This window comes from Romboutsia sp. (genome assembly GCF_056995035.1).
The window spans coordinates 1-57,671 of the sequence record NZ_JBXKIW010000019.1; the positions used below are offsets into that span (position 1 = coordinate 1).

At 28.6% G+C, this 57,671-nt stretch carries 52 protein-coding genes (1 of these 52 running past the window's edge); 51 read left to right on the plus strand and 1 reads right to left on the minus strand.

The genetic code is table 11. The features are described 5' to 3' along the window. The 13 genes from nifJ to AC11VW_RS02395 form a co-directional block, all read left to right on the plus strand. Positions 1–2,372 (plus strand): pyruvate:ferredoxin (flavodoxin) oxidoreductase (nifJ, locus tag AC11VW_RS02335; protein WP_484299780.1); only part of this gene is annotated, 2,372 nt, incomplete at its 5' end. A 102-nt stretch (positions 2,373–2,474) separates the two neighbouring features. Further along, complete coding sequence (locus tag AC11VW_RS02340) at positions 2,475–4,436, plus strand: fructose-1,6-bisphosphatase (RefSeq protein ID WP_484299781.1); 1,962 nt, start codon at positions 2,475–2,477, stop codon at positions 4,434–4,436. A 426-nt stretch (positions 4,437–4,862) separates the two neighbouring features. After that, a complete protein-coding gene (gene licT / locus AC11VW_RS02345) occupies positions 4,863–5,708 on the plus strand; it encodes a BglG family transcription antiterminator LicT (RefSeq protein WP_484299782.1) in 846 nt (281 codons plus the stop codon). Between the two features lie 216 nt (positions 5,709–5,924). Continuing rightward, positions 5,925–6,410, plus strand: coding sequence for a PTS sugar transporter subunit IIA (locus AC11VW_RS02350; RefSeq protein WP_484299783.1), 486 nt, complete (start codon positions 5,925–5,927; stop codon positions 6,408–6,410). Positions 6,411–6,656: 246 nt separating this feature from the next. Beyond that, positions 6,657–8,318 (plus strand): PTS transporter subunit EIIC, encoded by a 1,662-nt coding sequence (locus AC11VW_RS02355; protein ID WP_484299784.1) that lies wholly within the window; start codon positions 6,657–6,659, stop codon positions 8,316–8,318. A gap of 388 nt (positions 8,319–8,706) precedes the next feature. Continuing rightward, positions 8,707–9,546, plus strand: coding sequence for a diaminopimelate epimerase (gene dapF / locus AC11VW_RS02360; protein WP_484299785.1), 840 nt, complete (start codon positions 8,707–8,709; stop codon positions 9,544–9,546). A 437-nt stretch (positions 9,547–9,983) separates the two neighbouring features. Further along, a complete protein-coding gene (locus tag AC11VW_RS02365; protein ID WP_484299786.1) occupies positions 9,984–11,450 on the plus strand; it encodes a UDP-N-acetylmuramoyl-L-alanyl-D-glutamate--2,6-diaminopimelate ligase in 1,467 nt (488 codons plus the stop codon). 103 nt (positions 11,451–11,553) lie between these two features. Continuing rightward, positions 11,554–12,768: a carboxylate--amine ligase gene (locus AC11VW_RS02370; protein WP_484299787.1), complete on the plus strand. Its 1,215-nt coding sequence runs from the start codon at positions 11,554–11,556 to the stop codon at positions 12,766–12,768. A gap of 15 nt (positions 12,769–12,783) precedes the next feature. Then, the gene (gene cuyB, locus AC11VW_RS02375; protein WP_484299788.1) at positions 12,784–13,488 is read left to right on the plus strand and encodes a cysteate racemase; all 705 of its coding nucleotides are present in this window, start codon (positions 12,784–12,786) and stop codon (positions 13,486–13,488) included. Positions 13,489–13,676: 188 nt separating this feature from the next. Then, positions 13,677–15,176: a UDP-N-acetylmuramoyl-L-alanyl-D-glutamate--2,6-diaminopimelate ligase gene (locus AC11VW_RS02380; RefSeq protein WP_484299789.1), complete on the plus strand. Its 1,500-nt coding sequence runs from the start codon at positions 13,677–13,679 to the stop codon at positions 15,174–15,176. A 113-nt stretch (positions 15,177–15,289) separates the two neighbouring features. Further along, entirely contained in the window at positions 15,290–16,948 is a 1,659-nt protein-coding gene (locus tag AC11VW_RS02385; RefSeq protein WP_484299790.1) for a LytS/YhcK type 5TM receptor domain-containing protein, read from the plus strand. Positions 16,949–16,961: 13 nt separating this feature from the next. Further along, positions 16,962–17,702 (plus strand): LytR/AlgR family response regulator transcription factor, encoded by a 741-nt coding sequence (locus AC11VW_RS02390; RefSeq protein WP_484299791.1) that lies wholly within the window; start codon positions 16,962–16,964, stop codon positions 17,700–17,702. A gap of 124 nt (positions 17,703–17,826) precedes the next feature. Further along, positions 17,827–19,263 (plus strand): carbon starvation CstA family protein, encoded by a 1,437-nt coding sequence (locus AC11VW_RS02395; protein WP_484299792.1) that lies wholly within the window; start codon positions 17,827–17,829, stop codon positions 19,261–19,263. Between the two features lie 106 nt (positions 19,264–19,369). On the opposite strand, the gene ychF is transcribed toward AC11VW_RS02395, so the two are convergent. After that, positions 19,370–20,467 (minus strand): redox-regulated ATPase YchF, encoded by a 1,098-nt coding sequence (gene ychF, locus AC11VW_RS02400; protein WP_484299793.1) that lies wholly within the window; start codon positions 20,465–20,467, stop codon positions 19,370–19,372. 192 nt (positions 20,468–20,659) lie between these two features. On the opposite strand from ychF, the gene AC11VW_RS02405 reads away from it, so the two are divergent. The 38 genes from AC11VW_RS02405 to spoIVA form a co-directional block, all read left to right on the plus strand. Beyond that, positions 20,660–21,778 carry a ferrochelatase gene (locus AC11VW_RS02405; protein WP_484299794.1) on the plus strand — a complete coding sequence of 373 codons (1,119 nt, stop codon included), beginning with the start codon at positions 20,660–20,662 and terminating at the stop codon, positions 21,776–21,778. A 1-nt stretch (position 21,779) separates the two neighbouring features. Then, on the plus strand, positions 21,780–23,045 hold the full coding sequence (gene yfmF, locus AC11VW_RS02410) for an EF-P 5-aminopentanol modification-associated protein YfmF (RefSeq protein WP_484299795.1): 1,266 nt from the start codon (positions 21,780–21,782) through the stop codon (positions 23,043–23,045). Positions 23,046–23,059: 14 nt separating this feature from the next. Then, the gene (gene yfmH, locus AC11VW_RS02415) at positions 23,060–24,349 is read left to right on the plus strand and encodes an EF-P 5-aminopentanol modification-associated protein YfmH (protein ID WP_484299796.1); all 1,290 of its coding nucleotides are present in this window, start codon (positions 23,060–23,062) and stop codon (positions 24,347–24,349) included. A 166-nt stretch (positions 24,350–24,515) separates the two neighbouring features. Next, positions 24,516–25,262, plus strand: coding sequence for a prolipoprotein diacylglyceryl transferase (gene lgt / locus AC11VW_RS02420; RefSeq protein ID WP_484299797.1), 747 nt, complete (start codon positions 24,516–24,518; stop codon positions 25,260–25,262). A gap of 47 nt (positions 25,263–25,309) precedes the next feature. After that, a complete protein-coding gene (rsmH, locus tag AC11VW_RS02425; protein WP_484299798.1) occupies positions 25,310–26,245 on the plus strand; it encodes a 16S rRNA (cytosine(1402)-N(4))-methyltransferase RsmH in 936 nt (311 codons plus the stop codon). 339 nt (positions 26,246–26,584) lie between these two features. Then, entirely contained in the window at positions 26,585–26,941 is a 357-nt protein-coding gene (locus AC11VW_RS02430; RefSeq protein ID WP_484299799.1) for a hypothetical protein, read from the plus strand. Between the two features lie 12 nt (positions 26,942–26,953). Further along, complete coding sequence (locus tag AC11VW_RS02435) at positions 26,954–28,933, plus strand: stage V sporulation protein D (RefSeq protein ID WP_484299800.1); 1,980 nt, start codon at positions 26,954–26,956, stop codon at positions 28,931–28,933. A gap of 174 nt (positions 28,934–29,107) precedes the next feature. Beyond that, positions 29,108–30,484 (plus strand): UDP-N-acetylmuramoyl-tripeptide--D-alanyl-D-alanine ligase, encoded by a 1,377-nt coding sequence (locus tag AC11VW_RS02440; RefSeq protein ID WP_484299801.1) that lies wholly within the window; start codon positions 29,108–29,110, stop codon positions 30,482–30,484. Positions 30,485–30,517: 33 nt separating this feature from the next. Then, the gene (gene mraY / locus AC11VW_RS02445; protein ID WP_484299831.1) at positions 30,518–31,486 is read left to right on the plus strand and encodes a phospho-N-acetylmuramoyl-pentapeptide-transferase; all 969 of its coding nucleotides are present in this window, start codon (positions 30,518–30,520) and stop codon (positions 31,484–31,486) included. A 15-nt stretch (positions 31,487–31,501) separates the two neighbouring features. After that, the gene (gene murD / locus AC11VW_RS02450; protein ID WP_484299802.1) at positions 31,502–32,860 is read left to right on the plus strand and encodes a UDP-N-acetylmuramoyl-L-alanine--D-glutamate ligase; all 1,359 of its coding nucleotides are present in this window, start codon (positions 31,502–31,504) and stop codon (positions 32,858–32,860) included. Positions 32,861–32,894: 34 nt separating this feature from the next. Then, a complete protein-coding gene (spoVE, locus tag AC11VW_RS02455) occupies positions 32,895–34,025 on the plus strand; it encodes a stage V sporulation protein E (protein WP_484299803.1) in 1,131 nt (376 codons plus the stop codon). 14 nt (positions 34,026–34,039) lie between these two features. After that, on the plus strand, positions 34,040–35,278 hold the full coding sequence (murG, locus tag AC11VW_RS02460; protein ID WP_484299804.1) for an undecaprenyldiphospho-muramoylpentapeptide beta-N-acetylglucosaminyltransferase: 1,239 nt from the start codon (positions 34,040–34,042) through the stop codon (positions 35,276–35,278). Positions 35,279–35,353: 75 nt separating this feature from the next. Continuing rightward, positions 35,354–36,634 (plus strand): UDP-N-acetylglucosamine 1-carboxyvinyltransferase, encoded by a 1,281-nt coding sequence (murA, locus tag AC11VW_RS02465; protein ID WP_484299805.1) that lies wholly within the window; start codon positions 35,354–35,356, stop codon positions 36,632–36,634. 79 nt (positions 36,635–36,713) lie between these two features. Continuing rightward, entirely contained in the window at positions 36,714–37,472 is a 759-nt protein-coding gene (locus AC11VW_RS02470; RefSeq protein ID WP_484299806.1) for a cell division protein FtsQ/DivIB, read from the plus strand. 5 nt (positions 37,473–37,477) lie between these two features. After that, positions 37,478–38,170 (plus strand): DUF881 domain-containing protein, encoded by a 693-nt coding sequence (locus AC11VW_RS02475; RefSeq protein WP_484299807.1) that lies wholly within the window; start codon positions 37,478–37,480, stop codon positions 38,168–38,170. A 10-nt stretch (positions 38,171–38,180) separates the two neighbouring features. Continuing rightward, a complete protein-coding gene (locus AC11VW_RS02480) occupies positions 38,181–38,873 on the plus strand; it encodes a DUF881 domain-containing protein (RefSeq protein ID WP_484299808.1) in 693 nt (230 codons plus the stop codon). Positions 38,874–38,935: 62 nt separating this feature from the next. Next, positions 38,936–39,289, plus strand: coding sequence for a small basic family protein (locus AC11VW_RS02485; protein ID WP_484299809.1), 354 nt, complete (start codon positions 38,936–38,938; stop codon positions 39,287–39,289). A 106-nt stretch (positions 39,290–39,395) separates the two neighbouring features. Then, positions 39,396–40,544 (plus strand): cell division protein FtsZ, encoded by a 1,149-nt coding sequence (gene ftsZ / locus AC11VW_RS02490; protein WP_484299810.1) that lies wholly within the window; start codon positions 39,396–39,398, stop codon positions 40,542–40,544. A gap of 339 nt (positions 40,545–40,883) precedes the next feature. Then, entirely contained in the window at positions 40,884–41,720 is an 837-nt protein-coding gene (locus AC11VW_RS02495; RefSeq protein ID WP_484299811.1) for a sigma-E processing peptidase SpoIIGA, read from the plus strand. Between the two features lie 28 nt (positions 41,721–41,748). Next, a complete protein-coding gene (sigE, locus tag AC11VW_RS02500) occupies positions 41,749–42,471 on the plus strand; it encodes an RNA polymerase sporulation sigma factor SigE (RefSeq protein ID WP_484299812.1) in 723 nt (240 codons plus the stop codon). An 87-nt stretch (positions 42,472–42,558) separates the two neighbouring features. Next, positions 42,559–43,332 carry an RNA polymerase sporulation sigma factor SigG gene (gene sigG, locus AC11VW_RS02505; RefSeq protein ID WP_484299813.1) on the plus strand — a complete coding sequence of 258 codons (774 nt, stop codon included), beginning with the start codon at positions 42,559–42,561 and terminating at the stop codon, positions 43,330–43,332. 122 nt (positions 43,333–43,454) lie between these two features. Beyond that, positions 43,455–43,922 carry a hypothetical protein gene (locus AC11VW_RS02510; RefSeq protein ID WP_484299814.1) on the plus strand — a complete coding sequence of 156 codons (468 nt, stop codon included), beginning with the start codon at positions 43,455–43,457 and terminating at the stop codon, positions 43,920–43,922. Between the two features lie 41 nt (positions 43,923–43,963). Further along, positions 43,964–44,614 (plus strand): accessory gene regulator ArgB-like protein, encoded by a 651-nt coding sequence (locus AC11VW_RS02515; RefSeq protein ID WP_484299815.1) that lies wholly within the window; start codon positions 43,964–43,966, stop codon positions 44,612–44,614. Positions 44,615–44,691: 77 nt separating this feature from the next. Next, entirely contained in the window at positions 44,692–44,811 is a 120-nt protein-coding gene (locus AC11VW_RS02520) for a cyclic lactone autoinducer peptide (protein WP_484299816.1), read from the plus strand. A gap of 74 nt (positions 44,812–44,885) precedes the next feature. Next, a complete protein-coding gene (locus tag AC11VW_RS02525) occupies positions 44,886–46,565 on the plus strand; it encodes a bifunctional diguanylate cyclase/phosphohydrolase (RefSeq protein WP_484299817.1) in 1,680 nt (559 codons plus the stop codon). A gap of 75 nt (positions 46,566–46,640) precedes the next feature. Then, on the plus strand, positions 46,641–46,904 hold the full coding sequence (locus AC11VW_RS02530; RefSeq protein ID WP_484299818.1) for a YlmC/YmxH family sporulation protein: 264 nt from the start codon (positions 46,641–46,643) through the stop codon (positions 46,902–46,904). Between the two features lie 21 nt (positions 46,905–46,925). Continuing rightward, entirely contained in the window at positions 46,926–47,384 is a 459-nt protein-coding gene (gene nrdR / locus AC11VW_RS02535; protein WP_484299819.1) for a transcriptional regulator NrdR, read from the plus strand. Position 47,385: 1 nt separating this feature from the next. Next, complete coding sequence (gene pgeF / locus AC11VW_RS02540) at positions 47,386–48,096, plus strand: peptidoglycan editing factor PgeF (protein ID WP_484299820.1); 711 nt, start codon at positions 47,386–47,388, stop codon at positions 48,094–48,096. An 18-nt stretch (positions 48,097–48,114) separates the two neighbouring features. Then, a complete protein-coding gene (locus AC11VW_RS02545) occupies positions 48,115–48,804 on the plus strand; it encodes a winged helix-turn-helix domain-containing protein (protein ID WP_484299821.1) in 690 nt (229 codons plus the stop codon). Positions 48,805–48,830: 26 nt separating this feature from the next. Beyond that, on the plus strand, positions 48,831–50,120 hold the full coding sequence (locus AC11VW_RS02550) for an ATP-binding protein (RefSeq protein WP_484299822.1): 1,290 nt from the start codon (positions 48,831–48,833) through the stop codon (positions 50,118–50,120). Positions 50,121–50,212: 92 nt separating this feature from the next. Next, a complete protein-coding gene (locus AC11VW_RS02555) occupies positions 50,213–51,142 on the plus strand; it encodes a YIEGIA domain-containing protein (RefSeq protein WP_484299823.1) in 930 nt (309 codons plus the stop codon). 20 nt (positions 51,143–51,162) lie between these two features. Continuing rightward, positions 51,163–52,092, plus strand: a complete 930-nt coding sequence (locus tag AC11VW_RS02560) for a YIEGIA domain-containing protein (RefSeq protein WP_484299824.1) — start codon at positions 51,163–51,165, stop codon at positions 52,090–52,092. A 1-nt stretch (position 52,093) separates the two neighbouring features. Then, positions 52,094–52,294: a capping complex subunit for YIEGIA gene (locus tag AC11VW_RS02565; protein ID WP_484299825.1), complete on the plus strand. Its 201-nt coding sequence runs from the start codon at positions 52,094–52,096 to the stop codon at positions 52,292–52,294. 105 nt (positions 52,295–52,399) lie between these two features. Beyond that, on the plus strand, positions 52,400–53,728 hold the full coding sequence (locus tag AC11VW_RS02570; RefSeq protein WP_484299826.1) for a DUF512 domain-containing protein: 1,329 nt from the start codon (positions 52,400–52,402) through the stop codon (positions 53,726–53,728). A gap of 14 nt (positions 53,729–53,742) precedes the next feature. Beyond that, positions 53,743–55,068: a ribosome biogenesis GTPase Der gene (gene der, locus AC11VW_RS02575; protein ID WP_484299827.1), complete on the plus strand. Its 1,326-nt coding sequence runs from the start codon at positions 53,743–53,745 to the stop codon at positions 55,066–55,068. Positions 55,069–55,092: 24 nt separating this feature from the next. Beyond that, positions 55,093–55,701 (plus strand): glycerol-3-phosphate 1-O-acyltransferase PlsY, encoded by a 609-nt coding sequence (gene plsY, locus AC11VW_RS02580; RefSeq protein ID WP_484299828.1) that lies wholly within the window; start codon positions 55,093–55,095, stop codon positions 55,699–55,701. A gap of 27 nt (positions 55,702–55,728) precedes the next feature. Continuing rightward, on the plus strand, positions 55,729–56,751 hold the full coding sequence (locus tag AC11VW_RS02585; RefSeq protein ID WP_484299829.1) for an NAD(P)H-dependent glycerol-3-phosphate dehydrogenase: 1,023 nt from the start codon (positions 55,729–55,731) through the stop codon (positions 56,749–56,751). 103 nt (positions 56,752–56,854) lie between these two features. Beyond that, positions 56,855–57,671: the 5' portion of a stage IV sporulation protein A gene (gene spoIVA / locus AC11VW_RS02590; protein WP_484299830.1), read on the plus strand. The gene runs 656 nt beyond the window's last position; 817 of the gene's 1,473 nt are visible here — the first part of the coding sequence; it begins with the start codon at positions 56,855–56,857; its stop codon lies off the right edge, out of view.

Here is a 57,671-nt window from a genome sequence, read left to right on the forward strand (position 1 = left end):
CATTAGGTATAGTAGATGATGTAACTAATACATCATTAACTCCATCAGAGCCAATCAAAATAGCACCTCAAGGTACTATAAGATGTAAGTTCTGGGGATTAGGATCTGACGGTACAGTTGGAGCTAACAAGCAAGCTATAAAAATAATAGGAGATCATACAGATAAATATGCTCAAGCTTACTTTGCATATGATTCTAAAAAATCTGGTGGTATAACTATGTCTCACTTAAGATTTGGGGATGCTCCAATAAGAGCTACTTACTTAATAGATGAGGCTGATTATATAGCATGTCACAATCAATCATATGTTAACCAATATGATTTATTAAAAGGACTTAAGAAGGGTGGTACATTCGTACTTAACACTATCTGGAATGCAGAAGAATTAGAAGCTAACTTACCAGCTAAAATGAAGCAATTCATAGCTAACAATGAGATAAACTTCTACACTGTAAATGCTACTAAGATGGCTGCTGAATTAGGTCTTGGAACAAGAATAAACATGATAATGCAATCTGCATTCTTCAAATTAGCAGAGATAATACCTACTGAGCAAGCTGTAGAATACTTAAAAGATTCTATAAACAAAGCTTACGGTAAAAAAGGTGAAAAGATAGTTAAGATGAACTATGAAGCTGTTGAAGCAGGTCTGAATGCAGTAGTTAAAATAGATGCACCAACTATGTGGGAGTCTGCTCAGGCTTTAGAAATGGCAGCAGATTCAGATGAACCAGATTTCATCAAAAATATCTTAAGACCAATGAACGCACAAGAAGGTGATAGCTTACCAGTAAGTGCATTTAATGGATTAGAAGATGGTACTTTCCCTTGTGGAACAGCTGCATACGAAAAACGTGGTATAGCTGTAAATGTTCCTGAGTGGAAGATTGAAAATTGTATCCAATGTAACCAATGTGCTTATGTATGTCCTCATGCATGTATAAGACCAGTATTAGTAAATGAAGAAGAAGCTCAAAATGCTCCTGAAAGCTTCAATACTAAAAAAGCATTAGGTAAAGGATTAGAAGGATTACAATATAGAATGCAATTAAGTCCAATGGACTGTACAGGATGTGGAAACTGTGCTGACATATGTCCAGCTAAGCAAAAAGCTTTAGTTATGGAACCTCTTGAAACTCAAGAAGTAGAAATAGAAAACTGGGCATTTGCAGTTGACACTGATAAAGTATCTCCAAAAGGAGATTTAATGGGTACAAACACTGTTAAGGGAAGTCAATTTAGACAACCACTTATAGAGTTCTCAGGTGCTTGTGCAGGATGTGGAGAAACTCCATACATTAAGTTAGTTACTCAATTATTTGGAGATAGAATGATGATAGCAAATGCTACAGGATGTTCTTCTATATGGGGAGGATCAGCTCCTTCGACTCCATACACAACTAACCATGAAGGTAAAGGTCCATCTTGGGCAAACTCATTATTTGAGGATAATGCTGAATATGGATACGGAATGATGCTAGCTGTTAAGCAAATGAGAAACAAGTTATCTGATACTATGGAAACTTTATTAACTATGGATATATGTGATACTGCTAAAGCAGCATTCACTAACTGGTTAGAAACTAAAGAAGATGGAGAAGCTTCTAAAGTTGCTAGTCAAAAAGTATTAGAAGTAATAGGAAATCCATGTGATTGTGCAAATGAAGAAGTAAGAGCATTACTTTCTGAAATAGAATCAAGAAAAGATTACTTAGCTATGAGATCTCAATGGATACTTGGAGGAGATGGATGGGCTTATGACATCGGATACGGTGGACTTGACCATGTATTAGCTTCAGGTGAAAATGTAAACGTACTTGTATTTGATACAGAAATCTATTCAAATACAGGAGGTCAAGCTTCTAAATCAACTCCAATTGCTGCAATGGCTAAGTTCGCTGCTGCTGGTAAGAGATCTAAGAAGAAAGACTTAGGTATGATGGCTATGAGTTACGGAAACGTATATGTAGCACAAGTTGGTATGGGTGCAGATAAGAACCAATTAATGAAGGCTGTAATAGAAGCTGAAAAGCATGATGGACCATCATTAATAATAGCTTACTCTCCATGTATATCTCATGGATTAAAAGAAGGAATGGGAAGAGCTCAAGCAAATATTGAGCAAGCTGTTAAAGCTGGATACTGGCATTTATACAGATACAACCCGACTTTAAAAGCTGAAGGGAAAAATCCATTCTCATTAGATTCTAAAGAACCAACAGAAAGCTTTAAAGAGTTCTTAATGCAACAAGTAAGATACTCTGCAATAGCTAAGCAATTCCCAGATATAGCTGATGAATTATTTACTATGGCTGAAGAAAATGCTAACGAAAGATATAACAACTATAAAAGATTAGCAGAACAATGCTAATATAAGCATAGTTTATAATTAGGGATGGACTTTTAAAAAGTCCATCCCTTTTAAAATATGCTACAATAAAAGAAGAAGTAGGATAAGTTTGGAGGGATAAAAATGAAGACTGTAGAAAGTGAGATAAAATATTTAAAATTATTATCAAAACAGTACCCAAGTATATCAAAAGCAAGTACTGAAATAATAAATTTAGAAGCAATATTAAATCTACCAAAAGGAACAGAGCATTTTATAACAGATATACATGGAGAATATGAACCGTTTGTACATGTATTAAAAAATGGATCAGGTGTTATAAAAAGAAAAATAGAAGAATTATTTTCAAGTACAATGAGAGACTGTGAAAAAAAAGCTCTAGCAACTCTTGTATATTATCCAGAACAAAAATTAGAATTAATAATTAAAGAAGAAGAAAATGTAGGTGATTTTTATAGAATAAATATATATAGACTTATAGAATTATGTAAGTATGCATCTAGTAAATATACTAGGTCTAAGGTAAGGAAGTTATTACCAAAAGATTTCAGATATATAATAGAAGAACTTTTACATGAAAATATAGATGGTCAACATAAGCAGAGATATTATAAAAGTATAGTAGAAACTATAATAGAAATAGACAGAGCGAAAGAATTTATAATAGCAATATCAAAAGTTATACAAAAACTAGTAGTAGATAAATTACATATATTGGGAGACATATATGATAGAGGACCAAGACCCGATATAGTAATGGATACTTTAATGGATTATCACTGTGTAGATATACAATGGGGTAATCATGATATACTATGGATGGGAGCAGCAGCAGGAGAAAAAGCATGTATAGCAAATGCTCTTAGGATATCTGCTAGATATGCAAATCTAGACATTATTGAAGAAATCTATGGAATAAACTTACTACCATTAGCTACCTTTGCGATAGATGCTTACAAAGATGATCCATGTAGTTGTTTTAGGTCAAAGGTAAGTGACCCAGATGTATCAAGTACAGAGCAATCACTAATAGCAAAAATGCATAAAGCAATAAGTATAATTCAATTTAAACTTGAGGGACAAATAATAAATAGAAGACAAGAGTTTGATATGAAACATAGGTTGTTACTTAATAATATAAACTATGAAGAAGGAATCATAACTTTAAAAGGAAAAAAATACAAACTAAAAGATTCTTATTTACCAACTATAGATAAAAATGATCCATATAAATTTACACAAGAAGAAGAAATGGTAATAGATAAATTAGTATCTTCTTTCAAAAATAGTGAAAAGCTTCAAAAGCATGTTTCATTTTTATTTTCAAAAGGGAGTATTTATTTAACATCAAATTCAAATTTATTAATTCATGGATGTATACCTTTAAATGAAGATTCTAGTTTTATGGAAATGAAGTTACAAGGAAAAGTATATGAAGGAAAAGCATTAATGGATAAGATGGAGTCTTTATGTAGAGAGGGCTATTTCTTTAAAGATAATACAAATCAAAAACAATATGGAATGGATATGATGTGGTATCTTTGGAATGGAAAATGTTCATCACTATTTGGAAAAGATGATATGACAACCTTTGAAAGATACTTTATAGAAGAAAAAGAAACTCATAAAGAAAATAAAAATCCATACTTTAAGTTAAGAGAAAATGAAGATATGTGTGAAAAAATATTTAAGGAATTTAATTTAGATAGTAAAGATGCACATATAATAAATGGGCATGTACCTGTAGAAAGTAAAAATGGAGAAAGTCCTATAAAAGCAAATGGTAAAATATTAGTCATAGATGGAGGTTTTTCAAGAGCTTATCAAAATAAAACTGGTATAGCTGGATACACTTTAATATCTAATTCATACAGTTTGCAATTAGTATCTCATAATCCATTTACATCAGCTGAAGAAGCAATCATAAATGAAAGTGATATACTATCAACAACCGAAGTAGTAGAACGTAAAGCAAAAAGAAAAACAGTAAGAGATACAGATGCAGGTATTAAATTAGAAGAAGAAGTAGAAGATTTAAAATTACTGCTAATGGCATACAAAAAGGGCCTAATAAAAGAAACTTAAAAGAGAAGTAGAAATACTTCTTTTTTATATGAAATTATAAATTTAGGTAATTATTAATAATAAATTTATATTGAAAAGGAAGAAAATATGATTAAAAGTTGAGAATAGTTAGAAAATAAAATTAATTTAAAAAATATAGAGAAAAAGTTTTCATAATACTTGACACAACTGTGCAATTATTATAAAATTAGTTCTATAAGAAAGAAAGACAAAAATCGACGTTAAAATAAATTAATAAAATTGGATTGTTACTGATAGAGCAGGCAATACCTAAGTTAAGATATATAATATTTTATATCTTGATTTAGGTATTTTGTAATTTAGGCGATATTTAATCAAATATAGGGGCATAAATAAAGCAACCTATATAATAATTTTAGATAAGAAGTCCAATTAAATTTTAATTAAAGGAGTGAGTAAATAGGCATGATTATTGAAAAAATTTATAACAACAATGTAGTATTGGTTATAGATACAGAAAGTAAAAAAGAACTAGTACTCACTGGATGTGGAATCGGATTTCAAAAAAAAATAGGACAACAAGTAGACCAAAATAAAATAGAAAAAAAGTTTATCACTGAAAATAATGAGTTAACAAAAAAAATAACCAAAATAGCAACTGAAGTTGATGAAGATATATTTAATGCAAGTTCTAAAATAATAGAATATGCAAAACAATATCTAAAATCAGAATTAGATGATTACATATATGCATCACTTACAGATCATATATCATTTGTATTTAAAAGATGTGAACAAAATATTGAAATAAAAAATGATTTATTATATGAAATAAAAAGGATTCATAAAAAAGAATTTGAAGTTGGAAAATGGGCTATAGAATATATAAATAAAGAATTTAACCTTAAATTACCAATAGATGAAGCTGGATTTATAGCAATGCATATAGTAAATGCAAATTATAAAGAAAATACAAGTGAATCGTTTTTAATGACTAACATTGTAAAAGAAATACTTAATATAATAAAATATTATTATTGTATAGAATTTAAAGAAGATGATTTTAATTATGATAGATTAATTACTCATTTAAAATTCTTTGCTAAAAGATTAATAAAAAAAGAAAATGTAGATAATAAAGACAATGAACTTATAAATATTATAAAAATACAATACAAAAAAGCTTATGATTGTTCGTGTAAAATAAAAGATTTTATAGAAAAACAACATGAGTATATAGTAACAGAAGATGAATTATTATATCTTACATTACACATTAATAGAGTTATATCTGCTATAAAATTAAATTAAAAAATTTAATAATGAATATAAAGTAAACGATATTAAGGTTGTTACTGGTTAAACAGGCAAAACTTAAGTTTATAAAAATATATATATGGATAAGATAAAGAATAAGATTCTAAATAATAGAGAATTTTATATTTATATTACATTATATTTTTGTAGATTTAAGTTTTTTTGCATAATATAAAAATTACAATAAAAAATAAAAGGAGATAAATTAAAATGGGATTTTTTAAAAAAATATTTAAAGAAAAAAAAGAACAAATAGTAGCATTAACTAATGGACAATTAGTTGACATATCTGAGGTTCCAGATGAAGTATTCTCAACTAAAATGATGGGTGATGGATTTGCTATGAAAACGATTGATGGAATCGTAGTATCTCCGGTAGATGGGAAAATAGGAACTGTATTTCCAACTAAGCATGCTATAACAATAAATTCTGTAGATGGAAGAGAAATTTTAATACATTTAGGAGTAGATACAGTTAAATTAAAAGGAGAAGGATTCGAAGCCTTCGTTAAAGAAAATCAAGATGTTAAAGCTGGAGATAAATTAGTTAAGATGGATGTTGATTTTATAGAAAAAAACGCAAAATCATCAATGCCTATAGTAATATTCACTAACTTAGAAGGAAATGAATCAGTGAAAATAAAAGAAGGTAGTGTAACTGTTGGAGAATCGGATAGAATAGAAATCACAAAATAATTATAAAAAGATATATAGAAATAAAAAATATACGAAAATATTTATAATAATTGAAATATATGACAAATTAAATCTATAAACTTGAACTAATTCGCAACACATTGCTCAAGCAACGCATATGTTTTTTGAGCAATGTGTTGACGGATACATTTATAGTCTTAATAACTTGGTAGATTTTCAAATTAATGAAAATAATAAAAATGTATGAATGAAGAAAACGTTTGTGCGAAAAGGGAGGAATAATAAATGCTTCAATTTTTACAAAGAATAGGTAAGGCAATAATGCTTCCAATAGCAGCCCTACCAGTAGCCGGTATTTTATTAGGAGTAGGGGGAGCATTACTTAATATAGCAGCTTTAGCTGATGCTCCAGCAATATATCAACCGCTAATTGGTTTTGTTTCAATACCAGCGATTACAGTAATATTAAAAATAATGCAAGGTGTAGGTGATGTAGTATTTGGAAACTTACCACTACTATTTGCAGTTGGTACAGCAGTTGGTTTAGCTAAAGAAGATAAAGGTACTTCAGCGCTTGCTTCAGTATTTGGTTTCTTAATAATGAACAAAGTTATAAGTGTATTATTAGGCTTAGGTGCTACTCAGTTAGGTGTGATAACTGCGACTGAAGTTCCAGCTCAATATGCAACATATGTAACTACAACATTAGGTATATTCACACTTAATATGTCTGTATTTGGTGGTATTATAACTGGTATAATTACATCTGCATTACACAATAAGTATTATAAGATACAATTACCTCAAGTAATAGGATTCTTCTCTGGATCAAGATTTGTTCCAATAGTAGTTTCATTAGCAATGGCACTTACAGGTGCAATACTTGCTTATGTATGGCCATTTGTTCAAGATGGAATAGCATATATAGCAATGGGTGTTAATAATGCTGGAATTTTAGGAACATTCTTATTCGGAGTAATAGAAAGATCATTAATACCGTTTGGATTACACCATGTATTCTACACTCCATTCTGGTTCGGTTCTTTTGTAGATGGTAAAGTTTTAATAGATGGAACTTGGCAAACAGTTCAAGGTGCAAACTACGCTTACTTTGCTCAATTAGGAAGTATGCAAGATTTAGTAGGTGCTTCACCAGAAACAATGTCAACAATAGTATCAGGAACAACAAGATTCATGGCTGGTAAATTCCCATTCATGATGTTTGGATTACCTGCAGCTGCACTTGCAATGTATCACACTGCTGCTCCAAGTAAGAAGAAGGTTGTAGGAAGTTTATTAATTTCAGCTGCAGTTACATCTATGTTAACAGGTATAACTGAGCCAATAGAATTTACATTCTTATTCGTTGCTCCAGTATTATACGGAGTACACTGTATACTTGCAGGACTTTCATTCTTACTAATGGATTTATTAAATGTATTCATAGGAATGACTTTCTCAGGTGGTTTAATAGACTTCTCATTATTTGGTATACTTCCAGCAGGAGCAGGAGTACCAACTAAATGGCTAATGGTTGTGGTAGTTGGATTAGCTTATGCAGCAGTTTACTACTTCTTATTCAAGTTCTTAATAATTAAGTTTGACTTAAAAACTCCAGGAAGAGATGAAAATGAAGAAGAAACTAAGCTTTACAGTAAAGCTGATTATCAAGAATCAAAAGGAGCAAAATCAAGTAAAAATGAAATAGAAGAAAAAGCTCCAGAAGTAATAGCTGCATTAGGTGAAGAAGAAAACTTAGTTTCAGTAGATGCTTGTATAACTAGATTAAGAGTTGAAGTTAAAGATAAAACTAAGGTAGATAAAAATAAGCTTAAAGCATTAGGTGCTGTTGGTGTTATGGAAGTTGGTAATGGAGTACAAGTAATCTTTGGAGCCAAAGCAGATGCATATAAGCATGAGATAAATAGAATATTAGGTAGAAGCTAATAATATTATAAAACAATGATAGTGAAAATTTTTGTTGAGATGTAAACATTATGAGCATAGAGAACATTCCTTTCATGGGTTTGTGTGCAACTCTATGCTCTTTTATTTTATAAAAAAATAGTTATACACTTAGGTATAAAATCCGTTAAATTCTAGAGTAGGTTTTGAAATGTTTTAAGCAGGTTTTATAATGTACAGAGTAGAAAAAAAAATGTATAATAATAGAAGGTAAAGGTAAAGGTAAAAATAAATATTACTTTAATGATAAATAAATAATTAGTAAGTTTTTAAATAAATAAGTACAATACTGATTATATAAAATAAGGTTTATCTTAATTATAATTAAGTTTAGTGGCAATTTAAAATAACTAAATTATAGGAGGTTTTCATGAAATTTTGGAAGATGCAAGGAGCAGGAAATGATTTTGTTGCATTTGATGCAAGGTTTGATAACATAGATTCTGATAATTATAATGAAATAGCATTAAAATTATGTAACAGAAGATTTGGAGTAGGTGCAGATGGATTACTAATAGTTAAAGACTCAGAAACTTGTGATGTTGAGATGGTTTACTATAATTCAGATGGGTCTAGAGGTGAGATGTGTGGAAATGGTATAAGATGCTTTTCAAAATTCGTATATGAAAATAATATAGTAAATAAAACTACTTTTAAAGTAGATACATTAGATGGTGTCAAAATTATTGAGCTAGATTTAATTGATGAAATGGTAAATAATATTAAAGTTGATATGGGTATGTATAGTCTTACACCTAATAAGATACCTGTAAGTGAAGAATTTAATAATGAAAAAAATTTTATTAATAAACAAATACAATTATCTAATGAAACTATTATAGTAAGTTCCTTATTGATGGGAGTGCCTCATACTATAATATTTACAGACGATGCTAGTGAACAAATTGCAAGTAAATATGGTAGAGAAATTGAAAATCATAAAGTATTTCCTAAAAAGACCAATGTGAATTTTGTAAAAATAGTAAACAAAGATAATATAGAAGTTTATACTTGGGAAAGAGGATGTGGATTTACTTTAGGGTGCGGAACAGGAATGACAGCATCTGTTATAGTGGCTAATTTACTTGGGAACGTTAATAATATTGTCAAAGTCAAGTGTCCAGGTGGAGAAGTTAAGATAGACATTAGTGATAAAATTTATATGATAGGTAGTGCAGAAAAGATATTTGAAGGAGATATAAAATTATAGACTGTCTATAAAAAAAGTATAGCCATTGTGTTCTTAGGAACTAGTGCTATATCCTCGATGCTTGTAACAAAAATGGATTAAGGTAATAATTGGATAAATAATAAATAATAAATAATAAATAATAAAACTAAATCAAAAAGAAATTATCTTAACAAAAAAGCAGGTTGTATATATAAATATATACAACCTGCTTTTTTGTTATTCATTAGAAAAAGTAGTATTAAAAGTAGATTTGTTTAAAATATAATTTTTAGGATATACACTGTAAGTTTGTTTAAAGGCTCTAACAAAGTTAGAATAATCATTAAATCCCCACTTAATAGTCTTGGTTTGAATTATAAAGTAATTCAAATAAAGCGTTAAGTACTTTGAGTAATATTGAGAGCATTTTTTGAAATGTTTAAAGCATATATTATAAAATATGGGGGAATGATTATATGAAATTAAATCAAGTTATACAAAATTTAAATATATTAAGATTAAAAGGAAATTTAGATATAGAAATAACTAATGTACAATATGACTCAAGGAAAGTTACAGAAGGAACATTATTTATATGTATAAAAGGATTCAATTCAGATGGACATAAATATATACAAAGTGCTATAGAAAAGGGTGCAAAAGTATTTTTAGTTCAAGAAAATGTTAATATAGATGGATGTACGTTTATAAAAGTAGAAGATACTAGAAAAGCTATGGCAACTATAGCAGATAATTTTTACAATCATCCATCAAAGAAATTTGGAGTTGTAGGAGTTACAGGAACCAATGGTAAAACTAGTATAACTACACTCTTAAGTGAAATTCTAAATTTAAATAATAAAAAAGTAGGTCTTATAGGGACTATAAAGATATTTGATGGAGATAAAGAGGTGGAATCAAACTCAACAACGCCTGAAAGTATTGAGTTACAAGAATGTTTTAATTCTATGTTAAACAATGGATGTGATTATTGTGCAATGGAGGTATCTTCTCACTCTTTAGTTTTAAATAGAGTAGATGAAACTGAATTTAAATTAGGTATATTTACAAACTTAACACCAGACCACTTAGATTTCCATAAAGACTTAGAAGATTATAGAGAAGCAAAAGAGCAATTATTCTACAAAACAATAGTAGCAAATATAATAAACATAGATGATGAAGGTGGAGCTAAAATACATAAAAATATAAAAAATTTAAAAACACCTTGCTATACTTATGGAATAGATAATTCGGCAGATTTTAGAGCTACAAATATTAAAATAGATGCAAGTGGAGTATCTTACAAATTAACAACTCCAACATATGAAGAAGATATATTTGTACCAGTACCAGGTAAATTTACCGTTTATAACACATTAGCAGTAATAGCTGCATGTTATATGCTTAATATACCTAAAGAAGTTGCTATAGAAGGATTAAGAAATACTAGTGGAGTTGCTGGTAGATTTGAAACTATACAAAATGATACAGGAATAAGTGTTATAGTAGATTACGCACATACTCCAGATGCACTTGAAAATATATTAAATACAGTTAAAAAATTTGCAAAAGGAAATATAATAACTGTATTTGGATGTGGTGGAGATAGAGATACAGCTAAAAGACCTTTAATGGGAACTATATCTCAAAAGCTATCAGATATATGTATAGTTACATCAGATAATCCGAGAACGGAAGACCCTAATTTAATAATAGAAGATATATTAGAAGGATTAGATAAAAATAATGAAAACTATAAAGTAATAATAGATAGAAAAGAAGCTATAGAGGAAGCTATAAAAATGGCAAAACCTGAAGATGTAGTAATAATAGCAGGTAAAGGTCATGAAGACTATCAAATAATAGGAAAAACCAAGCATAGTTTTGATGATAAAAAAATTGCGATTGAAGTATTGAATAAGAAATATTTATGTAAATAGATTGTGACAGAATAGGTTAGAATTTTGACAGGATATATCAAATGAAGTATAATTAATAGAGAAGCTTAATGAAGAATGATGAATTTTTGAAGAGGTGAAAGTAATGGATAATATAGTTATACAACCAGTATTGGTTGGTGGAGATATAAACTGCTACAGTGTAGCAAGAGCGTACCATGAAGCTTATGGAATTAAGTCTATAGCTTTTGGTAGATATGCATTAGGAGCAACTAAAGACAGTAATATAATAGATTTTAGAATTGACCCAAGAATAACTGAAGAAGAAGAGTTTATAAAAGTGTTATTAAAAACTGCAGATGAATTAGCAGCACCTAACAAAAAGTTAATAATAATGGGATGTACTGACGAATATGCAGAATTAATAATAGACAATAGAGAACTACTAAAAGAAAAATATATAGTTCCTTATATAGATAGCGACCTAAAAAATAAATTAATAGAAAAAGAATTATTTTATCAAATGTGTGAAGAAAAAGGATTAGATTATCCTAAGACTTTCATATACTCAAAGGGTGACAAAATAGAAGACTTCGGATTTAATTATCCAGTTATAATAAAGCCTTCTGACAGTGTATTATACTGGCAATTCCCATTTGAAGGTATGAAAAAAGCATACGTAGCTAATGATGAAAAAGAATTTATAGAAATAACTAGTTCAATATATGCAGGTAAGTATGATAAAAATTTAATAATACAAGACTTTATACCAGGTGATGATTCACATATGAGAGTTTTAACTTGCTATTCAGATCAACATGGTAAAGTTAAAATGATGTGTTTAGGACATGTATTATTAGAAGAACATACTCCAAAAGGAATAGGAAATCATGCAGCGATAATAACAGAGTATGATGGTCCTTTAATGGAAAAATTCAAAACATTCTTAGAAGATATAAACTATACAGGATATTCTAACTTTGACATAAAGTTTGATACTAGAGATAACACATATAAAGTATTTGAGATAAACTTAAGACAAGGTAGAAGTAACTACTATGTAACAAGTTCTGGAAATAATATAGCTAAATATATAGTAGAAGATAGAGTATTTAATAGAGAGTTAGATTTAAAAGTTCAAAAGGACCCATTCTTCTGGCATGTTATACCAAATAATGTAGTTTACAAGTATGTTAAGAATCAAGAATTAATTAACAAAGCTAAAGAATTAAATGCACAAGGTAAAAGTGCAACATCATTTGGATATGACAAAGATTTAAAAGGAAACTTCAAGAGACGTTTGTATATATTCTTATATAATATAAACCAAATGAAAAAGTTTAAAAAATACTGTAAATAGATTGGTGATGTAATTATGGAAGCTAACAAGACAGTTGGAGTGATTGGTGGGCTAGGACCTATGGCTACGGTTTATTTTTATGATATGATAGTTAGATTGACAGATGCAAAATCTGACCAAGAACATATTGATATGATAATAACTAATCGTGCAACAACACCTGATAGAACTGATTATATAATTGGAAAGTCTACTAATAGTCCTGTAGATGTACTTAAAAAAGATGCTAAAAAACTAGAACAATGTGGAACTGATTTTTTGGTAATTACATGTAATACAGCACATTACTTTTATGAGCAAATAGTAGGAAGTGTAAATATACCAGTTTTAAATATAACAGAAGAAACTGTTAAATATGCAAAACAAAAAGGTCATAAGAAACTAGGCATACTAGCTACAACAGGAAACATACAAACAAAACTTTATCAAAATATGTGTGAAAAATATAGTATAGATTACTTAGTACTAGATGATGAAAAACAACAATATATAATGGATATCATTTATAAAGATATAAAAAGTGGAAAAAGTGCGGATATGAGTAAATTCAACATAGTTATTCAATATTTAAAAGAAAATAATTGTGATGGTGCTATACTAGGATGTACAGAACTTGCTATTTTGAAGAATGATAATAATTTAGATAATGAATTTTATATAGATTCTCTAGAAGTTTTAGCTAGAAAAACTATAAATTTATGTGGAAAAGTAGCAAAGTAGTTATTTATTTAGCTGATGAAATATAGTTTATATATTTAATAAACAAAAAATAGAGTAGTTGAAGCTACTCTATTTTTCTAGAAATTATTATGAAAAAAATTGTAGATTTAGTAATAATTTGTAATTAAAAATATAGCTATCTTATGCTATACTACATACTTAAGAGTAATTAGGAGGAGGGCTAGAGTATGAAATTACTAGAAATAATGAATGAGGTAGTATTTACTTACAATAAGCTTTGGGATGATATAAAAAACACAGAGATAAGAGATTTAGCATATAATTCTTCTAAATGTGAAGATGGATATATATTTGTAGCAATAAAAGGTGAAACGGTAGATGGTCATAAATATGCACAAAAGGCATATGAAAAAGGAACTAGAGTATTTATATTACAAGATGATATAAATCTTAATGAGGATGCTATAAAGCTGTTTGTAAAGGACAGTAGAATAGCTTTATCAAAAATGTCATCAAACTATTTTAGAAATCCGTCAAAAGATTTAAAGGTTATAGGAGTTACAGGTACAAAAGGGAAAACTACTATAACAAATTATATAAGTGAAGTTTTAAATAAAGCAAGATTAAATACTGGTGTTATAGGAACTAATGGAACTTTTTATAATGGAATAAGTGAAAAAACATTTAATACAACTCCAGAAAGTTATGAATTACACAGAATATTTAGGAATATGCTAGATAATGGTGTTAAATGTGTATCTATGGAAGTATCATCAGGTGGGATAATGATGGAAAGAGTTAGAGATATTGATTTTGATGTAGCTATATTCTCTAATTTATCACTGGATCATATAGGACCAAAAGAACATCCAACATTTGAGCATTATTTAGAATGTAAATCAAGATTATTTACATTAGCCAAGCATGGAATTGTCAACATAGATGATGATTATGCAAATCAGATAATAGAAAAAGCAACTTGTGACATAGAAACGTTTGGTATAGAAAATAAAGCAGATATAGTTGCAAGTAATATAGAATACTCTAGAGAATTAGACTCTTTAGGTGTAAGTTTTGATGTATATGCAAAAGATGAGCAATTTGATGCATATATATGTTCACCAGGAACATTTAGTATATATAATGCATTAGCGGTTATATCTGTTTGTAGATACTTAGGTGTTGAACAAAACATAATGATAGACGCATTAAAAAGTGCAAAAGTAAAAGGAAGAGTAGAAGTATTACCAGTTCTTGATTATGCAACTGTAATAATAGATTATGCTCATAATGGAGTAAGCTTAGAAAACATATTGCAAACACTAAAGAAATATGATCACAATAGATTAATATGTTTATTTGGATCAGTAGGTGGAAGAACAGAATTAAGAAGAAAAGAACTTGGTGATATAGCAGCGAGAGAATGTGATTTATGCATATTAACAAGTGATAATCCAGATTTTGAAGATCCGATGAATGTGATAAAAGATATAGCAGATTCATTTAAAAACTCAGATTGTGAATATATAGTAGAACCAGATAGAAAAGTAGCTATTGAAAAAGCACTAGAGATAGCTAAAGAAGGTGATATGATAGTATTTGCAGGAAAAGGGCATGAAGAATATCAGTATATAAAAGGAGAATGGATACCTTTTAGTGAAACTGAAATAGCTGTAAATGCGGCTAAAAAAATTATGGATAATAAAAATAAAAAACAACTTTCATAATATTAATAAGCATAGAAAAGAGAAGTTTTATTACTTCTCTTTTCTATGTAAAAAATAATTATAAATAGTATAGATAATTATTAAAAAATCTAACATTAGAAAGAGGTTGATTTATGGATAAAGGAGCTATACTTTTAACGCTACTTGAAAAATCAAGTTTAATAATAGTTTTGTTTATTATAATAACTAAGATAAAAGGGCTTAAGTACATATTTCAAAAAGAAACTTATAAGATACGTGATTTAGTTGTTATATCAATAATATTTACTATATTAGCTATTTTAGGGACTTATAATGGTATAAGTGTAGATGGGTCATTAGCTAATACTAGAATAGTTGCAATAGTATCTGGAGGGATATTATTTGGACCATTAGTAGGAATAACTTCAGGTTTTATATCTGGTTTTCATAGGTATATTATAGATATAAATGGAATCACATCTATACCATGTTTTATATCTAGTATATTTGCAGGAATAATATCTGGATATTTTAATAAGAATATAAGTGAAAAATACAAATGGATTTGTGGAATTATGTGTGGAATAATATCAGAAAGTATAACTATGGCTTTAATATTTTTTATCTCTAAGCCACACAATGAAGCAATATCAATTATAAGTAAAATATATATGCCAATGATGGTAGGACAAATAGGAATAGGTTTTTTAGTTTCTATTGTACAAGCCATAAAAAAAGAAAAAGAAGAAATTGCAGCTTATCAATCAAAGCTAGCATTAAATATAGCTAATAAAACATTGCCATACTTTAGATGTGTTAATGAAGAGTCTTTAAAAATTATATGTAGCATTATAAAAGAGGAGATAAATTCAGATGCAGTAGCAATAACAGATACAGAAAAAGTACTAGCATATGTGGGTGATGGAGAAAATCTGTTTAATAATAGTAATATAGAACTTAGTAAAATAACTAAAGAAGCAATGAGAGAAAATAAAATACTAAATATAAAAGTAGATAAAGATGAATATTCTTTAAATGAAAAAATAAATTTAAAAACAGGCATGATCATACCTCTAACAGATTCTCAAGGCGTTATGGGAAGCTTAAAAATATATTATACAAAAAGGTATGATATTAGCCATTCAAAACAATCTTTAGCAATAGGATTATCTCATATTATATCTACATTAATGGAAATATCTAAGATTGAGAAAATTAAAGAAGCTAAGAATAGAGCAGAAATTAAAGCATTACAGACTCAAATAAATCCACATTTTTTATTTAATGCATTAAATACCATAACTTGTTTTATAAGGATAAATCCAGATAAGGCAAGGCAACTTATAATAAATTTATCTACATACATGAGGTACAATTTAGAAGTAAATGATAATCTTATAGATATAGAGAAAGAGTTAGAACAAGTAAAGGCGTATGTTGAAATAGAAAAAGCAAGGTTTGGAGATAAATTAAGTGTAATTTATGATATAGATGAAGATATACAGATAAAAATGCCAAGTCTTATAATTCAACCATTAGTAGAAAATGCAATTATACATGGAATAAGAGAAAATGGTGGATATGGAACGGTTATAATAAGAGTTAAGAAGGATTCTAATAAGGTTAAAATTTGGGTAGAAAATGATGGTATTACTATAGATAAAGATATAATTGAAAAAGTATATAATAATGATATGCCAGAAAATAAAATAGGACTTTATAATGTTCATTTAAGATTAAAGCTAATTTATGGACAAGGTCTTAGTATATATAGGCTAAGCCCGGGTACTAAAATAGAGTTTTATATTTAGTAGGGAGGGAATAATGAGAGCAATAATAGTTGAAGACGAATTTCCTGCAAGAGAAGAACTTAAATATTTTATAAATAGATTTAGTAACATAGATATTATTAGTGAATTTGATAATGGAGTAGATGTATTAAAATTTATACAAGAAACTAAAATAGATATTATATTTTTAGATATTAACATACCATTACTTGATGGAATGTTGCTTGCAAAGACTATAAAACAGTTTAAAATAAGCCCTAAAATAGTGTTTATTACTGCATATAAGGAACATGCAGTAGATGCTTTTGAGCTTGAGGCTTTTGACTATATACTAAAACCATATTCAGAAGAAAGAATAGTTTCTATGTTAAATAAGATTAATAAAATAGATGTAGCAGATGTGAAAATAAGTGTAGAGGAAAAAATATCCAATAAAGATGATATAATATCTAGTGTTAGCTTATGGAAAAATGATAAATTAATGGTAGTAAATATAAGCGATATATATTATTGTGAAGCTAAAGAAAGAGAAACAATAGTGTTTACAAAGGATAGTGAATATATAGTAAAATCGAGTATAACAGAATTTGAAAAAAATCTAAAAAGTAATATATTTTTTAAAACTCACAGGTCTTATATAGTAAATATACATAAAATAAAAGAAATAATACCTTGGTTTAATAATACATATAAACTAAAGTTAAAATATAGAGAATCAGAAATACCGGTCAGTAGAAGTAAAATAAAAGATTTTAGAAAAATTATGCATATATAAATGTAATTTATGTATTAAATTGTGCATTTCATGTAAAAATTAATCTTATTTATGCGAATAAAAGTTATTATATTGTTGAAATAATTAATCTTTAAAATATAAATCTTATGGAGGAGAAAACGATATGATATCATTTTTAGCATGTTTAGCATTTCTTATAGGTGGATACTTCATTTATGGAAATATAGTTGAAAAATCAGTAAAGCTGGATGATTCAAGTTCTACACCAGCAATAAAATTAGAAGATGGTGTAGATTATATGCCAATGCCTTGGCATAAGGTATTTTTAATACAATTTTTAAATATAGCGGGAACGGGTCCTATATTTGGAGCTATAATGGGGGCGTTATTTGGACCTGTAGCATTTTTATGGATAACGTTTGGTACTATTTTTGCAGGAGGAGTACATGACTTCCTATCAGGAGTTATATCTATGAAACATGATGGAACTTCTGTTTCTGAGATAGTTGGTATATATCTAGGGGGCAAAATGAAGTCGGTTATGAGAGTATTTTCTGTAATACTATTAATATTAGTTGGTACAGTATTTGTTACATCTCCAGCAGGATTGTTAACATCTATGACTGGTATAGATAAAAATATTTGGGTTGTATTAATAATAATTTACTATATGTTAGCTACAGTTTTACCAATTGATAAAGTTATAGGTAAAATATATCCTGTATTTGGAGCAGCTTTATTATTTATGGCAATAGGTTTATGTGGTGCTATATTTGTAGGTCATTTTAATGGAACTATGCCTATGCCGGAAATTACTTTACAAAATTTACATCCAGATGGATTGTCTATGTTCCCATTCTTATTTGTTACTATAGCTTGCGGTGCAATATCTGGATTCCATGCGACTCAGTCTCCGATGATGGCAAGATGTATACAAAAAGAGTCTGAAAGTAAAAAAGTTTTCTATGGAGCAATGGTTGTAGAAGGTATAGTTGCTTTAATCTGGTGTGGTGTTACAATTGCATTCTTTGGAGATAGTTTAGCTATATCTAGTGCTTTAAAAGAGTATGATGGACTATCAGGTGTAGTAGGTGTTTTATCTAGAGAATTACTAGGGCCAATAGGATCAGTTCTTGCAGTACTTGGTGTTGTTGCTTGTCCTATAACTAGTGGTGATACAGCATTTAGAAGTGCTAGACTTACTATAGCTGATGCATTTAAGATAAAGCAAGAAGGATTTAAAAATAGATTTATATTAGCAATACCACTATTTGCAGTTTGTATAGGTCTTACATTTATAGATTTTAACATAATATGGAGATATTTTGCTTGGTCTAACCAAACATTAGCTACTATATTCTTATGGGCGGGAACAGTATTTTTATTAAAGACTAAATCAAATTATTGGATGACTTTAATGCCAGCAACATTTATGACTGCAGTATGTAGTTCATATATATTACAAGCCCCAGAAGGATTTAGATTAAACGCACAATTATCTAACGGTGTTGGAGTAGTTACTGCAGTAGTATTATTCTTAGTATTTATGAAAAATAAATCTAAGCTAAAAGAAGATAAAGAAGATATAAAAATAGCTTAATAATATAAAATAAAAAGCCTTCTCTATATATAAACATAGGGAAGGTTTTTTACATATTAAAAAAGCTTATAGAATATGGTAAACCCATAACTATAAGCTTTTATTATTATACGTTAAATCTGAATAATATAACGTCTCCATCTTTAACTATATATTCTTTACCTTCAAGTTTAACAAGACCTTTTTCTTTAGCAGCACTCATAGTACCAACTCCAACTAAGTCGTTAAATGCTATAGTTTCTGCTCTTATGAATCCTCTTTCTATATCAGAGTGTATCTTTCCACCAGCGGCAGGAGCTTTTGTACCAACTTTTATAGTCCAAGCTCTAACTTCTTGAGGACCAGCTGTTAAGTAAGACATAAGTCCAAGTAAAGCATAAGAAGACTTTATTAATTTATCTAATCCAGATTGCTCTAATCCTAATGTTTCTAAGAATTCTTTTTTCTCTTCATCAGAATCAAGTTCAGATATTTCTGCTTCTATTTGAGCACAAACAACAACAACCTCAGCATCTTCAGTAGCTGCAAAATCTCTAACTCTATTAACATATTCATTATTTTCAGCTTCATCAGCTAAATCGTCTTCAGATACGTTAGTAGCGTATATTACTGGCTTAGAAGTAAGTAAGTTTAATGAATCAACGAAAGCCTTTTGATCGTCATTGAATTCCATAGTTCTAACACATTTACTATCTTCTAAAGTAGCCATTATTTCCTTTAAGAATTCAAGTTCAGCAGCAAGTGCTTTATCAGCTCTAGCAGCTTTAGCTCCTTTTTGTATTCTTCTTTCTAATATCTCTATATCAGAGAATATTAACTCTAAATTTATAGTTTCCATATCTCTTAAAGGATCAACAGAACCATCAACATGAATAACGTTAGGATCTTCGAAACATCTAACAACGTGAACTATAGCGTCAACCTCTCTGATATGAGATAAGAACTTATTCCCTAAACCTTCACCTTTAGAAGCTCCTCTAACTAATCCTGCTATATCACAGAATTCTATAGCTGTAGGAACTATTTTTTTAGAATCATATAATTCCTTTAATTTATCTAACCTCTCATCTGGAACAGAAACAACACCAACGTTTGGTTCTATTGTACAGAATGGGTAGTTTGCAGATTCTGCACCTGCTTGAGTTATTGCATTAAATAGTGTACTTTTACCTACGTTTGGTAAACCAACTATACCTAATTTCATAGTCATCGTCCTCTCTTTTGTCATATTTATATATTATAAATTTAAACAACCTGTTAAGGCATTAAATTGGGTTAAAAAGCCAATTTAGCAAATTTACAAGATCTTATTATAGACATACATATTGATTATACCTCATATATATAATAGATGTAAACTAGACATTGCATCAAAAATTTTGTTGGGGTTGATTTTATGTGGGTTTCAATTATTTTATTTACATCTATAGCTTTAAGTTTGATATTTAATGGGCAAATGGAAAATATATTTATAGTCTTGTCAACAGTACTGATTTATAAGCAAATAATAATCAATAAAAGTTATAAATATATGGTTTATGGGCTTATTATTTCATTTATTGGTGTAAATTTCATGATAACCTTTGGATTTAGAGATTATATAAGTTTTAAAGATATACAAATAGGAGAAGATAATAAAGAAACATTAATATTATTAGTTTCGGAGGGAGAATCTAAAAACTATAATTTAAAAGAGCGTTCTACGCAAATTCATTATGAAGAAGGATATAAATCCTTATTAACAGGAATCAAAGACCTACATAATTATAAAAACTATTATAACCAATTAGGAGGTAGTACTTTTAAACAAGAAGCTGAAGAAGTTGCTACGAAATTAAGTTATCAATTAGGAGAAGGATATAAAGTAGTTAATTCTTATATGTATACTCAGCCATACTTTGAGAATTCACTAGAAGACATAGCTTCTAAAGGATACAAAAAAATAATAATTTGTCCACTTTTTATGACACAAGGAAAAGATTATGAAATATTTAAGCAAAGATATGAAAAATTAAACTTAGTATCTTATAATTTGATGGATATAGAAATATTAGAACCTTTTTATAAATCGAATAGTTTAGCAATGGTTTATAAAAATGAAATATTAAAAAATATAAGAAGCGTAGGTGAAGATTCAGGTTTACTACTAATAGGATTACATGACAAAAATAATTTAGAACAAGATATACTATTTAGAGAAAAAATAAAAGAATATATAGCGCATGAAGAAAAAAACATAGACATTCAAATAAAATTACCTCTTTTAGAAAATAATAAAAAAGATATAATAAAATCAGGAGAAGAATTGTTAGAATATGGAATTAACACCTTGTATGTTGTATTACCGACATGTACAATTGACACTATATATACTAAACATTTAGTACAAAGTATACTTGAAGAACTTGATATGGGAGATACTAAGTTTTATTATATAAATCCTGATAGAAAAATGGACGCAATAGTGGATGAACTTTTTACAAGAATATCATTAATGAATCAAATAGGAGGATAAAATGGAAAAAGACATTAAGAAAATAAACCTAGGCAAAAACATTAATCTAACATTAATACCAGCTACAAAGTTTAAATCTAATCTTGTTAGTATTTACATACAAAGGTTATTAGATAAAGAAGAAGCTACAAAAAATGCATTACTACCAACTATTATAACGAGTGGATGCGAAAAATATCCAAGCTTAAGAGAAATATCAAATAAGTTAGATGATTTATATGGATCTTCTATGTTAGGAGATGTATCTAAAAGAGGAGAGCGTCAAGTAATTACTTTTAAAATAATCAGTACTAATGAAAGATATTTAGATGAAAAAATATTTACAGATGTAATAGGATTTTTCAATGAAGTTTTAAATAAGCCTCTAGTGGTTGACGGTGGATTTAATAAGGAATATTTAGATATAGAAAAAACTAATTTAAAAGATAGAATTCAATCAAAAATAAATGATAAAAGCAGATATGCGCTTGAAAGAACTTTTGAAGAAATGTGTGAAGGTGAAAAATTTAGTATAAGTGAAATTGGCTATGAGGAAGATTTAGACAAAATAAGCCCTCAAGATCTGTATGAACACTATAAAAAGATAATAAGAACATCTCCTATAGACATAGTTATAGAAGGCGATTTTGATGAAAAAGAAGTTGTAGATACAATAAGTAAAAACTTCACTTTCGAAAGAGATGAAATAATACAAATACCTAGAGAAGAATACAAAAAAAATATAGAAAAAGTAAAAGTAATTGAAGAAAAAATGGATATAACTCAAGGTAAGTTAGTAATGGGATATAGAACTAATATAGATTTTAAAGATGAAGATAGATATTATCCATTGGTAGTGGGATGTAATGTATTAGGTGGCGGACCACATTCTAAAATGTTTATAAACATAAGAGAGAAAGAAAGTTTATGTTACTACATTTATTCATCAGTTGAAAAACACAAAGGTATATTATTTGTATCATCAGGAATTGAAGTACAAAACTATGAAAAAACGGTAGAACTTGTCAAGAAGCAATTAGAAAGTCTAAAAGCAGGCGACATATCACAAGATGAAATAGAAAATAGTAAAAGTGCGTTAATAAATTCAATGAAGTCATTATCTGACAGTATAGGTGGAATGTCTGATTTCTATTTTGCGCAAAGTATGAGTAATACAAATTCTACAATAGAACAAATAATAGACAATGTAGGTAAGGTTAAAAGTGAAGATATAGTTAAAGCTTTTGAGGAAATAGAACTTGATATCGTTTATTTCTTAAGAAATTAAGTGAGGTGACATATATGAAAAAAATAGTTAATGATATATTAAAAGAAGAAGTTTATTATGAAAAGTTAGAAAATGGATTAGATGTATATTTTATGCCGAAACATGGATTTACTAAAAAGTATGCAATTTTAGCAACTAATTATGGATCCAATGAATTAGAATTTGTTCCAATTGGAGAAAGTGAAAAATTTAGAGTTAATGAAGGTATAGCCCATTTCTTAGAACATAAAATGTTTGAACAACCAGATGGAGGAAATGCATTTGATAAATTCTCTAAATGGGGAGCTAGTGCAAATGCTTTTACAAATTTTACAATGACAGCATATTTATTTTCAGGAACTGAAAATTTTTATGATAGTTTAGACCACCTAATAGATTATGTTCAAACTCCATATTTTACAGATGAAAACGTGGAAAAAGAAAAGGGAATAATAGAGCAAGAAATAAAAATGTATGAAGATGATCCTGATTGGAATGTATACTTCAATTGTTTAAAAGCATTATATGTAAATCATCCAGTAAGAGTTGATATAGCAGGAAGCGTTGAAAGTATCTATAAAATAACAAAAGAAGAACTATATAAATGTTATAATACATTTTATAACCCGGGAAATATGGCATTATTTGTTGTAGGAGATTTAGATTTTGATAAGGTTATGGAAGTAGTTAAAAAAGTTAACAATTATGATGTAGATAAACTATCTAATGAAATACAAAGATTTTATCCAGAGGAACCAGACAGAGTTAATGAAAAAGAAATAGTGGCAAAATTCCCTATATCAATGCCTATGTTCAATATAGCTTTCAAGGATAATAAAGTAGGAATAAGAGGAAATGAGCTTTTAAGAAAAGAGATAGTTACAGAAATTTTAATAGATATGATTTTTAAAAGAGGTAGTAGGTTATTTGAAGATTTATATATGAAGGGTCTTATAAATGACAACTTCGGAGGAGGATTCTCTTCTCAAGTAGATTATGGATTTACTATAATTGGAGGAGACTCTAAGGACCCTAGAGAAGTAAAAAGAGTAATATTAGAACATATAGAAAAATATAAAAATGAAGGCCTTAATAAGCATGAATTTGAAAGAACTAAGAAGAAAAAGATAGGAAGTTTCTTAAAATATTTTGACTCAGTAAACTTTATAGCTAACAATTTTATATCTTATAATTTTAAGGGAATAAATGTACTAGATTATTTAGATGTATTAAAGGATGTTACTTTTGAAGAGGTTGAAGAAAGATTAAAATCGCATCTAAAAGAAGAATATTGTGTGATATCTATAGTTGAACCTAGTAAATAAAGTACAAATAAGAGTAGAATTGTTACAATTCTACTCTTATTTTTGTTATAATATTACAATAAACTTCATAAAAAATACAAATTATATTTGTATAATAAGTAATATATGTATATGCACAAAATAAAAATACATAAATTGAAAAATATTAAAAATAAGAGGTGATAATATGGATAGAGTAGCATTTAGCATATTTGGAATAGATGTTATGTGGTATGGTATTCTTATGGCAACGGGTATGATTTTAGGAACGTTAATAGCAATAAAAGAAGCTAAGAGAGTTGGCCTAAAAGAAGATGATGTATTAGATTTAGCAATAATTGCTATACCTATAGGATTATTAGGTGCGAGATTGTATTATGTAATATTTAATTGGGAATATTATTCTCAAAATACTTCTCAAATTTTAAATTTCAGAGGTGGAGGAATGGCAATCCATGGTGCTCTTATTGGAGGAATACTTACAGGATATATTTTCACTAGAATAAAGAAAATAGATTTCTTAAAAATGGCAGATGTTGTTATAATAGGTATGCCACTTGCACAAGCGATAGGTAGATGGGGAAATTATATAAATGGAGAAGCTCACGGAGGTCCAACAAATTTACCATGGGCTATAGTAGTTGATGGAATTAAAGTTCATCCAACATTTTTATATGAATCAATATGGAACTTAGGAATATTTATATTCTTATGGATATTTAGAAAGAAAAAGCAATATGAAGGGCAAATTATAGTATACTATGTAACACTGTACTCTCTAGGAAGGTTCTTTATAGAAGGACTTAGAACAGATAGTCTTATGATAGGACCACTTAGAATGGCTCAAGTTATAAGTTTAGTAGGTGTAATTGGTGGTATAATCGTTCATATATATTTGTCAAAGAGAAATAAACAAAGTACAATAGAACAATAAAAAATTAGCATAACATAAAAAGTAAGCAATTAAGGAGAAAATACAAAATGGAATTTCATCACGTGTCCGTACTCTTAAATGAGTGCATAGATAATTTAAACATAAAGCCAGATGGTGTATATGTAGACTGTACAATGGGTGGTGCAGGACACTCTAAGGAGATAGTAAAGAAACTATCAGATAAAGGGTTATTTATAGGATTTGATCAAGATCAAAATGCTATAGATACTGCTACAGAAAGATTAAGTGAATATAGTGATAGAGTTAAATTTGTTCACAGTAATTTTGAAAATATAAAAGAAGAGTTAGCTAAAATAGGCATCCATAAAATAGATGGAGTACTTGCAGATTTAGGAGTTTCATCTCATCAATTAGATGAAGCGGATAGAGGATTTTCATATATGCAAGATGCACCACTTGATATGAGAATGGATGTAAGATGTGAATTTTCTGCATATGATGTGGTAAACACTTATAGTGAAGAGGAACTTGCAAAAATAATAAAAGATTATGGTGAAGATAATTGGGCTAAACGTATAGCTAAGTTTATCGTAGAACTAAGAGCTGAAAAGCCAATAGAGACTACTGGAGAACTTGTAGAAATAATTAAGAAGGCTGTTCCTAAGAAAGCTAGAATGGATGGCCCACATCCAGCTAAGAGAACATTCCAAGCTATAAGAATAGAAGTAAACAATGAACTTGGTGTAATAACTAATATGATAGATGATGCAGTTTCTATAATGAATGAAGGTGGAAGAGTTTGTATAATAACATTCCATTCACTAGAAGATAGAATTGTAAAAAATGCATTTAGAGATTTAGCTCTAGATTGTGTATGCCCATCTAATTTACCTATATGTCAGTGTGATAAAGAATCTCTTGTAAAAGTTATAACAAGAAAACCTATATTACCAACTGATGAAGAAATAGAAGTAAATCCAAGATCAAGAAGTGCAAAGTTAAGAGTAGCAGAAAAAAAATAGATATAAAGACATAGATACAAAGAAGGAGGAAATTAAATTTCCTCCTTCTTTGTATTGTATTAAATTAAAAGAATAGCTATCTAAAATCTTAATCTAAAATATTTTAACTAAGTTAGAATAATAAAAATATGTAAGTATATATACAATAAATCATATAATAAAATACTGAAAAATAGCATCTTTTATGAATATAAAAAGATGTTATTTTTTAGTATTTTAAGTTTATTCTTAAAAAAATGGTGTTTAGTGTATTAATTTTGGTTTAACTACTTAAAGGGAAGAGAAGGTTAAATAACAAATATATAATAATAGATTTAATAAATTGCAAGGGTGGAATTTATGAAAAAAAATAATAAAATTAAGGACATGAATGAATATAAAAGGAAAAAAAAGAATAAACATAAAAGTAAAAGGCCAGTAAAATTAAAAAAAAGATTATGTATATTTCTTATATCAATCAGTACTTTAGGAATAGTGATAGGTAGTATATGTGGTTATACAGTTGTATCTGAACTTAAATATGACATCCATTATTTAAAAAAAGAGCTACGAAAAGAAGAAATCATACTAGAAGAACAAAAAGCTAAGGTTGATACAAGTACATCAATACAGGAAATAGAAAAAAAGGCTAAAGAAGAACTTAATATGGACTATCTTAAAGACAGCCAAATAAGATATATAGAGGCTGAAAAGTAAGGGGGAAAACACTTGAATAAAAAGATAAAAAGAATAAGTAAAAAGAGACTAGTACTTGTTCTTATACTAGCATGCGCTCTATTTTTAGGTCTTACAGTTAGAACGGGATATATTCAGTTAGTAAAGGGAGATTGGTTAAGTACTAAAGCTACAGACCAACAAACAAGAGAAATTCCTATAGAGCCTAAAAGAGGAACTATATATGATAAGAATATGAAAGAGCTTGCAGTAAGTGTTACTAAATATACAGTATGGTGTAAACCGGTAGAAGTTAAGGATAAGGAAGATTCAGCAAAAAAAGTTTCTGAAATACTAGATAAAGAGTATGACGATGTTTATAAGTTAGTAAATAAAAAAAATATGGCATTAGTTAAAATTGAAAGATGGATAGACGATGATAAAGCAACTAAAATAAGGGAAGCTAAAGTTTCAGGAATTTGGGTAGCAGAAGATAATCAAAGATACTATCCATATGGAAATTTTGCACCTTATGTATTAGGACATACATCGGCAGATTCTCAAGGTATAGCTGGTATAGAAATGAAGTATGATAAACATTTAAAAGGAAAATCTGGGAAATTAATAGTTAGTACAGATGCATCAGGAAGAGAAATACCAAGAGGGATGGAAAAATATTATGAACCTACTCAAGGTGATGGATTAGTACTTACAATAGATGAGGTAATACAGCATTATACAGAAAAGGCAGTACAAAAAGCATATGAACTTAATAATGCAAAGAGAGTTACAGTGGTGGCGATGGATCCAAAGACGGGGGATATATTATCATTAGCATCAAAGCCAGATTATGATCCTAATGATCCAAGAACACCTATATACCCATATTATCAAGAAGAATTAGATAAATACGAAGAAAAAGATAAATTAAAAGGATATTATCAAATGTGGAGAAATCCTGCAGTAAGTGATACATATGAACCAGGATCAACTTTCAAGTTAATTACATCTTCAGCAGGATTAGAGGAAAATGTAATTAAAGAAAATGAGAAATTTACTTGTACAGGAAGTGTAACTATCGGAGGAAGAAAAATAAAATGTTGGAGACATTATAGACCCCATGGAGCACAAACATTTAAACAAGGGGTACAAAATTCATGTAACCCAGTGTTTGTAGAGGTAGGAGGTAGACTTGGAGTTTCAAAGATGTATGATTACTTAGAAGCATTTGGCTTTATGGATAAAACAGGTATAGACTTACCTGGAGAAGCAAAGGGTATTTTATATAATGAAAAAAATGTAGGCCCAGTAGAACTTGCTACAATATCTTTTGGTCAATCGATATCAGTAACACCAATTCAACTTATAACAGCAATATCATCAATAGCAAATGATGGAAATCTTATGGAACCAAGGCTTGTAAAAGCATATACAGATAATAAAGGAAATATAGTAGAAGAAATTAATCCTAAGATGGAAAGACAAGTAATATCACAAGAAACATCTGAAAAAATGATGGAAATAGTAGAATCTGTTGTTAGTGAAGGTTCAGGAAAAGCAGCATATATACCAGGATATAGAATAGGTGGAAAGACAGGAACTGCGCAAAAAGTTATAGATGGAAAATATGCTCAAGGGAAATACATATGTTCATTTATGGGAATAGCTCCATGTGACGATCCTCAAATAGTAGTTCTTGCTATAGTAGATGAACCAACAGGAGTAAGTGCTTTTGGTAGTACTACAGCAGGCCCTATAGTTAAACAAATAATGAATGATTCTTTAAAATATTTAGGAGTGGAACCAAAATATAGTAAAGAAGAAAAAGAAGAATTTGAAAAGAATCAAGTGGAAGTTCCAGATGTGAGAAACTTAACAATAGGAGAAGCTGTAAAGGTATTAGAAGAAGCTAAGCTAAGCCCGAATTTAGATACAGATATAGAGATACCTAAAGAAACTAAAGTTATAGATATGTTCCCTAAACCAGGCATTAAAGTATCTGAAAACTCTAGTATAATGCTATACTTTAAATAAATAAAAAATAATAGATTATTAACATATAGTTAGAAATACCTTCAAAAAAACAAAAATATAGTATATAATTATAAAGTTAAGATTAGTGGTGGGCAATGTATATATGGGTATACATTGCCTTTTATTAAGAAATTTAGCTAAATAATAGAGTAAAGGCTTAAAGGAGGATTGAATATGAAGAATCTAACAATATCTGAGTTAGTACTTGCAACGAAAGGGACATTAGTAATTGGGAATGAAAATGACCGTATAGATGACGTTGTTATAGATAGTAGATGTGCAAATGAAAAAAGTGTATTTGTAGCAATAATTGGAGAAAATTTAGACGGACATAAATTTATGGAATCTGCGTATAAAAATGGATGTAGAACTTTTATAAAACATGAAAGAAATGGCATAAAATTAGATAGTTCGGACATAAATTTAATAGAAGTTAAAGATACAGAAAAAGCTATGGGAGATATTGCCAGATACTATAAAGAAAAATTCGATATACCATATATAGGAATAACAGGTAGTGTAGGAAAAACAACTACTAGAGATATGGTGTATGCAGCTGTATCATCAAAGTTTAATACATTAAAAAATGAAGGAAACCTAAATAATCATTTTGGTGTACCATTAACACTATTTAACTTAGATGAATCTCATGAGTGTGCTGTAATTGAAATGGGGATGTCTGGATTTAAAGAAATAGAGTATTTAGCTAATATAGTAAATCCTCAAATAGGTGTTATATCTAATATAGGATTATCTCATATAGAAAAATTAGGGTCACAAGAAGGAATATTAAAAGCTAAAATGGAGATAACTACGAATTTTAACTCTAATAATATATTAGTAGTAAATGGAGATGATAAATTCTTAGCAACCCTAAAAGATAAATCACATGAATATAATTTAAAAACATTTGGATTTAACAAAGAGAATGACATTTATTGTGAAAGTTATAAAATTAATGAAGAAAATTTAACATTTATATGCATTATAGATGGTAAAGAAGAAGAAATATTTATACCAACAGTAGGTGAGCATAATATATATAATGCTATGTCAGCCATAATAGTAGGTATGAGTTTAGGAATTTCTTTAGAAGAAATAAAAAAAGGTTTAAAAGATTATAAAGCAACAAAAATGAGATTAGATATAGTTAAAAATGATAAACTAACAATAATAAATGATGCATATAATGCAAGTCCAGATTCGATGGAAGCTGCTTTAAAAGTTCTAGGCAGATATAGAAATAGAAGAGTAGCAATACTTGGAGATATGTTTGAAATGGGTGAACATGCAGAGTATGGACATAGATTAGTTGGAAAATCAGTTATAAATAATGCTGATTTATTAATAACTATAGGCAATGATTCAAAATTTATAGGAAAAGAAGCTATAAATCTAGGATTTAGCGAAGAAAACATACATCATTTTGAAACAAAAGAAGATGCTATTAATAAAATAGATAATTTATTAAAAGATAATGATATAGTATTACTTAAAGCATCGAGAGGTATGAAATTAGAAAAAATAGTAGAACATCTTAATAAGCAATAAAGCAGAAGAGAGCCAACAAGGGAGAGGAGATATATTATGTTAGGAATAACAGAACTTACTTACACAGCATTGATTTCATTTCTAATAGTAGTTATATTAGGCCCAATATTTATACCTATGTTAACTAAATTTAAATTTGGACAGACGGTTAGAGACGATGGACCAAAAACACATTTAGCCAAAAATGGAACACCAACTATGGGCGGAATACTAATGATAGTAGCAATACTTATAACAGGTCTTACTAGAAGTAATGTAGGATCAGATATGGTAATAGGTTTAATATCTATAGTAGGATTTGGTCTTGTAGGATTTATAGATGATTTCATCATCATAAAGAAAAGAAGATCTTTAGGATTAAAGGCATGGCAAAAGATAGTACTTCAATTTGCTCTAGCTTTATATATAGCATATTATCAGTATACAAAATCACCTAGTGCGACACAACTTATAATACCATTTACAGATGCAGTTATAAACTTAGGTATATTATATGTACCGATGATGACATTTGTAATAGTAGGTATTGTTAATGCAGTAAATTTAACTGATGGATTAGATGGATTAGCATCAGGAGTAACTTTAATCGTTGCTACATTCTTTATGTTACTTGCATCATCAGTAACTGTAAATACTGATATTGCAGTATTAGCAGCAGCAACCGTCGGAGCATGTTTAGGATTTTTAGGGTTTAACTCATATCCGGCAAAAATATTTATGGGTGACACAGGTTCGATGGCTTTAGGTGGAGCGGTTGTTGCATTTTCTATTTTAACAAACTCTATTTTATTAATACCACTAGTTGGAGGGATATATTTTGCAGAAGCTGTGTCCGTAATACTTCAAGTCGGATCTTTTAAATTAAGAGGAAGAAGAATATTTAAAATGGCTCCAATTCATCATCATTTTGAACAATGTGGATGGCCTGAAACTAGAGTAGTATTTGTATTTTGGATAACTACTGTAGTATTAGCATGGATAGGTATAATAGCAATATTCTAAATGGGGGGTATAAAAATGAACCTAAAAGACAAAAAAATTCTATTAGTAGGTCTCGCAAAGACTGGGGTATCTACAATTAAGCATTTAGATAAACTAGGTGCAAATATAATAGTTAATGATATAAAAAATAAAGAGACATTAAGCGAAATACTTAAAGAATTAGATGATTTAAGTAATGTAGAATATATATTAGGATATCATCCGGAAAATGTTGATGATATAGATATGGCTGTTGTATCACCAGGCGTACCTCTAGATTTACCTTTTATATTAAAGCTAAAATCAAAAGATATAGAAATTATAGGTGAAGTTGAACTAGCGTATAGATTATCTAATAAGCCTATGTTTATAGGGATAACAGGTACAAATGGGAAAACAACAACAACAAGTTTAGTAGGAGAAATATTTAAAAAAGCTAATGTAGATACGTACATAGTAGGAAACATAGGAAACCCTGTTATAGATACTGTAGGCATTGCAAATGAAAAATCAGTATTAGTAACTGAATTAAGTAGTTTCCAATTAGAAAGCATAGATACATTCAAACCCAAAGTAAGTGCTATATTAAATTTTACAGAAGATCATTTAAATAGACACCATACTATGCAAAATTATATAGACGCTAAGGCTAGAATACTTATGAATCAAAACAGTGAAGATTTTTGTATATTAAACTATGATGATGAAAAAGTAAGAGAGCTAGCAGATAAAGTAAAAGCGAAGAAAATATTCTTTTCTAGAAAAAAACAATTAGAAGAAGGAATATATTTAGATACAGATAATAATATAGTTATAGATATAAATGATAAAATAGTGCTTTTAAATAAGGAAGAACTAAGTTTACCAGGAAATCATAACTTAGAAAACTGCATGGCAGCAATAGGTATATCATATGTATCTAATGTAGATATAGAAGTTATAAAAGGTGTATTAAAAGCTTTTGCAGCAGTAGAACATAGACAAGAATTTGTAAAAAATCTAAATGGAATAATGTTTGTTAATGACTCTAAAGGAACTAATCCAGATTCAACTATAAAAGCTATTCAGTCTTACAAAAGGCCTATAATACTGATAGCAGGTGGAATTGATAAACAAAGTGATTTTAATGAGCTTTTAGAAGTTGCAAAAGAGAATGTTAAGGCATTAGTACTTTTAGGAGAAACTGCTCCTAAGATAGAAAGTATTGCAAAAGAAAAAGGATTTGAAAGAATATATAAAGTAAACAACATGAAAGAAGCTGTTAATACTTCTTATGAAATAGCAGATAAAGAAGATGTTGTACTTCTTTCACCAGCTTGTGCAAGTTGGGATATGTATAAAAGTTTTGAAGTAAGGGGTAATGACTTCAAAGATAACGTACACAATTTAAAATAACCTCTTATCTCGGGAATGGAGGTAAGTCTATCAAATGCATAAGGAAGTCTTGAAAAAACAAATTGACAAGGGAATGAAGACTGAGTTTGATAGTGTAGTATTTTATACGACTATGCTTTTAGTGTTTATAGGAATAATCATGGTGTTTAGCGCAAGTTTTGTTCAATCTTCGTTTAAGCATCATGATACGTATTTTTTTCTAAAAAGAAATGTAATCTATGCAATATTAGGATTTATTAGTATGATGGTAATGTCTAATATAGATTATACATTTTGGAAGAAAAATGCTAAGTCTATAGGTATTATGACGGTGATATTATTAATATTAGTTTTAACACCATTAGGAATAAAGTTAAATGGAGCTAGAAGATGGATTGGAGTAGGATTCCTTACTATACAACCAGCAGAGATAGCAAAATTTGCTACTATAATCATTACAGCTAAGCTAATAGAAAAAAAATATGACGATATAAAATCTTTGACAAAAGGTATTTTACCACTAATAATTGTTCCAGGAATATTCTTTGTGCTTATAATGCTTCAACCTAATATGTCAACAGCGGGTACTATAATACTAGTAACTTTTGTTATGATATTTGTAGCAGGAATGGATATGAAATTTGTAATAGCTATGTTTGGGAGTGGAGTTGTATTATTCCTAGCATTAGCATTAACATCAGCATATAGACTAAAGCGTATATTATCATTTTTAGATCCATTTGAAGATCCATTGGGAGCTGGGTATCAAGTTATACAAGGACTTTATGCACTTGGATCTGGTGGATTGTTTGGAATGGGTTTAGGCAAAAGTCAACAAAAATGGTTTTATATACCAGAACCACAAAATGACTTTATATTTGCTATAATAGGTGAAGAATTAGGTCTTATAGGTTGTATAGTAGTGATAATGTTATTCGTTATATTAGTATATAGATGTATAAGAATAGCTTTAAAGTGCTCCAACATATTTGCTTGTATGGTTGTTATAGGTATAGGAGCTCAGATAGGAATCCAAGCAGCTTTAAACATGGCAGTAGCAACTTCATCAATGCCAGTTACAGGGGTAGCACTACCATTTATAAGTTATGGAGGAACCTCCCTCGTAATATTTATGGGGGCAGTAGGAATAGTATTAAATATCTCAAAACATGTCAAAATTAATTAACAGGAGACAACTCAATGAAAGTTTTATTATCAGGCGGTGGAACTGGAGGTCATGTATATCCAGCTATAGCCATTGCAAATAGAATAAAAGAAGAACATCCAGATGCTGAAATAGTATTCGTTGGTACTGCAAAAGGAATAGAATCAGAAATAGTTCCCAAGTATGGATATGAATTAAAAACTGTTACAGTACAAGGATTTAAAAGAAAAATAGATTTTGATAATGTAAAAAGAGTTTTTAAATTATTTAAAGGATTAGAAGAATCTAGAAAAGTAGTTAAAAAATTCAAGCCAGATGTAGTAATAGGTACAGGAGGTTATGTAAGTGGTCCTGTATTATTTAATGCATCTATGAATAAAGTACCAACAGTTATACATGAACAAAACTCTTTCCCAGGAGTTACAAATAAGATACTAGCTAAAATGGTAAGTGCAGTTTTAACAAGTTTTGAAGATTCACATCAAAGATTCCCAGAAGGAACTAGAGAAAAATTAGTTCTTACAGGAAATCCAGTAAGAAAAGAAATATTAACTGCTAGAAAAATTTCTGCTAGAAGAAATTTAGGTATAACAGAAGATAAAAAGATGGTACTTTGCTACGGAGGTAGTGGAGGATCAGAAGATATAAATAATGCTATGGAATTAGTTATAGAAAACATGGTAAAAGATGATGTGGCATTTATATTTGCGACTGGTAAATACTACTATGAAGAATTTTCAAAGAGTATATCACATATAACTTTGAAACCATATCAAAAGGTTGTTCCATATTTAGAGGATATGGCTAATGCACTAGCTGCAAGTGATTTAGTAATTGGTAGTGCAGGTGCAATATCTTTAGCCGAGATAACAGCACTTGGAAAACCATCTATAATAATCCCTAAAGCCTATACTGCTGAAAATCACCAAGAGTATAATGCTAAAAGTATTGAAAATCAAGGTGCAGGTGTAGCAATGTTAGAAAAAGATTTAACGCCACAAAAGTTAAATGAACTAGTATTTAAACTTTTAGGAGATAAAGAAAATCTAATAGACATGGCTAACGCAAGTAAAAGTATAGGAAAGCCAGAAGCTATAGAGCTTATATATTCAGAAATAATGAAAATATATAATGCCAATAACAAACAAAAAACTTCATCAAATAAACAAAATAAAAAAGTTAAAAATTATAAAAATAGTGAAGAAGTAAAAAATACAGAAAATAATGTTGAACAAGAAAATCAACCTAAAATAATAGGAATAAAGAAAAAGTAACATATAACCCCTCTAGTACATAATATTTAAATTATAGGCATTATGATTTAATATACAACGCTAGGGGGGTTAACTTTGTCTAAGTATATAATTAGGGGAGGAAACAAAATAGAAGGTAGGTTATCAATAAAAGGAGCTAAAAACTCTATACTACCTATAATGGCAGCAACTATACTTAATGAAAATATCAGCACAATCCATAATGTACCAGATATATCTGATGTATACGTTATGATAAAAATCTTAGAAAGTATTGGATGTAAGGTAAACTACGGTAATGGAACATTAATCGTAGATAGCTCAAATATAAATTGCATGGAAATAGCTGAAGAATATGTTACCAAAATGAGGTCCTCAATAATTATAATGGGAGCCATGATAGGAAGACTAGATTACACGAAAATAAGTCATCCAGGAGGATGTGCAATAGGTTCAAGACCGATAGATTTGCATCTTAAAGCGTTAAAAGAATTAGGTATAAGAATTGAAGAAGAAAATGGATTGATAAGATGTTTCAAAGATAAGCTAGTAGGAAGTACTATAAACCTTGAATTTCCTAGTGTAGGTGCAACTGAAAATACAATATTAGCGGCAGTTAAGGCTAAGGGGACAACAAAAATATATAATGCCGCAAGAGAACCAGAAATAGAAGATTTGCAAACATTTTTAAATGCTATGGGGGCAAAGGTAAAAGGAGCAGGAACTAATTATGTAGAAATTGAAGGAGTAGATTCATTACATGAAGTAGAACACAATGTAATACCTGATAGAATAGCTATAGGAACCTATATGGTAGCTTCTGCTATGACTGGAGGGTGCTTGGAAGTAGATAAGATAGTAATACCACATATGGAGCCTATAAACGACAAATTAAGGGCATCAGGATGCGAAATCGAGTATACAAAAGAAGGTCTTAAACTTAAGCCACCAAAGATTATACAAGCTATAGATTTAGTAAGAACTTCTCCACATCCAGGATTTCCCACAGATATGCAAGCTCAATTGATGGCTCTTATGTCGATATCTAATGGAAGTAGTGTATTTTATGAAACAATTTTTGAAAATAGATTTATGCACTGTGCTGAACTTACTAAACTGGGTGCTAATATTAAATATATAACAGAAAATATTTGTATGGTAAAAGGTGTAAATAAATTGCATAATGCAAGTGTAAAATCTCCAGATTTAAGAGGCGGAGCATCGTTGGTATTAGCAGCTTTGACAATAAAAGGAGATACTGAAATATCTAATATTTATCATGTTGAAAGAGGATACGAAAATATTGAAGATATATTGAGAGAATTAGGTGCAGATATAATAAAAGTTGAGAGTATAGAAAAAATAAAAGGATATTAGGCCTTTTATTTTTTTTTGAAGGAAAAGTTTATATTTAGTTGTATTTATTATTTATGGAGAAAACAGGGAGGAATCACGTATGAAAAAAAAGAAAAAAATTAACACTAGTAAATTAATGATTTTACTAAGTTTTATGTTAATGATAATAATATTTATATATATAACCTTAAATAGTAATTTATTTAATAGTAGTAATATAAAAATAGAAGGTAATAAAAGAATTTCAACTAATGAAATAATAAAAATATTAAATATAAAAGAAGATAAGAATATATTTATGTATAATATAAAACAAATGGAAGAATCTCTTATGAAAAATAATTACATCGAAAATGTAAAAATAAAGAGAAAAATTCCTAATAAATTACAAATATTAATTATAGAAAAAGAAATAGTAGCAGTTCTTAAACAAGAAGAAAAGTATTGTTATATTGACAAAAAGGGTAATTTAATACAAGAAATTGAGGAGTTAGATAAAAGTGAAAATCATGTTGTTGTAGAAGTTGAATATAATTTAGTAGATGCTAATATGATAGAATTTAAGAATGAAGAAACTAAAAAAAGGTTACTATATTTATTAGAATGTATGAAAGAAAATAATTTATATAAAAAGATAAAGGAAATTAATTTTAAAAAAAGTGATACTATAAAAATGTATACAAATGATAATATAGAAATAATATTACCTAAAGATGAAAAAACAGAGTATAATATTACGATGGTAAGCTCTATTTTATCGGATTTGCAAGGAGAACATGTAAAGGGAGGAACTATAAATTTCACTTATGGAAACAATCCTATATATAGACCTTCAAAAGAAATTTTAGACAAGGAGTGATTTTGTTGCAAAAAAAAATAACTTATAAAAGCTTAGTTATTTGCACTGCGATACTAGGTATTCTTATAAGTTTGCAATTGAAAACTATAAATCTAGAGAATAATGGAATGACAACCTCTAAAGAAGGAGAACAATTAGCCGTAGAATTAAGAGGGTTGAATAAAGAAGAAGAGGAGCTTAGATTAGAAATTGATGATATAAAAGACAAAATAGATGAATATAAAGTGGGCCAAGGTGATAGTAAGCTTGAAAGTGAAATAAAAAAATATGAAATATTATCTGGATACACAGATGTAGAAGGAAAAGGAATAGAAATTAAAATCAAACAAAATAAAGATGTAGAATTAGAAAGTAGTCAAAGTATTATTTATAATTATGATTTAATATTATCCATGATAAACAAATTAAATTCGGCACAAGCGAATGCAATATCAGTTAATGGAGAACGTATTGTAGCAAATACATATATGCATTTAAAAGAGGATGCTTTATTTATAAATGATACAAAGATAATTGAACCAATATTAATAAATGCAATAGGAAATCCAGATACTTTAGCATCTGCGTTACAAATAAAGTATGGTATAGTTTGGGAAATGGAAAAATATTATAATGTAAATATAGAAATAGGAAAGAAAGAAAAAATAAAGATAAATGGACATAATGAAATAGTTGATATAAGTGATTCTAATAAATAAGAGGTAATATATGCATAAAATAATAAAACAAAAAATGGTTATATTAGGCGCATTTATATTAGGTATTTTAATATCAATGTATGTAAAATCTTTAGATACTAGTAAGGTATATATAACATTAGAAAAGAAAAAAGATATTGAAAATAAAATAGAAATTACTAAAAAAGAAATAACAAAGTTAAAAGAATCTAAGATAAATTATGAAAATAAACTAAAAGACTATGATGATATAATTAAACATGAAAATAAATCAATTGAAGATTTAATGGAAAGTGAATTAGAACATTTAAAAGAAGTAAGTGGATTTTCAAAAGTAATAGGTAATGGTATTATGATTACGATAGAAGATAGTGAAAAAGAACTAAATAATGGTCAAAATCCAAATGAATTAATAGTTCATGACATAGATATTCTTAGGCTTATAAATGATTTGAAAAAAGCAGGAGCAGAGGCATTATCCATAAATGGAGAAAGAGTATTACCTTCTAGTAAAATAAAATGCTCGGGAGCCACTATAACTGTAAATGATACAACATATGGACAGCCTTTTATTATAGCGGCTATAGGAGAAACCGATATCTTAATGGCATCGGTAATTTCTCCTCAATCTTATGCAACTTTATTAAAGGATGGATATGGAATTTACATAAAAGTTGAAGAAAAACATGAGATAACAATAAATTCCTACAAAAAATCTAAATAAAAAGTATTAAAAAACTTGAAAAATATAGGGGTTTCAAAGTAAAATAAAGAAGGTGAGCATTTATGATATGGATATTAGCTGGATTAGCACTTGGAGTAGTAGTTGGATACTACATTCCATTTACTTATCCTATAGACTACTCATTATATATGTCGGTGGCAATACTTGCAACAATGGATTCTATATTTGGTGCAGTTAAGTCAGGATTTGAAGGTAAATATGATAATATAATATTTTTGACTGGATTTATAGGTAATGCAGTATTGGCTATAATATTGACGTATATAGGAGATAGATTAGGTTTACCACTTTATTATGTCGCTATATTAGTCTTTGGGTCGAGATTATTTGACAATTTATCGATAATTAGAAGACAAATTGTTACAAATATGAGAAATAAAAAAAGAGGAAAATGAATATTTTTGTGGAATAACTTACTTAAATATTAACAAAATTTAAGAATTAAATGATATAATTAATACATACATTTACTTACAATTATAAAATAAGGAGGTTTAATAGATGCTAAACTTTGACGTGGAAACAGATGGTCTTGCTCAAATCAAGGTAATAGGCGCAGGTGGCGGAGGAAATAATGCTGTCAATAGAATGGTTGAAGCTCAACTTCAAGGTGTTGAATTTATAGCCGTTAATACAGATAAGCAAGCTTTACTTACATCAAAAGCTGAATATAAAATTCAAATAGGCGAAAAATTAACAAGAGGACTTGGAGCAGGAGCAAATCCTGAAGTTGGAAAAAGAGCTGCAGAAGAAAGTAAAGATGAAATAATTAAAGTACTTCAAGGGTCAGATATGGTATTTGTAACAGCTGGTATGGGTGGTGGAACTGGTACTGGAGCAGCACCAGTTATAGCTCAACTTGCAAAAGAAATGGGGATACTTACTGTAGGAGTAGTCACAAAACCTTTCGTATTTGAAGGTAAAGTAAGAATGAAAAATGCAGAAAATGGTATAGCTGAATTAAAGTCAAAAGTTGATACATTAATAACTATTCCAAATGATAGACTTTTACAAATAGTGCAAAAAAATACATCTATGCTAGATGCATTCTCCATAGCAGATGATGTATTAAAGCAAGGGATACAATCTATATCAGATTTAATAGCAGTTCCAGGACTTATAAACTTAGACTTTGCAGACGTTACTTCTGTAATGAAAGAACAAGGACTAGCTCATATGGGTCTAGGTAGCGCTACAGGAGAGAATAGAGCGCTTGAAGCAGCTAGACAAGCTATACAATCGCCACTTCTTGAAACATCAATAAGAGGCGCAAAAGGTGTTTTACTTAACATAACAGGTGGACCTAACTTAGGACTATTAGAAATAAATGAAGCATCGACTTTAGTTAATGAATCATGTGATCCAGAAGCTAATATTATATTTGGAGCGTCTATAAGAGAAGATTTAGGCGAAGAGATAACGATAACTGTAATAGCTACAGGATTTGATGATAATAAAGATATGGGTTTTGATATAGTTGAAAAGCCAAAAGTGGTACAAAGACCTACTTTAAACATGTCATCAATATCAACACCAAGTGTTGCAGAAGAAAAAGAAGAAATAGTAATGACAAGAGAAGAACCTAAAAAAGTAAATGTTATGGAAGAAGACGATATGGAAATTCCAACATTTTTAAGAAGAAGAAGATAAATTAAAAGAAGTCTACATGACTTCTTTTTTTATGAAAAATTATAATTTCTAAATATTATAATTTCTACAAATTAGTTCAAATAATAATATTTAAAAATATAAGAATAAAAAGCTTAATTAATGAATAAATATTATAAGAAACAGTGATAATATGCCCTTTACAAAGGTTGAATATAAAAATACACTATAATTAAAAAAATAAAAAGAAAGCAGAATGCTTTCTTTTTTTGTGTTTTTTTATAGTAAAATAAATGCATTTCGACCATTAAAAATGACATAAAACCGTGTGAGTGTTAATTTATAATATACACAAAGGTTAAAGGGGGTTATGCAATGTATATGGAATATTACATTATAGAAAACCTATTAATAAATTATATTATTATAAGTTGTACTTCTATTCTAACAAAAAAATATAATAGCACTAAAAAAAAATGGATAGGGGCTTTTTTAGGAGTTATATATTGCATAGCATATATTTACCCACAATTAGATATATTATTTACGTTACCGTTTAAAGTATTGATTATGACTCTTATAACACTTGTATCATTTACATATAAAAATAAAAAAGAGTATATAAGCATAGTCCTTGTTTTTTATTTGGTAAACATTTTCATATGTGGAAGTACTTATTTTATAATTTATTTTACAGGTATAAGTCACATCAAAATATCTTTTTTAATAGTTTGTGCATACATAAGTTGTGAATTACTAAAATACATATACAAAGATATAAAAATGCTTAAGCACCTAAAAGAGTTTACAAAAACTATAAATATAAGTTTTCTAGATAATAAGTGTAGTTGTAAAGCACTATTGGATAGTGGTAACTTGTTAAAAGATCCTATGAGTAATAATGATGTTGTTATAGTTAAATCTAGTGAATTAAAGGGGGTATTGCCAGAGTCACTTTTAAGCTATGACTATGAAAATATAGATATTATAAAAGCGGAAGAAATTATAAATTTATTAGATGATGAAATTTCATCTAGAATAAGACTAATTCCATATAAACATGCAGGAAGTAGTAAGGGGAGCATTATATTAGGTATAAAAGCAGACTACATAGAAATAGACGAAAATAAAATAGGTAATATTATATTAGGTATTTCTAATTTTAATGATTCAGAATATGGAGCAATATTAAATCCGAGTATATTACCAGAAGTATAGATAAAATAAATTAAAGGGGGAGACAAAAATGAAATCATTAATATCAAAAGTATATAATAAATTTATATCTATATTAATTAAATTAGGTATAATAAAGCCAAAAGGAATTTACTACATGGGTGGAGTAAATATATTACCACCACCATTAAAATCAGATGAAGAAAGTGAGCTATTACAAAAACTAGAAAATGATGAAAGTGTTAAAACTATTTTAATAGAGCGAAATTTAAGATTAGTAGTATATATATCTAGGAAATTTGAAAATACAGGTATTGATGTAGAGGACTTAATATCTATAGGGACAATCGGTTTAATCAAAGCCGTAAATACATTTAAGCTTAATAAAAATATAAAATTAGCCACATATGCTTCACGATGTATAGAAAACGAGATATTAATGTATCTTAGAAAAAATAATAAAAAGAAAATAGAGGTTTCTTTTGATGAACCTTTAAATGTTGACTTAGATGGTAATGAACTTTTATTATCAGATGTGTTAGGAACTGAAAATGATGAAATATATAAAATTATTGAAGAAGAAATAGATAAAAACTTATTAGTTATGGCACTTGATAGATTATCAGATAGAGAAAAGCAAATTATGGAATTAAGATTTGGATTGACTAGTAGGGGCAGAGAGAGAACTCAAAAAGAAGTTGCTAACATGCTTGGAATATCTCAATCCTACATCTCAAGACTAGAAAAAAAAATAATTTCAAGATTAAAAAAAGAAATGAAAAAATTTGTATAAATAAATAATTGCTTCTTAAAAGTATAAAAATATATGATGTGTAAATAATTTCATATAGATAAAACTTTTAAGAGAGGACTGAAATGTATGCAAATTAATAAAGTTGAAATCTGTGGTGTAAATACATCTGAGCTTCCAGTTCTTAAAAACAACCAAATGATGGAGCTTCTTCTAAAAATAAAAAGTGGAGATGAAGAAGCAAGACAACAATTTGTGAGAGGAAATTTAAGATTAGTTTTAAGTGTAATACAAAAATTTAATAACAGAGGGGAAAACATAGACGATTTATTCCAAATAGGATGCATAGGACTAATAAAAGCTATAGATAATTTTGACTTAAGCCAAAATGTAAGATTCTCAACTTATGCAGTCCCTATGATTATAGGTGAAATAAGACGATATTTAAGAGATAATAATCCTATAAGAGTTAGTAGATCGTTAAAAGACATAGCATATAAAGCGTTACAAGTTAGGGAAAGACTAGTACGAGCTAATGCAAAAGAGCCGACAGTATCAGAAATAGCAAAAGAACTAGAATTAGCAGTAGAAGATGTAGTTGTGGCACTAGATGCAATACAAGATCCTATATCATTATTTGATCCAGTATATCAAGATAATGGAGATGCTATATTCGTAATGGACCAAGTTCAAGATAAAAAAGATACGGATGAAAATTGGTTACAAGAAATAGCATTAAAAGAAGCTATTAAGAAATTAAACAGTAGAGAAAAATTAGTATTAGACTTAAGGTTTTATAAGGGACGAACTCAAATAGAAGTTGCTGATGAGATAGGCATATCTCAAGCTCAGGTATCGAGAATAGAAAAAAATGCATTGAAAAATATGAAAAAATATATATAAAAAGAAATGATAAAAATCGTTGGTAATATATTACCAACGATTTTATTTTTGAATAAAATGGAAAAATTTAATAAAAAATGATATAATTGAGAATATATAAAACTAAATCAAGGAGAAAATTCATGTTGAATCAAGATATAATTTATACTATATTAAGATCATTTCCAGAAAGCATAGCATTAATATTAGCAGGTTTAACTTTATTAGGAATAAAAAAAGATAAGTTTTATGTATTAAAGACAGGAATTGTATTAGCAATTATATCTTATGTAATTAGAAGCTTGCCTATTAGCCTTGGAGTTCATACAGTTTTATATATGATGATAATGGGTGGAATTTTATTTAAGGCATCTGGAGAAAAAATGATAAATACAATTATAGTTACATGCCAGATATGGATAGCATTAGCTTTGAGTGAAGCTATTTATCTTATAATAGCAATAAAAATTTTTAAAATAGCATTTGAAGATTTAGCGAAAACTACAGGCATATATGCAGCTATTACTACGTTACCATCTTTATTAATATTTTCAGCAATAATTTTATTATTTAATAAAATACAAAATAAAATGAAAAAAAAATATATGTAAATTTGATTTTATATTTTGTTAAATTTAATTAGGAGAAAAATATGGGGTTTATAGAAGAGATATCAAAAAATACATCAGAAAAATTAGGAAATAAAACAAATAAAACTGAAGAAGAAAAAGAAGTTCTAAAATATGGATTATTTATAATAATTCATACTAGTTTAGCAATAATATTGACATTTGTTATAGGTATATTAACTAATACGGCACTGGAGATAATGACTATATCTATTGCAGCTGCATGGATGAAGAAATATTCTGGAGGAGTTCATGCAAGTACACCAAATAGGTGCTTGATTATAGGTATAATATTATCGCTTATATTTTCTATTTTAGATATAAAAATAATAATATTTTTAGAAAATGATATATTAGCAACTATATTGTTAGTAGGAATCCTATTATCATATATAATCTTATATTATAAGTGCCCTATAGGCTCAAAGAATAAACCATTAACAAAAGAACATGTTAGAAAAAAATTAAGGAAAAAAGCATTTAAACTAATTAATTTTTACTCAATAATTATATTAATAGGATATGTAGTATATTTGCAAAAAGATATATATATATTAAAAAATATAATTAGTTGCATATGGTTGGGTTTAACTTTACAAGTCTTAGTACTTACCAAATTAGGCCACAAGATAATAATGTCAATCGACTATATTTTAAGTAAGTTTAAGGTATAAGTAAGATATAAAATGTAAGATACTAACATATTCAATTATTTTAGTATAAATAAATAATATAAAAAGGGAGATTTATTATGAATTTTTTATTTGACAGTATATCTAATGCAGTAACTAATGTTTCTATGGGAGCATCTGTATGTTGTGCTATGTGGTTCTTTGAGCCAGAAGTTCCAAAATCTTTAAGAGAAGAATAGTAAAAACTAAAACCATAAGGACTTTTCCTTATGGTTTTAGTTTAATTTAATAAAAGTACTTTAGGTGAGGGATAATGAATAATTTTGAACAAATAAGAAATAAAAGGGTAGCAGATGTAATATTAGCCTTGAAAGTAGTGTACATATTACTTTCGATAGTTTCTATAGTTAGTTATAATAAAATACAAGTAGAAATAAAATATACAGTAGAATTTTACGGGGGCATATGTATAATATCATCAATGATAATTATTTACTTTTCATACATGCATTTGTTTTTTTATAAAAAAGAATGTATATATGATTCTCCTAAAATAGTAGATTTAATAGAAACAATATTTTTTATTATAATCTTTGCTACGGTTGTAATAACAACAGGAGCGCAAGAGAGTTATTATAAACTTATTAGTATATTTATAGTATTAATAGGAGCTATACAGTTTGGAAAAACATACAGTATATGTATAGCTATCTGCTCTTCAATTACTATACTATGCATAGATTATACATATGTTAATTTTAATATGGAGAAAATGAGTCAATATTTTGATAATGATTTAATTTTGATGAGTGCATTACTTATGACAGCATTTATACTTGGAATGTACGTGGATACAGAAAAACAACATAGTGAAGAGTTAAAACAATTAGCGAATAAAGATGAGCTGACAGGATTATATAATCATAGGTATTTTCAAGAATATCTTCAAAATACAATGTTATATACAGAAAAAAATAACAAAGAATTATCTTTATTATTCATGGATATAGACTATTTTAAAATATATAATGATATAAATGGACATCAAGCAGGAGACTTATTACTTAAGCAAATAGGACAAATTCTAAAAAATAGCATAAGACAAGGTGACGTAGTAGCTAGGTATGGAGGCGAAGAATTTGCAGCGATACTTCCAAATACTAGTGAAGAGGATGCTATAGAAGTAGGAGAAATAATTAGAGCATCTATACAAAATACAATATTTAAAGGGCAAGAAAATCAGCCTGATAAAAATATTACTATATCGATAGGTGTATCATCTTATCCAAGAAGAGCAATAAACAAACATCAACTTATAAACACTGCAGATGATGCTTTATATAGAGCAAAGTCATTTAATAAAAATAGAGTAGAATCATATCATAGTGTTTTAGATGATTTATGTAAACAAATGGAGATACCGGAAGATACCATAAAATCTCTAAAAACATTTATTAATATGATAAATTTAAAGGATAAATACACTTATGGACACACTGAAAGAGTTGTAATATATGTAAAATGGTTTGCTTACATGCTTAAATTAAAAGAGGAAGATCAAGCCCAAATTCAAATAGCGGCGTATTTACACGACATAGGTAAATTAGAAATACCAGAAGACGTATTAAATAAAAGAGAAAGACTTACAGACGAAGAATTCCAAATGCTTAAAGATCATCCACAAATAGGGGTAGATTTGATACATCATATAGAACCATTCAAACCATTCATACCGCTCATAAAACATCATCATGAACGATATGATGGAAGAGGTTATCCAAGTGGATTAAAAGGGCAAGAAATACCTTATTTAGCTAAGATGCTTACTATTGCGGATAGCTTTGATGCGATGACTTCTAATAGACCATACAATGTAGCAAAAACTCATGAAGAAGGCATTCAAGAGCTAAGAACAAATTCAGGTACACAATTTGATCCAGAGCTAGTTGAAAAGTTCATTGAAATGTTAGAAAAATATAAAGATATTTTTTAAATATAAAAAAATGGCCTATAAAGGTCATTTTTTTTTGTCCAAGCACATATTTATTTCTAAAGAGGGGGGATTATAATGATAAGAGTATCTGATATAATGGAGAAAGAAATTATAAATGTTAAGAATGGAAAAAGAATGGGTTTTATAACGGATATAGATATGGATATAAACGAAGGGAAGATAATGTCATTCACTATAACTGGAGATGGAGGAAGAGGATTATTTTCTAGAGGTGGTGAAGGACAAGTCATATTCTTTAATGATATACTAAAAATAGGATGTGACACTATAATAGTAAATATAGGATCAGAGCTTAACATAGACGAATTTAATATATAGCTAACTAAGGAGGAAAAGAACGTGCAATGCCCTTATTGTAATTATAAAGAGTCTAAAGTAATAGACTCAAGACATACCGATAGTAAGTCGGTTAGAAGAAGAAGAGAATGTGAATCATGTAGAAAAAGATTTACAACTTATGAAAAAATAGAAACAACGCCAATAATGGTTATAAAAAAAGATGATAGTAGAGAGTATTTTGATGGTGAAAAAATAAAAAATGGTATACTAAAATCTTGCGAAAAAAGACCTGTATCACTAGAACAAATTGAGGATATAGTAGCTTATATTGAAAATGAAATAAATAAATTTTACATATCAGAGATAGAAACGCAAAAAATAGGTGAAATGGTTATGGATAAATTGAAAGATGTAGATGAAGTAGCATATGTAAGATTTGCGTCTGTGTACAGACAATTCAAAGACATAAATACATTTGTAGTAGAATTAAAAAACATACTGATGGAAAAGGGAGACTAATATGACTAATTTTATAAATGTTAAACAAATAAAAGAAAATATAGACTTCGTAAACCTAGCAGTAACACTGAAAAATATAGATGCGAAATCTAAAGAAGATATGCTAAAAGTATGTGAAGAAGGAAAATTCACGATTGAGAATTTAACAAGCAATGTACAAATTCATTCAGATATAGTTAATATCGTAGATGAAAATAATATAGGACAAAAAAAAGATGGAGATGCACTAATAACTAATGTAAAAGATGTACCTCTATTGATATTTACAGCAGATTGCGTGCCTATAGCTATTATAGATAAAAAGAATAAAGCAATAGGACTAGCGCATGCAGGTTGGAGAGGAACATATGAAAAAATAACTAAAAAGGTTATAGAAAGTATGACTACAAATTATAATACAAATGTAGAAGATGTTGTATGTGTAATAGGTCCATCCATAGGACCATGTTGTTATGAAGTATCAAAAGAATTAATTGAAAAATTTAACACAATTCTTACAAACAATGAAGAAAGATTTTATATAATAGAAGGAAGCAAGTATTATTTAGATTTATGGAAAGTTAATGAATATATATTAAAATGTGCTGGTGTAAAAAAAGAAAATATAATTAATTTAAACATATGTACCAGCTGTAGATGTGAAGAATTCCATTCTTATAGAAAACATGATAAAACTCCGAATAGAATAGGAATGATACTAGAGATAAAATAGAGAGGAGATTAGCCAAAGATGAAAATTAAAGTGCTTGTTATAGATGATGAAATACACATAGTAGAGCTTCTTAAATTTAACTTAGAAATGTCTGGTTATGAAGTAGAATACGAATATGATGGCGTAGATGGATATATAAAAGCGAAAGAAATTAAACCGGACCTAATCCTTTTAGATTGGATGCTTCCGAATATAAGTGGAATTGATGTATTGAAAAAGGTTAGAAATAATAAAGATTTAAGCCAAATACCTGTAATAATGTTAACTGCAAAAAACATGGAAAATGATAAAATAGAAGGTCTTGAAATAGGTGCAGATGATTATATAACCAAACCCTTTAGTATAAAGGAACTATTAGCAAGGATAAGTACAATACTAAGAAGATGCAATGTAAATGCTCAACAAGGTGAGGTTATATTAACAAGTGGAAATTTAAAAGTAGATTTATGCAAGCATGAAGTACATAAAGGCGCAGAAAAGATAGAATTAACTCTCAAAGAATTTGAATTATTAAAGTTATTGCTAGAGAATAAAGGCAAAGTTCTTTCTAGAAATCATCTATTAGATAAAATATGGGGATATGAATACTATGGTGAAACTAGAACTGTAGATGTTCATATTAGATATTTAAGGAAGAAGATAGAGGATGATAGTACTGAAGAAAAATATATTCAAACTATAAGAGGTGTTGGATACAAAATTGACTAGAATAAATATATTTAGGAGAACTATTTATGGAAGAATTAACAACGATAAGTTTCTTTATTGTATTAGTATCAGTAATAGTTGCAATACTATCCATTAGATATACATTAAGATTGAGACGATATTTAGAAGAATTTATTTATGTTTCTAAAAAAATAAGTAATAAAGAATTTCAATCAAGATTAAATATATCAGCAAACGGAGAGCTAGGTGAATTGGCTAAGAATTTTAATGAAATGATAGACATAATGGATAGTACGATTAGTGAAGTTGAAGATAGTCACCTTCAAATGACATCTATATTAAAAAGTATATCTCACGGGATTTTAGCAGTAGATATAGACGGAAATATAATGTTAATAAATGAAGAAGCTAAAAGAATGCTAAAGTGTGACTGTGATAAACCAATAGAAGGTACAAATGTCAACATACTAATAAATGAAGAAAAACTAATTAAAGAAATAGTTTCTTTTAAAGGATCAAAGGAAAACAAAATTAAGGAACTTAGAATAAATGATGATTTAGTATATAAAATTAGTTTAGACCCGATATATCTTCAAGATATTAACAATATAATAATAGGTTCTATCATTAATATACAGGATATAACAGAAAAAGTTAGACTAGAAAATATGAGAAGTGATTTTGTAGCCAATGTAAGCCATGAACTTAAAACACCTTTAACATCAATAAGTGGTTTTGTAGAAACTTTAAAGCTGAATGAAAATATAGATCAAAATACAAGAAATAGATTTTTAGATATTATAGAAAGTGAATCTGATCGATTAAAGAGACTTATTGATGATATACTGTTATTATCATTTATAGAAAATAAGGATAATGTGTTAGTAGATAGTGTTAGTATATATGAAGCCTTTATAGAAGTTTATGATATGACTGCTTATATAGCAAAATCAAAAAATATAAAATTAACATATGAGTTTAGCGATAAGTCTATAAGAGTATTTTCAAATAGAGATTATATAAAACAAGTATTTTTAAATCTGATAGATAATGCAATAAAATATACACCAGAAAATAAGAATGTTAATGTTAATGTTAGTGTAGAAAAAAACTCAATTATAATTACAGTAAAAGACGAAGGTGTAGGAATACCACAAGAAGATATAGATCGTATATTTGAACGATTCTATAGGGTTGATAAGGCTAGAAGTAGAGATGTGGGTGGAACGGGTCTAGGATTGGCTATTATTAAACACATAGTCAAGTCTCTAGGTGGAAGAATAAATGTAAAAAGTGAATTATCAAAAGGTAGTGAATTCATTGTTACCTTACCTCAAAAAAATTTCCTTGAATAAAGGAGATTTTTTTTTGTTTTTGCGCAAACTAATACCATAAAATTTAAAAAGTATAATTATAGATTTCTATAAAATCAAAAGGAGTTGAGCAAATGGGAGAAGATGTATTAAGACAAGCTTTATTTAGACATTCATTTATAGTAGCAATGGTTTTAGGGATACTATGCAGAGCGATTGTATTAAGAGTAACTGATAAGCAATACCCAACAAGACCTCAAGACTATCTAGAACAAATAATAACATCAGGTTTAGCGGCATCATTAGGGGCAATAGCACTACCTGCCCTTATGGATAAGGAATTTTCAGCTTTAACTTTTTTTGCTATTGCAATTCAGCAATTTCAAGGTTTAGCAGAACAAGAAAGAATAACATTAGAAAATATTGATGGTGATGAAATTGTACCAAAGGGATCTTCATATGTAGAAGAAATTGCATCTACATATGAAGCTAGAAGTTATATAAGTTTATTATCTTCATTGGTAGCATCTGGTTTATTTATACTATGCTCTAATAGATTTAAATTTGGATTTGTATTATGCACAATAGTAGCAACAATAGGAGCTTGTATTGTAGGTCTATTAATAAGACGATATTTAAGAAGAGATAGTATAGGAGATATAGCTGATATATACCCAGCTAAAATACATTTTAATGAATCGATATTAAAAGTAAATGATGTAGATATAGCTAGCATAGGATTAAAAGATACAAGAAAAAGATATTTAAAAGAGGCTATAGCCATAGAAATTGTACCTAAAAGTATAGGAGATTTTGGAATAATAAGTGATATAGGGCAAAGGCAAGCTATACTACATAATATATTTATACATATGGGAATAAATAAAGATGTGGATGAAAAAGATATTTTAACAATATCTAAAATGAATTTAAATAAGCATACGATTGTAATACCCTATATACCTATAATGAAAGATATAAACACAATGATAGAAGTGGCAAAAAGTACTCCTATTATAGAAAATGCAAAAAGTAAAAATAGTGACTATGGGAAAAGTGTATAACTTAAAGAAGAGGTGATATAGTGGACAGAGTATTTTTAGTGGCATTAAGTATAGGTATGTTATCAAGGATTATAATGTTAAATTTAGATAAAAAGCAATATCCCACACAACCTAATACATTATTAACTCAAATGGTATTAGCATTAATAGCTTCAGCATTAGGAGCGTTAGTAGTACCTGCATTAATAGCAAAATCATATACTTCAATAACATTTTTATCATTAGCAGCAGAGCAATTTAGAAAAGTTAGAGAAAATAGAAGAAATACACTTCAAAACTTAGAAGATATACAACTTGTAAAAAGAGGAAGTGCATTTATAGAAGAAGTTGCTAGAACATATGAAGTGAGAAATTATATGTGTATATTAACGTCATTTACAACAATAGCTCTATACTATCTATTAGTCAAAGATTTTAATGTAACTCCAAATGTAAGTCTAGCAGTAAGTACAGTTTGGGGGATAACATTAGCATTGTTACTTAAAAAATTACTTACTAGAAAATGTATTGCAGATATAGCGGATGTTCGTGAAGTTAATATAAGCTTTGTGGATGAATCTATAATGCAAGTTGGAGACTTAAAAGGAATAACTAATATAGGATTAAAAAGTGAAAGAGAAAGATATATTTCTAGAGGAGTAGGTATAGAAATAATACCTAAAGATAAAAATTATACTAATGCGAGTATATTATATAATCCAGGTCAAAGACAAGCTATAGTATATAATATATATTCAAGAATGGGGATTCTTAGAGAAGATAATGAACCAGCATTTGTTCCTCTTCCAAGAAGAAATCCTAAAACGGAAAGTATAATGTTAGCGTATGTACCAATAGAAAAAGATGCACAAAAGGTAATAGAGGCAATAAAATCATGTCCTATTCTTGCTAGTTCTAAAGGTAACAACTTATCTATCCAATATAAAATAGGCGAGAAGGGAGGTGTATAAAATGGGAAGTAACATGGGTTTAACAGAATATACATTGGCTATAGTAACAACAGATAAAAATATGCAACATGGTGGAGGTTGTCCTATATTTTATGCTGATAACGAAAAAGATTTACAACATAAAGCTATGTTAATGGCAAAGAGTGTTGGTGGTATGGTTCATGATATGACAAATGGAACTTTAATTATAGTTAAACATTAAAAGGTACCTATAGGTACCTTTTGACTTATAGGGAATATTGACTATTTTTATCAAAACATGGTATTATAATATGATGTATTTACTAAAGAAAAGTGGTGACAATGTATGGAAGTAAATGTTAAAAATATAAATAACATAATAAGTAAAGTATATAAGGACAGTATTGCAGAAGAAATAGGTATAGAAGTTGATGACTTACTTATTTCGGTAAATGATCAAGCAATACATGATATAATAGAGTATAGATTTTTATTAAGTGATGAATACTTAGAAGTTGAGATACAAAAAATCAATGGAGAAGTATACGTATATGAAATAGAAAAGGACTATGATGAAGATTTAGGAATCGAATTTACAAATCCAATAATAGATAAAGCTAAAAGCTGTAGAAATAAATGTGTATTTTGTTTTATAGACCAGCTACCAGAGGGAATGAGGGAAACTCTTTATTTTAAAGATGATGATTCAAGACTATCATTTTTACAAGGAAACTTTGTAACTCTAACAAACATGAGTGAAGACGATATAAATAATATCATAAAATATAGGATAAGCCCTATAAACATATCTGTTCATACTACAAATCCAGAACTTAGACAAACAATGATAAAAAATAAGTTTGCAGGTGAATTATATAGTATAATGAAGCGTCTAGCAGATGCTAAAATTCAAATGAATTGCCAGATAGTATTATGTCCAGGGTATAATGATAAAGAAGAACTGACAAGAACAATAAAAGATTTAGAAACATTATATCCATACGTAAATAGTGCAGCAATTGTTCCAGTAGGGATAACTAAACACAGAGGACATTTACCTAATTTAGAAATATTTAATGAAAAAACTGCAAATCAAACAATAGATCAAGTACATGAACTTCAAAAGATGTATTTAGAAAAAAGAGAAACTAGATTTGCATTTTTATCAGATGAATTTTATATAATGGCTAATAGAAAATTATTAGAATATGATGAATATGAAGGTTTTATACAATTTGAAAATGGTGTAGGTATGATAAGTAAATTAGAAAGAGAAATACAAAATCATTTAAAAAGACTGTCTAAAGACCAAATTTCAAAGAAAAAAAAAGTTTCTATAGCAACGGGACATTCATCATTTGAATTTATAAAAAAGATGTCTAAAGAAATAATGGATGTATGTCCAAATATGCAAATAAGTGTATATAAAATAAAAAATAATTTCTTTGGAGAAACAATAACTGTATCAGGGCTTATAACAGCCACAGATATAATAGAACAATTAAAGAATCAAGATTTAGGTGAAACTTTATATATTCCAAGAAATATGCTTAAGTCAGATGAAGAAATATTCTTAGATAATATAACTTTAGAAGAATTAAATAAAACTATGAACCTTGAAATTGTGCCATGTTTAAATGAGGGTCACGATTTTGTAGATAAAATCTTAAAATAAGAAAGGAGATTATTATGAGTGATAATAGACCGATAGTAGCAGTAGTAGGAAGACCCAATGTTGGTAAATCGACATTATTTAATAAATTAGCAGGAAGAAGGATATCTATAGTAGAAGATACTCCAGGAGTAACTAGAGATAGAATATTTACAGAGGTAGAGTGGTTAAATAGATACTTTACATTAATAGATACAGGAGGTATAGAACCAGAAAGTGGAGATATAATGTTATCTCACATGAGAAATCAAGCTATGCTTGCTATGGATATGGCCCACATTATACTTTTTGTAGTTGATGGAAAATCAGGTTTAACACCAGCAGATAGAGAAGTAGCTCAAATACTTAGAAAAACAAAAAAGCCAGTAATACTAGTAGTTAACAAGATAGATAGCCAAAGTCAATTTGATAATGTATATGATTTCTATGAATTAGGATTAGGAATGCCATTTGCGATATCAAGTGCTAATAGTATGGGTCTTGGAGATTTATTAGATGAAGTTATTCAGAATTTCCCAGAAGGATTAAACACTGAGTATGACGAAGATATGATAAGAGTAGCTATAACTGGTAAGCCAAACGCTGGTAAAAGTTCTATACTTAATAATATATTAGGTGAAGAAAGAGTTATAGTAAGTCCTATTGCAGGAACTACTAGAGATGCAGTCGATACTTACTTAGAAAGAGATGGACAAAAATATCTTCTTATAGATACAGCAGGTTTAAGAAGAAAAAGTAAAATATATGAAGCAGTAGAAAAATATAGTGTAATAAGATCTATGGCAGCTGTAGATAGAGCAGATGTAGTACTTATAGTAATAGATGCTTCAGAAGGGTTTACAGAGCAAGATACAAAAGTTGCAGGTATAGCTCATGATGAAGGTAAAGCATGTGTATTTGTAATCAATAAATGGGACTTAGTAGAAAAAGATAATAAAACTTTAGGTAATTTCACTAAAGAAGTAAAAGAAAAGTTCCCGTTCATGATGTATGCACCAGTTATATTTATTTCTGCAAAAACTAACCAAAGAATGAATAAGGTGTTAGAAATAGCTAAATATGTAGCAAGTGAGCATGCAAAGAGAGTATCAACTTCAGCATTAAATGATGTAATAGGTGAAGCTGTAATGCTAAACCAACCACCATCAGATAAAGGAAAGAGATTAAAGATTTACTATGGATCTCAAACTGGAGTTAAGCCACCTAAGTTTACATTATTTATAAATAGTAAAGATTTAACTCACTTCTCATATCAAAGATATCTTGAAAATAAGATAAGAGAAAACTTTGGATTTGAAGGAACGCCTGTACAATTTGAGTACAGAGAAAAAAATAGAAAATAATAGTGCTTCTTAAGGGAGGTTAATATGCTTAGCTATATAATAATTATTATAATCGCATATCTTTTAGGAAATATATCAACATCTTATATAGTTGCTAAAAGATTAGCAGGCGTAGATATAAGAACTCAAGGATCTGGAAATGCAGGCTCTACAAATGTACTTAGAACCTTTGGAAAAAAAGCAGGTGCAATGACATTTGCAGGAGATTTGGTTAAAGGCATGATTGCTGTATTAGTAGCTAGGTTAATAGCTAACTTTGCAGGGCTAGATGTAGTTACAGCTGGATATATAGCAGTGGTAGGTGTAGTCTGTGGACATAACTGGCCGATACTTCTAGGTTTTAGAGGTGGCAAGGGTGTTGCAACTTCTTTTGGAGCTATGATAGCAGTAAATCCTATAATTGCATTAATTTGCTTTGGAGCATTTTTATTTATAGTAACAATTACAAAATATGTATCACTAGGATCTATACTTGGGATATGTATGTCACCTATAGTCATGATTTTAGTGCAAAATAAAAAAGGTATCTTAGTTACATTATTTTTAACTGCGTCAGTTATATATACTCACAGAGAAAATATAAAGAGATTATTAAATGGTAGCGAAAGAAAGATAGGACAAAAGAAACAATAATTTTAGCATGGTTAGGTGGTATTTAAGATGGAAAAAATATGTGTATTAGGAGCTGGAAGTTGGGGCAGTGCATTAGCACTAGTTCTAGCAAAAAAAGGCTATGAAGTAAGCATGTGGACCTTAAATGAAGAGCAAGCTAATAAAATAAATAAGACAAGAGAAAATATAGATTATTTACCTGGAATTCTATTTCCAAGTAACATAACATTAACTACAGATATAGAAAAAGCTGTTGTAGATAGTGAAATAATAGTTTTAGCAGTTCCATCGCAAGCTATAAGAAGTGTATCTAAACAAATAAAACCATTTGTAAAAGATGAACAAATATTAGTAGATGTTGCAAAAGGACTTGAAAAAGGAAGTGGACTTAGATTATCAGAAGTTTGTAATCAGGAATTACCTAATAATCCATATGTAACTTTATCAGGACCTTCTCATGCAGAAGAAGTTGCAAAGGACATCCCAACTACAGTGGTAGTAGCATCACAAGATTTAAAAGTAGCTCAGATTGTGCAAGATGTATTTATGAGTCCTAAATTTAGAGTTTACACTAATCCTGATATAGTAGGAGTAGAACTTGGAGGAGCCTTAAAAAATATCATAGCTTTTGGAGCAGGTATATGTGATGGGCTGGGTTATGGAGATAACGCTAAAGCGGCTTTAATGACTAGAGGAATTAGTGAAATTGGAAGGCTTGGTTCAGCAATGGGAGCAAATTTATCTACATTTGCAGGTCTTTCAGGTATTGGAGATTTAATAGTTACTTGTACCAGTATGCACAGTAGAAATAGAAGAGCTGGGATACTTATAGGGCAAGGTAAAAATTTAGAGGAAACTCTTGAAGAAGTAAAGATGGTAGTTGAAGGTATAACTGCAACAGAAGTAGCATATGAAGTTGCTAAAGAATTAAACATAGATATGCCTATAACTAATGCTATATATTCTGTATTACATAATGGATCAAATCCAAATGAAGTAGTAATAGAATTAATGATGAGGAATAAGACTCATGAAATGGAAGAAGTAGTAGATGAAAAGCTAGGATTTTAATCCTAGCTTTTTTTGTTGCGCTAAATAAAATTTAAAATTAGTAATAATAGTCCAAAAACTAAAATATAATTTATTAATAAACTAGATGCAGGAGGGGAATTTAATGAACAACATATATGAGGACATAGCAAAAAGAACTCAAGGAGATATATATATTGGTGTAGTTGGACCTGTAAGAACAGGTAAGTCTACATTCATAAGAAAATTCATGGAAAAGTTGGTGTTGCCAAACATAGAAAATGAATTTAAAAGAGAGAGAACAAAAGATGAAATACCTCAAAGTGGGTCAGGTAAAACAATAATGACAGTAGAGCCAAAGTTTGTTCCAGCTGACGGAGTAGAAATAAAAATAAGAGACACAGTATCTTTGAAAATTAGAATGGTTGACTGCGTAGGGTACATAGTAGATGGAGCGTTAGGACATGAAGAAGACGGTAAACAAAGACTTGTTTCTACTCCATGGTCACAAGAAGCTATGACGTTTGAAAAAGCCGCAGAGATAGGAACTAAAAAAGTTATAAGAGATCATTCTACATTAGGAATAGTAGTTTTAACAGATGGTTCTGTAACTGGAATAGAGAGAAAGAGTTATCTTTCGGCTGAGGAAAGAGTTATAAGTGAATTACAAGCATTGAATAAACCATTTGCTATTGTTTTAAATACATTAGATCCTGATAGTGAAGAAACAGAACTTTTAAGAGCAGAACTAGAAGAAAAGTATAATGCTCCAATAGTTCCATTAAATGTTCTTGCTATGGATGAAGAAGACATAGAAAACGTAATGGAAACTGTACTTTATGACTTCCCATTAAATGAAATAAGAATAAACTTACCAGAGTGGGTAGAGGGATTAGAGAGAAATCATTGGATTAAAAGTAATATAATATTCACATTAAAACAAAGTATAGAAGAAATAGGTA

What these genes read in the sequence shown, in the direction of transcription:
- AC11VW_RS02340 (WP_484299781.1), top strand. Translation starts at nt 2,475, where the DNA reads ATGAAGACTGTAGAAAGTGAGATAAAATATTTAAAATTATTATCAAAA.
- licT (WP_484299782.1), top strand. Translation starts at nt 4,863, where the DNA reads ATGATTATTGAAAAAATTTATAACAACAATGTAGTATTGGTTATAGAT.
- AC11VW_RS02350 (WP_484299783.1), top strand. Translation starts at nt 5,925, where the DNA reads ATGGGATTTTTTAAAAAAATATTTAAAGAAAAAAAAGAACAAATAGTA.
- AC11VW_RS02355 (WP_484299784.1), top strand. Translation starts at nt 6,657, where the DNA reads ATGCTTCAATTTTTACAAAGAATAGGTAAGGCAATAATGCTTCCAATA.
- dapF (WP_484299785.1), top strand. Translation starts at nt 8,707, where the DNA reads ATGAAATTTTGGAAGATGCAAGGAGCAGGAAATGATTTTGTTGCATTT.
- AC11VW_RS02365 (WP_484299786.1), top strand. Translation starts at nt 9,984, where the DNA reads ATGAAATTAAATCAAGTTATACAAAATTTAAATATATTAAGATTAAAA.
- AC11VW_RS02370 (WP_484299787.1), top strand. Translation starts at nt 11,554, where the DNA reads ATGGATAATATAGTTATACAACCAGTATTGGTTGGTGGAGATATAAAC.
- cuyB (WP_484299788.1), top strand. Translation starts at nt 12,784, where the DNA reads ATGGAAGCTAACAAGACAGTTGGAGTGATTGGTGGGCTAGGACCTATG.
- AC11VW_RS02380 (WP_484299789.1), top strand. Translation starts at nt 13,677, where the DNA reads ATGAAATTACTAGAAATAATGAATGAGGTAGTATTTACTTACAATAAG.
- AC11VW_RS02385 (WP_484299790.1), top strand. Translation starts at nt 15,290, where the DNA reads ATGGATAAAGGAGCTATACTTTTAACGCTACTTGAAAAATCAAGTTTA.
- AC11VW_RS02390 (WP_484299791.1), top strand. Translation starts at nt 16,962, where the DNA reads ATGAGAGCAATAATAGTTGAAGACGAATTTCCTGCAAGAGAAGAACTT.
- AC11VW_RS02395 (WP_484299792.1), top strand. Translation starts at nt 17,827, where the DNA reads ATGATATCATTTTTAGCATGTTTAGCATTTCTTATAGGTGGATACTTC.
- ychF (WP_484299793.1), bottom strand. Translation starts at nt 20,467, where the DNA reads ATGAAATTAGGTATAGTTGGTTTACCAAACGTAGGTAAAAGTACACTA.
- AC11VW_RS02405 (WP_484299794.1), top strand. Translation starts at nt 20,660, where the DNA reads ATGTGGGTTTCAATTATTTTATTTACATCTATAGCTTTAAGTTTGATA.
- yfmF (WP_484299795.1), top strand. Translation starts at nt 21,780, where the DNA reads ATGGAAAAAGACATTAAGAAAATAAACCTAGGCAAAAACATTAATCTA.
- yfmH (WP_484299796.1), top strand. Translation starts at nt 23,060, where the DNA reads ATGAAAAAAATAGTTAATGATATATTAAAAGAAGAAGTTTATTATGAA.
- lgt (WP_484299797.1), top strand. Translation starts at nt 24,516, where the DNA reads ATGGATAGAGTAGCATTTAGCATATTTGGAATAGATGTTATGTGGTAT.
- rsmH (WP_484299798.1), top strand. Translation starts at nt 25,310, where the DNA reads ATGGAATTTCATCACGTGTCCGTACTCTTAAATGAGTGCATAGATAAT.
- AC11VW_RS02430 (WP_484299799.1), top strand. Translation starts at nt 26,585, where the DNA reads ATGAAAAAAAATAATAAAATTAAGGACATGAATGAATATAAAAGGAAA.
- AC11VW_RS02440 (WP_484299801.1), top strand. Translation starts at nt 29,108, where the DNA reads ATGAAGAATCTAACAATATCTGAGTTAGTACTTGCAACGAAAGGGACA.
- murD (WP_484299802.1), top strand. Translation starts at nt 31,502, where the DNA reads ATGAACCTAAAAGACAAAAAAATTCTATTAGTAGGTCTCGCAAAGACT.
- spoVE (WP_484299803.1), top strand. Translation starts at nt 32,895, where the DNA reads ATGCATAAGGAAGTCTTGAAAAAACAAATTGACAAGGGAATGAAGACT.
- murG (WP_484299804.1), top strand. Translation starts at nt 34,040, where the DNA reads ATGAAAGTTTTATTATCAGGCGGTGGAACTGGAGGTCATGTATATCCA.
- AC11VW_RS02470 (WP_484299806.1), top strand. Translation starts at nt 36,714, where the DNA reads ATGAAAAAAAAGAAAAAAATTAACACTAGTAAATTAATGATTTTACTA.
- AC11VW_RS02480 (WP_484299808.1), top strand. Translation starts at nt 38,181, where the DNA reads ATGCATAAAATAATAAAACAAAAAATGGTTATATTAGGCGCATTTATA.
- AC11VW_RS02485 (WP_484299809.1), top strand. Translation starts at nt 38,936, where the DNA reads ATGATATGGATATTAGCTGGATTAGCACTTGGAGTAGTAGTTGGATAC.
- ftsZ (WP_484299810.1), top strand. Translation starts at nt 39,396, where the DNA reads ATGCTAAACTTTGACGTGGAAACAGATGGTCTTGCTCAAATCAAGGTA.
- AC11VW_RS02495 (WP_484299811.1), top strand. Translation starts at nt 40,884, where the DNA reads ATGGAATATTACATTATAGAAAACCTATTAATAAATTATATTATTATA.
- sigE (WP_484299812.1), top strand. Translation starts at nt 41,749, where the DNA reads ATGAAATCATTAATATCAAAAGTATATAATAAATTTATATCTATATTA.
- sigG (WP_484299813.1), top strand. Translation starts at nt 42,559, where the DNA reads ATGCAAATTAATAAAGTTGAAATCTGTGGTGTAAATACATCTGAGCTT.
- AC11VW_RS02510 (WP_484299814.1), top strand. Translation starts at nt 43,455, where the DNA reads ATGTTGAATCAAGATATAATTTATACTATATTAAGATCATTTCCAGAA.
- AC11VW_RS02515 (WP_484299815.1), top strand. Translation starts at nt 43,964, where the DNA reads ATGGGGTTTATAGAAGAGATATCAAAAAATACATCAGAAAAATTAGGA.
- AC11VW_RS02520 (WP_484299816.1), top strand. Translation starts at nt 44,692, where the DNA reads ATGAATTTTTTATTTGACAGTATATCTAATGCAGTAACTAATGTTTCT.
- AC11VW_RS02525 (WP_484299817.1), top strand. Translation starts at nt 44,886, where the DNA reads ATGAATAATTTTGAACAAATAAGAAATAAAAGGGTAGCAGATGTAATA.
- AC11VW_RS02530 (WP_484299818.1), top strand. Translation starts at nt 46,641, where the DNA reads ATGATAAGAGTATCTGATATAATGGAGAAAGAAATTATAAATGTTAAG.
- pgeF (WP_484299820.1), top strand. Translation starts at nt 47,386, where the DNA reads ATGACTAATTTTATAAATGTTAAACAAATAAAAGAAAATATAGACTTC.
- AC11VW_RS02545 (WP_484299821.1), top strand. Translation starts at nt 48,115, where the DNA reads ATGAAAATTAAAGTGCTTGTTATAGATGATGAAATACACATAGTAGAG.
- AC11VW_RS02550 (WP_484299822.1), top strand. Translation starts at nt 48,831, where the DNA reads ATGGAAGAATTAACAACGATAAGTTTCTTTATTGTATTAGTATCAGTA.
- AC11VW_RS02555 (WP_484299823.1), top strand. Translation starts at nt 50,213, where the DNA reads ATGGGAGAAGATGTATTAAGACAAGCTTTATTTAGACATTCATTTATA.
- AC11VW_RS02565 (WP_484299825.1), top strand. Translation starts at nt 52,094, where the DNA reads ATGGGAAGTAACATGGGTTTAACAGAATATACATTGGCTATAGTAACA.
- AC11VW_RS02570 (WP_484299826.1), top strand. Translation starts at nt 52,400, where the DNA reads ATGGAAGTAAATGTTAAAAATATAAATAACATAATAAGTAAAGTATAT.
- der (WP_484299827.1), top strand. Translation starts at nt 53,743, where the DNA reads ATGAGTGATAATAGACCGATAGTAGCAGTAGTAGGAAGACCCAATGTT.
- plsY (WP_484299828.1), top strand. Translation starts at nt 55,093, where the DNA reads ATGCTTAGCTATATAATAATTATTATAATCGCATATCTTTTAGGAAAT.
- AC11VW_RS02585 (WP_484299829.1), top strand. Translation starts at nt 55,729, where the DNA reads ATGGAAAAAATATGTGTATTAGGAGCTGGAAGTTGGGGCAGTGCATTA.